58 protein-coding genes (2 of these 58 only partly in view) are annotated in these 55853 nt (G+C 68.1%); 25 read left to right on the forward strand and 33 right to left on the reverse strand.

The window, feature by feature from the left end:
• The 5 genes from E0H45_RS17750 to E0H45_RS17770 all read right to left on the reverse strand — a co-directional run.
• Positions 1–722, reverse strand: partial view of an MFS transporter gene (locus tag E0H45_RS17750; RefSeq protein ID WP_131338608.1) — the 5' portion only. Its footprint begins 859 nt before the window's first position; 722 of the gene's 1581 nt are visible here — the first part of the coding sequence; the start codon lies at positions 720–722; its stop codon lies off the left edge, out of view.
• Positions 723–731: 9 nt separating this feature from the next.
• Positions 732–1061, reverse strand: a complete 330-nt coding sequence (locus E0H45_RS17755) for an SHOCT domain-containing protein (RefSeq protein WP_131338610.1) — start codon at positions 1059–1061, stop codon at positions 732–734.
• Between the two features lies 1 nt (position 1062).
• Positions 1063–1518 carry a DUF6325 family protein gene (locus tag E0H45_RS17760; protein ID WP_131338611.1) on the reverse strand — a complete coding sequence of 152 codons (456 nt, stop codon included), beginning with the start codon at positions 1516–1518 and terminating at the stop codon, positions 1063–1065.
• A 100-nt stretch (positions 1519–1618) separates the two neighbouring features.
• Entirely contained in the window at positions 1619–1861 is a 243-nt protein-coding gene (locus E0H45_RS17765) for a hypothetical protein (RefSeq protein ID WP_131338613.1), read from the reverse strand.
• Entirely contained in the window at positions 1848–2114 is a 267-nt protein-coding gene (locus E0H45_RS17770) for a hypothetical protein (RefSeq protein WP_131338615.1), read from the reverse strand. The genes E0H45_RS17765 and E0H45_RS17770 overlap by 14 nt, the downstream gene beginning before the upstream one ends.
• 406 nt (positions 2115–2520) lie before the next feature.
• Here E0H45_RS17770 and E0H45_RS17775 point away from each other — a divergent pair, with 406 nt between their 5' ends.
• A complete protein-coding gene (locus E0H45_RS17775) occupies positions 2521–4968 on the forward strand; it encodes a helix-turn-helix transcriptional regulator (protein ID WP_131338617.1) in 2448 nt (815 codons plus the stop codon).
• On the opposite strand, the gene E0H45_RS17780 is transcribed toward E0H45_RS17775, so the two are convergent.
• The 9 genes from E0H45_RS17780 to E0H45_RS17820 form a co-directional block, all read right to left on the reverse strand.
• Entirely contained in the window at positions 4965–5465 is a 501-nt protein-coding gene (locus E0H45_RS17780; RefSeq protein WP_202872374.1) for a DUF7144 family membrane protein, read from the reverse strand. The genes E0H45_RS17775 and E0H45_RS17780 overlap by 4 nt on opposite strands.
• 2 nt (positions 5466–5467) lie before the next feature.
• The gene (locus E0H45_RS17785; protein WP_202872375.1) at positions 5468–5944 is read right to left on the reverse strand and encodes an RDD family protein; all 477 of its coding nucleotides are present in this window, start codon (positions 5942–5944) and stop codon (positions 5468–5470) included.
• Positions 5945–5958: 14 nt separating this feature from the next.
• Complete coding sequence (locus E0H45_RS17790; protein ID WP_131338621.1) at positions 5959–6525, reverse strand: hypothetical protein; 567 nt, start codon at positions 6523–6525, stop codon at positions 5959–5961.
• A 24-nt stretch (positions 6526–6549) separates the two neighbouring features.
• A complete protein-coding gene (locus E0H45_RS17795) occupies positions 6550–7407 on the reverse strand; it encodes a YhjD/YihY/BrkB family envelope integrity protein (protein WP_131338623.1) in 858 nt (285 codons plus the stop codon).
• Positions 7408–7424: 17 nt separating this feature from the next.
• Complete coding sequence (locus E0H45_RS17800) at positions 7425–8513, reverse strand: hypothetical protein (RefSeq protein WP_131338625.1); 1089 nt, start codon at positions 8511–8513, stop codon at positions 7425–7427.
• Position 8514: 1 nt separating this feature from the next.
• Positions 8515–10110 carry a phospholipase D family protein gene (locus E0H45_RS17805; RefSeq protein ID WP_131338627.1) on the reverse strand — a complete coding sequence of 532 codons (1596 nt, stop codon included), beginning with the start codon at positions 10108–10110 and terminating at the stop codon, positions 8515–8517.
• A gap of 43 nt (positions 10111–10153) precedes the next feature.
• Entirely contained in the window at positions 10154–12181 is a 2028-nt protein-coding gene (locus E0H45_RS17810; protein ID WP_131338629.1) for an alkaline phosphatase family protein, read from the reverse strand.
• Between the two features lie 12 nt (positions 12182–12193).
• Positions 12194–12604, reverse strand: a complete 411-nt coding sequence (locus tag E0H45_RS17815) for a DUF7144 family membrane protein (RefSeq protein ID WP_202872376.1) — start codon at positions 12602–12604, stop codon at positions 12194–12196.
• Between the two features lie 99 nt (positions 12605–12703).
• Entirely contained in the window at positions 12704–13222 is a 519-nt protein-coding gene (locus E0H45_RS17820; RefSeq protein ID WP_131338631.1) for a hypothetical protein, read from the reverse strand.
• 157 nt (positions 13223–13379) lie between these two features.
• On the opposite strand from E0H45_RS17820, the gene E0H45_RS17825 reads away from it, so the two are divergent.
• Positions 13380–14570: an AI-2E family transporter gene (locus E0H45_RS17825; protein WP_131338633.1), complete on the forward strand. Its 1191-nt coding sequence runs from the start codon at positions 13380–13382 to the stop codon at positions 14568–14570.
• 10 nt (positions 14571–14580) lie between these two features.
• Complete coding sequence (locus E0H45_RS17830) at positions 14581–15198, forward strand: hypothetical protein (RefSeq protein WP_131338635.1); 618 nt, start codon at positions 14581–14583, stop codon at positions 15196–15198.
• A 15-nt stretch (positions 15199–15213) separates the two neighbouring features.
• Here E0H45_RS17830 and E0H45_RS17835 read toward each other — a convergent pair whose 3' ends face one another.
• Entirely contained in the window at positions 15214–15627 is a 414-nt protein-coding gene (locus E0H45_RS17835) for a DUF7144 family membrane protein (protein WP_202872377.1), read from the reverse strand.
• Between the two features lie 135 nt (positions 15628–15762).
• On the opposite strand from E0H45_RS17835, the gene E0H45_RS17840 reads away from it, so the two are divergent.
• Complete coding sequence (locus E0H45_RS17840) at positions 15763–17445, forward strand: SulP family inorganic anion transporter (protein WP_131338637.1); 1683 nt, start codon at positions 15763–15765, stop codon at positions 17443–17445.
• Here E0H45_RS17840 and E0H45_RS17845 read toward each other — a convergent pair.
• The 4 genes from E0H45_RS17845 to E0H45_RS17860 are packed head-to-tail and all read right to left on the reverse strand — an operon-like array spanning position 17439 to position 20011.
• Positions 17439–17918, reverse strand: coding sequence for a DUF6069 family protein (locus E0H45_RS17845; RefSeq protein ID WP_131338639.1), 480 nt, complete (start codon positions 17916–17918; stop codon positions 17439–17441). The genes E0H45_RS17840 and E0H45_RS17845 overlap by 7 nt on opposite strands.
• Positions 17915–18481 carry a phosphatase PAP2 family protein gene (locus E0H45_RS17850; RefSeq protein ID WP_131338641.1) on the reverse strand — a complete coding sequence of 189 codons (567 nt, stop codon included), beginning with the start codon at positions 18479–18481 and terminating at the stop codon, positions 17915–17917. The genes E0H45_RS17845 and E0H45_RS17850 overlap by 4 nt, the downstream gene beginning before the upstream one ends.
• Before the next feature lie 13 nt (positions 18482–18494).
• Complete coding sequence (locus E0H45_RS17855; protein WP_131338643.1) at positions 18495–18713, reverse strand: amphi-Trp domain-containing protein; 219 nt, start codon at positions 18711–18713, stop codon at positions 18495–18497.
• Positions 18713–20011 (reverse strand): diacylglycerol/lipid kinase family protein, encoded by a 1299-nt coding sequence (locus tag E0H45_RS17860; protein WP_131338645.1) that lies wholly within the window; start codon positions 20009–20011, stop codon positions 18713–18715. Before E0H45_RS17860 ends, E0H45_RS17855 begins: the two co-directional genes overlap by 1 nt.
• A 222-nt stretch (positions 20012–20233) precedes the next feature.
• Here E0H45_RS17860 and E0H45_RS17865 point away from each other — a divergent pair, with 222 nt between their 5' ends.
• Positions 20234–21541, forward strand: coding sequence for a cation:proton antiporter (locus tag E0H45_RS17865; RefSeq protein WP_165546497.1), 1308 nt, complete (start codon positions 20234–20236; stop codon positions 21539–21541).
• Positions 21542–21547: 6 nt separating this feature from the next.
• On the opposite strand, the gene E0H45_RS17870 is transcribed toward E0H45_RS17865, so the two are convergent.
• Positions 21548–22027: a DUF7144 family membrane protein gene (locus E0H45_RS17870; protein ID WP_131338649.1), complete on the reverse strand. Its 480-nt coding sequence runs from the start codon at positions 22025–22027 to the stop codon at positions 21548–21550.
• Between the two features lie 225 nt (positions 22028–22252).
• Between E0H45_RS17870 and E0H45_RS42480 the strand changes: the two genes are divergently transcribed.
• From E0H45_RS42480 to E0H45_RS17885, 4 genes are all read left to right on the forward strand, one after another.
• Positions 22253–23557 (forward strand): hypothetical protein, encoded by a 1305-nt coding sequence (locus tag E0H45_RS42480; RefSeq protein WP_165546498.1) that lies wholly within the window; start codon positions 22253–22255, stop codon positions 23555–23557.
• 32 nt (positions 23558–23589) lie between these two features.
• Entirely contained in the window at positions 23590–24408 is an 819-nt protein-coding gene (locus E0H45_RS42485; RefSeq protein ID WP_165546499.1) for a bestrophin-like domain, read from the forward strand.
• Entirely contained in the window at positions 24383–25042 is a 660-nt protein-coding gene (locus E0H45_RS17880) for a hypothetical protein (protein ID WP_131338653.1), read from the forward strand. The genes E0H45_RS42485 and E0H45_RS17880 overlap by 26 nt, the downstream gene beginning before the upstream one ends.
• Before the next feature lie 118 nt (positions 25043–25160).
• Positions 25161–25622, forward strand: coding sequence for a DUF6325 family protein (locus E0H45_RS17885; RefSeq protein WP_131338655.1), 462 nt, complete (start codon positions 25161–25163; stop codon positions 25620–25622).
• A gap of 198 nt (positions 25623–25820) precedes the next feature.
• Here the strand turns inward: E0H45_RS17885 and E0H45_RS17890 are convergent, their stop codons facing one another.
• A complete protein-coding gene (locus E0H45_RS17890) occupies positions 25821–26537 on the reverse strand; it encodes a hypothetical protein (RefSeq protein ID WP_131338657.1) in 717 nt (238 codons plus the stop codon).
• Positions 26538–26754: 217 nt separating this feature from the next.
• Between E0H45_RS17890 and E0H45_RS17895 the strand changes: the two genes are divergently transcribed.
• The 5 genes from E0H45_RS17895 to E0H45_RS17915 all read left to right on the forward strand — a co-directional run bounded on the left by E0H45_RS17895 (position 26755) and on the right by E0H45_RS17915 (position 33778).
• Positions 26755–27099, forward strand: coding sequence for a carboxymuconolactone decarboxylase (locus tag E0H45_RS17895; RefSeq protein WP_131338663.1), 345 nt, complete (start codon positions 26755–26757; stop codon positions 27097–27099).
• Between the two features lie 145 nt (positions 27100–27244).
• On the forward strand, positions 27245–28738 hold the full coding sequence (locus E0H45_RS17900) for a DUF2252 domain-containing protein (RefSeq protein WP_131338664.1): 1494 nt from the start codon (positions 27245–27247) through the stop codon (positions 28736–28738).
• Between the two features lie 10 nt (positions 28739–28748).
• Positions 28749–30461 carry a SulP family inorganic anion transporter gene (locus tag E0H45_RS17905; RefSeq protein WP_131338666.1) on the forward strand — a complete coding sequence of 571 codons (1713 nt, stop codon included), beginning with the start codon at positions 28749–28751 and terminating at the stop codon, positions 30459–30461.
• A gap of 30 nt (positions 30462–30491) precedes the next feature.
• Complete coding sequence (locus E0H45_RS17910; protein WP_131338668.1) at positions 30492–32846, forward strand: arylsulfatase; 2355 nt, start codon at positions 30492–30494, stop codon at positions 32844–32846.
• Positions 32847–32848: 2 nt separating this feature from the next.
• A complete protein-coding gene (locus tag E0H45_RS17915; RefSeq protein ID WP_131338670.1) occupies positions 32849–33778 on the forward strand; it encodes an HAD family hydrolase in 930 nt (309 codons plus the stop codon).
• 14 nt (positions 33779–33792) lie between these two features.
• Here the strand turns inward: E0H45_RS17915 and E0H45_RS17920 are convergent, their stop codons facing one another.
• The 4 genes from E0H45_RS17920 to E0H45_RS17935 all read right to left on the reverse strand — a co-directional run bounded on the left by E0H45_RS17920 (position 33793) and on the right by E0H45_RS17935 (position 37342).
• Complete coding sequence (locus tag E0H45_RS17920) at positions 33793–34464, reverse strand: GAP family protein (RefSeq protein WP_131338672.1); 672 nt, start codon at positions 34462–34464, stop codon at positions 33793–33795.
• Positions 34465–34471: 7 nt separating this feature from the next.
• Positions 34472–36310, reverse strand: coding sequence for a glycoside hydrolase family 15 protein (locus E0H45_RS17925; RefSeq protein WP_131338674.1), 1839 nt, complete (start codon positions 36308–36310; stop codon positions 34472–34474).
• A 21-nt stretch (positions 36311–36331) separates the two neighbouring features.
• Positions 36332–36613 carry a hypothetical protein gene (locus E0H45_RS17930; RefSeq protein WP_131338676.1) on the reverse strand — a complete coding sequence of 94 codons (282 nt, stop codon included), beginning with the start codon at positions 36611–36613 and terminating at the stop codon, positions 36332–36334.
• A gap of 228 nt (positions 36614–36841) precedes the next feature.
• Complete coding sequence (locus tag E0H45_RS17935) at positions 36842–37342, reverse strand: DUF1269 domain-containing protein (RefSeq protein WP_165546500.1); 501 nt, start codon at positions 37340–37342, stop codon at positions 36842–36844.
• Positions 37343–37548: 206 nt separating this feature from the next.
• Here E0H45_RS17935 and E0H45_RS17940 point away from each other — a divergent pair, with 206 nt between their 5' ends.
• Positions 37549–37848 carry a hypothetical protein gene (locus E0H45_RS17940; protein ID WP_131338680.1) on the forward strand — a complete coding sequence of 100 codons (300 nt, stop codon included), beginning with the start codon at positions 37549–37551 and terminating at the stop codon, positions 37846–37848.
• 69 nt (positions 37849–37917) lie between these two features.
• On the opposite strand, the gene E0H45_RS17945 is transcribed toward E0H45_RS17940, so the two are convergent.
• Complete coding sequence (locus tag E0H45_RS17945; protein WP_238155071.1) at positions 37918–38634, reverse strand: MBL fold metallo-hydrolase; 717 nt, start codon at positions 38632–38634, stop codon at positions 37918–37920.
• 145 nt (positions 38635–38779) lie between these two features.
• Here E0H45_RS17945 and E0H45_RS42490 point away from each other — a divergent pair, with 145 nt between their 5' ends.
• The gene (locus E0H45_RS42490; RefSeq protein WP_165546501.1) at positions 38780–38938 is read left to right on the forward strand and encodes a hypothetical protein; all 159 of its coding nucleotides are present in this window, start codon (positions 38780–38782) and stop codon (positions 38936–38938) included.
• Between the two features lie 33 nt (positions 38939–38971).
• Here E0H45_RS42490 and E0H45_RS17950 read toward each other — a convergent pair whose 3' ends face one another.
• Positions 38972–40348: an MGH1-like glycoside hydrolase domain-containing protein gene (locus E0H45_RS17950; RefSeq protein WP_131338682.1), complete on the reverse strand. Its 1377-nt coding sequence runs from the start codon at positions 40346–40348 to the stop codon at positions 38972–38974.
• 109 nt (positions 40349–40457) lie between these two features.
• On the opposite strand from E0H45_RS17950, the gene E0H45_RS17955 reads away from it, so the two are divergent.
• From E0H45_RS17955 to E0H45_RS17965, 3 genes are read left to right on the forward strand one after another with little or no spacing between them, the layout of a single operon-like run.
• Positions 40458–41159: an ABC transporter ATP-binding protein gene (locus E0H45_RS17955; RefSeq protein ID WP_131338684.1), complete on the forward strand. Its 702-nt coding sequence runs from the start codon at positions 40458–40460 to the stop codon at positions 41157–41159.
• Entirely contained in the window at positions 41156–41887 is a 732-nt protein-coding gene (locus E0H45_RS17960) for an ABC transporter permease (RefSeq protein WP_131338686.1), read from the forward strand. The genes E0H45_RS17955 and E0H45_RS17960 overlap by 4 nt, the downstream gene beginning before the upstream one ends.
• Positions 41884–42462 carry a hypothetical protein gene (locus tag E0H45_RS17965; protein ID WP_131338688.1) on the forward strand — a complete coding sequence of 193 codons (579 nt, stop codon included), beginning with the start codon at positions 41884–41886 and terminating at the stop codon, positions 42460–42462. Before E0H45_RS17960 ends, E0H45_RS17965 begins: the two co-directional genes overlap by 4 nt.
• A 34-nt stretch (positions 42463–42496) precedes the next feature.
• On the opposite strand, the gene E0H45_RS17970 is transcribed toward E0H45_RS17965, so the two are convergent.
• The gene (locus E0H45_RS17970; RefSeq protein ID WP_238155072.1) at positions 42497–43495 is read right to left on the reverse strand and encodes an NAD(P)-dependent alcohol dehydrogenase; all 999 of its coding nucleotides are present in this window, start codon (positions 43493–43495) and stop codon (positions 42497–42499) included.
• Between the two features lie 291 nt (positions 43496–43786).
• Between E0H45_RS17970 and E0H45_RS17975 the strand changes: the two genes are divergently transcribed.
• Positions 43787–44476: a TetR/AcrR family transcriptional regulator C-terminal domain-containing protein gene (locus E0H45_RS17975; RefSeq protein ID WP_131338690.1), complete on the forward strand. Its 690-nt coding sequence runs from the start codon at positions 43787–43789 to the stop codon at positions 44474–44476.
• A 9-nt stretch (positions 44477–44485) separates the two neighbouring features.
• Here E0H45_RS17975 and E0H45_RS17980 read toward each other — a convergent pair whose 3' ends face one another.
• Complete coding sequence (locus E0H45_RS17980) at positions 44486–47182, reverse strand: bifunctional acetate--CoA ligase family protein/GNAT family N-acetyltransferase (protein WP_131338691.1); 2697 nt, start codon at positions 47180–47182, stop codon at positions 44486–44488.
• Between the two features lie 183 nt (positions 47183–47365).
• On the opposite strand from E0H45_RS17980, the gene E0H45_RS17985 reads away from it, so the two are divergent.
• Both E0H45_RS17985 and E0H45_RS17990 read left to right on the forward strand, forming a co-directional pair.
• Positions 47366–49744 carry a phosphoketolase family protein gene (locus E0H45_RS17985; protein ID WP_131338693.1) on the forward strand — a complete coding sequence of 793 codons (2379 nt, stop codon included), beginning with the start codon at positions 47366–47368 and terminating at the stop codon, positions 49742–49744.
• Positions 49741–50544: a universal stress protein gene (locus E0H45_RS17990; protein WP_131338695.1), complete on the forward strand. Its 804-nt coding sequence runs from the start codon at positions 49741–49743 to the stop codon at positions 50542–50544. The genes E0H45_RS17985 and E0H45_RS17990 overlap by 4 nt, the downstream gene beginning before the upstream one ends.
• Here E0H45_RS17990 and E0H45_RS17995 read toward each other — a convergent pair.
• A complete protein-coding gene (locus E0H45_RS17995; RefSeq protein WP_131338697.1) occupies positions 50541–51191 on the reverse strand; it encodes a response regulator in 651 nt (216 codons plus the stop codon). The two genes, E0H45_RS17990 and E0H45_RS17995, sit on opposite strands and share 4 nt — an antisense overlap.
• Before the next feature lie 249 nt (positions 51192–51440).
• On the opposite strand from E0H45_RS17995, the gene E0H45_RS18000 reads away from it, so the two are divergent.
• Positions 51441–52079, forward strand: coding sequence for a helix-turn-helix domain-containing protein (locus E0H45_RS18000; RefSeq protein WP_131338698.1), 639 nt, complete (start codon positions 51441–51443; stop codon positions 52077–52079).
• Between the two features lie 82 nt (positions 52080–52161).
• Here E0H45_RS18000 and E0H45_RS18005 read toward each other — a convergent pair whose 3' ends face one another.
• Positions 52162–52404, reverse strand: a complete 243-nt coding sequence (locus E0H45_RS18005; protein ID WP_131338700.1) for an SHOCT domain-containing protein — start codon at positions 52402–52404, stop codon at positions 52162–52164.
• 13 nt (positions 52405–52417) lie between these two features.
• Positions 52418–52966, reverse strand: coding sequence for a flavodoxin family protein (locus E0H45_RS18010; protein ID WP_202872379.1), 549 nt, complete (start codon positions 52964–52966; stop codon positions 52418–52420).
• Positions 52967–53222: 256 nt separating this feature from the next.
• Here E0H45_RS18010 and E0H45_RS18015 point away from each other — a divergent pair, with 256 nt between their 5' ends.
• Together E0H45_RS18015 and E0H45_RS18020 are read left to right on the forward strand one after the other, a co-directional pair.
• Positions 53223–54191 (forward strand): Acg family FMN-binding oxidoreductase, encoded by a 969-nt coding sequence (locus E0H45_RS18015; protein ID WP_131338702.1) that lies wholly within the window; start codon positions 53223–53225, stop codon positions 54189–54191.
• 20 nt (positions 54192–54211) lie between these two features.
• Positions 54212–55087: a universal stress protein gene (locus E0H45_RS18020; protein ID WP_131338704.1), complete on the forward strand. Its 876-nt coding sequence runs from the start codon at positions 54212–54214 to the stop codon at positions 55085–55087.
• Between the two features lie 57 nt (positions 55088–55144).
• Here E0H45_RS18020 and E0H45_RS18025 read toward each other — a convergent pair whose 3' ends face one another.
• A protein-coding gene (locus E0H45_RS18025) for a zinc-dependent alcohol dehydrogenase family protein (protein ID WP_131338706.1) crosses the window boundary here: on the reverse strand, positions 55145–55853 show its 3' portion. Its footprint extends 341 nt past the window's final position; 709 of the gene's 1050 nt are visible here — the last part of the coding sequence; its start codon lies beyond the right edge, outside the window; its stop codon occupies positions 55145–55147.

The raw sequence follows: 55853 nt of genomic DNA on the forward strand, positions 1-55853 counted from the left end.
ATGAGGCCGATGGCCACGATCAGGCCGACGTACTCGCCGCCTTCCTGCCAGACCAGGATGCCCGACACGATACCGCCCATGCCCAGTACCGACAGGACGGCGCCGCCCACATCCACGCGCCGGGATCCCGTGTACGGCACGTCGTGGACCATGCCTTGACCTGCGACCACGACCGCGATCACCGCGACCTCGAGCAGGAACCCGACCCGCCAGGACAGGTACGTGGTGATAAAGCCTCCGAGCAGCGGCCCGACCGCGGCAGCCATCGCAGCAGCCGCCCCGACCATGGCGTACGCCTTCGTCTGCTCCACACCTTCGAAGTTGCCGTGGATCAGCGACTGCATCGCCGGCAGCAGGAGCGATGCCCCGATGCCACCCACCAACGCCCAGAAGACGATGATCGCGGTCAGGCTCTGCGCCAGTGCCATCGCGGTCGCTCCGACCGCGTAGCCGAGCAGCCCCAGCAGGTACGCGCGTTTGCGCCCGATGAGGTCGCCGACCTTGCTTCCGATCAGGATGAACGCCGCGGACACCAGCGCCTCGAGCGCGATCGCGGACTGCACGCCGCTCACCGTCGTGTCGAGATCACGGACCACCGAGGAGATCGAGACGTTCATCAGCGAGGTGTCCACGACGAGCACGAACATCGCCATCGCCAGCAGCAGGGCAAGCCGCGGGTTGGCCTTCGTACCAGCAGGAACCCCGCCCGTGTCCTCGGTCATGGCGGCCCCTCAGCCTGCGAGGATCTTGGCTTTCTGTGCCTGGAACTCGGCGTCGGTGAGAACCCCCGACTGCTTCAGTTCGCCCAGGCTCTTGAGCTGCTCCAAGCGGTCGGAGGTGGCCGATGCCGGCGGCGCAGCCTGCGGAGTAGCCGGCGGCGCAGCCTGCGGCGTATCCTGCGGCGCGGTTTGCTCCGCGTAGGCCTGGTCGCGTTTGGCTGCTGTCTCAGCGTCGCGCTGGGCGAACTTGGCGTCCTGCCGCCGCTGTATCCGGCCGTGGACAGCGGACGCGGTGCCCGCGACGGCGGCGGTTCTTGCTAGTCCTCGCAACAGTCCCGGCATCTCAGGCTCCTTGTGTCGTCGCTTCCAGGGAATCCAGGGCGTCGAGCACTTCCATCACGTCCTGGGCCGGGATCCGCCCGCCGGCGATCATCGTGCCGCCGGACTCGAGAGCCGCGGCAACGAAAGGAATCGCCCAGGTGTTCTCGTAGACGATCAGCGCCGCCAGCGTCCCTGGCTGCATCGCGCCGGCCACCTCGAGCAGGTCGTCCTCGGCCAGGATCCCGGAGCGGGCGCCGTCCAGGTCCCTGAAGCCGCCGGCCTGATCTGACGCTTCGGCGAGGTCCACCGAGTACACGGAGCCGTCGGCATCCTTGCCGACGACCATGACGTCGTACACGTGGACGATGCCGCGCTCCACGAGAGTGACGAGTTCCTCGGCCGCTCGACCGGTCAGCCGGTTGCCGGTGAACTCAATGAGTACGTAGTCGATGGGCCCATGAACGTCTGCCTCTGGCATGACTCTCCACCCCTCAGCCAAGGTCTTGCCGACCGTGCGTCCTGTTCGTCGCCACACTGCCGCGGGCCGCCGGCGGCGTCATCACCCGCTCGGGATGAGCTCAGGCCGGCCCGCTCGCGGAGACCAGGCCGGCTGCCGGTGTGACCTGCCGGATACTCAGGATCATCAGACCCCCGGCCTGGAGCCTCGCGACCAGACCGGCGATTCCCTGGTCGTCGCGGACCCGCACCCGAAAGACTCCGGACATCTGGTGACAAGCCGGCGAGTCCGCGCAGAAGGCCAGAACGGCCGGCATCAGCTCCCCCTGGACGACAACCTGGTACGACGGCTCACGCTGTTCCATCGTGTCCCCCGTCCGGATCGATCTCGACCCACTCCGCGGATGCCGAGCCGGGGTCGAGGATCCGGCGAACCTCGACGACCTCGATGCCCAGGGCCCGCAGTCTTGCCAGCAGACCGTAGAGTGCCGACTGGTCCGGGATGCTGTAGACGACGGTGTTCACCTGGTCGACCGCCAGCGTGACCGCGCCCATGTCCCGGAGATCTTGTTCGGGTACGGCGCCCGCCACACGGATCTCGTACGTCGCGTCGACCATCGAACCCACTCCGTTCCCGACCGTGTGCGTTCGACGCTCGCAAAGGTCGGGAGCCGCGGCGTCATCCCTGCGGGGTGAACTCCCGGGCCGGTCCGCAAACCGAAATCACAACGTCTCGAATTGTTCGGCAACCGGACGGAAAACGCTGGTTTTACAGACATTTTCGTGATGTCTTCGAAGAGTGCGACTCGCCGCGTCCGGCCCCTGCGTTGAGTGATGCCGCACATCGCTAGGAGGGGACATGCCGGGCGATCAGAACACAAGGGTGGGCGACGGGCGCAGTACTTCACCGGATGCGCCGTTCGAAGGTCGGGGGACCTCAGCGGCCAGGACTTCGACGGTCCCATCCGGGACGGTACCGCGGCCGCGGCTTGTCGATCGCTTGAACCTAGGGGTTCAGCGACCGTTGACGCTGATCAGTGCGCCCGCCGGTTTCGGAAAGACGCTACTGGTGGACTCGTGGGCGGAGCTCTACGCAGGGCCGGCCGTGGTCACGCGGGCCGTCTTGGAGGTCGGCGGCGAACAGCCCGCGGCCATGGTGGAGGCGCTGCGCGACAACCTGCGCGGCGACGATCGCGACGTGCTGATCCTCGTGGTGGACTGCGGCGACCTCACGATCACACCGGAGTTGGGGCGGAGCCTCGATCGCCTCATCCGCGGCAACGCGGGACGCGTCCGGGCGGTCCTGGTGACGCGGTCCGACCCGTCGCTGCCCCTGCACCTCTACCGGTTGGCGGGCACCGTTGCCGAGATCCGGGCGGCTGACCTGGCCTTCACGACGGACGAGACAGCGGAGCTGATGCGCCGGCACAAGGTCGAACTGACCGACTCGGAGGTCGCCGAACTACTGGCCCGGACCGACGGCTGGCCCGCCGGCCTGATGTTCGCGGCCATGAACCTCGCCGGGAAGGCCGACGCGGCCCAGGGCATCCGCGAGTTCCGCGGCGACGCCGGGAACATCTCGGCGTACCTGATGACGGAGGTTCTCGACGCGCAGCCCCGGGAGTTGCGTGAGTTCCTGCTCCGGACCTGCATCGTCGACGAGGTCAGGCCGGCGCTGGCCGCGGCTTTGACCGGGCGCGCCTGTGATCTTCGGTCACTGCAGTTCATCTCCCACGGCAACTCGTTCATCCGGCCTGTTCCGGGGACCGCGGACTGCTACACCTACCAGCCTCTGTTCCGCGAGTTTCTTCGCGCTTACCTGCGGTTCGAGATGCCGGATGCAGCTCGTGCCCTGCACGTCGCCGCCGCTACCTGGTTTGCCGAGAACGGTCGGCCGCTCACAGCGATCCGCCACGCCGTCGCGGCCGGTGACTGGCAGCACGCAGCCCGGTACCTGGTGGAGGATCTTGACGTTGCCGGTCTCCTCGTCGGGCGCCGGCGCCGCCGGCTGACACCGCTGTTCGCCGGCTTCCCCGATGAGCTGGACGGTTCCGAGGCCGGGGTCGTCCGGGCCGCCCGAGCGCTGGCCGCGTTCGACGTCGATCGCTGTACGGCGGAACTCGGCAAGGCCAGGGCGTGCCTCGACCAGCAGGCATCCGGCCGAAGCCAGGTGGTCGAGCCGGCCATCAGCGTGCTGCAAGGGGCCTGCGCGAGCCTCGGGAGGGATTCGGGGATCGCACTGGGCGTCGTCCTGAACGCGGAGGCCAGGCTGCGAGCGACATCGCCGGAATCAGCTGTCGCGCGGCCGGAATCGAGGCTGCTGGTCGCCGCCTGCAAGGGTCGGGTACTGCTCGAGCGCGGAGACTTCCCAGCAGCCCAGGCGGCCTTGAGCGAAGCTATCGCGATCGCGGAGGACGCCGGAGCCCAGGAGGCTCTGGGCCACCTCTTCGGCATGGCCGCGCTGGTGGAGGCGGTCTGGGGACATCTGCGACGAGCCGGGGAGCTCGTCGCGTACGCGACCGAGCTGGTCGAGTCCGGTTCACAACCGGCCATGCCTCAGTCAGTGATCGTGGCCGAGGCCTGGCTACGTACCGAACAGGGCGATCTGCCCGCTGCCGAAGCCATGGTGCAGCGCGCCGCAGAGGCCGCACCGACCCACAACACGCGAGTGCTCGCTGCCGCACTCGCTCTGGTTCGCGCCCGGCTGCTGCGGGCCGGTGGTGACCTCGATCTGGCCGCCGCGGAACTGCGGGCCGCGAGCTACAGCTACGGCGCACAGGGCTGGCTCGGCCAGGCCCTGATCGTCGACGAGGCGAAGCTGCTCGTCGCACAGCACCAGCCGCAGGAGGCCATCTCGGTGATCAAGCACTCCCAGGGGCGTGACCAAGTCGGATCGCTCCTGGTTCTGCAGCGAGCAGCTGCCGAGGCCGGCGAGCGGCAGCCCGCTCAATCACCGCGCATCACAGATCGCGCCGCCGCACTCGAAACTCAGGTGGACAGCTGGCTGATCCAAGCCGACGTGTCGATCAGAACCGGGGACACCGGACGCAGCGGGCTCTGCCTGGAACGCGCCCTCAGGCTGGCCGCCCCCGAGCATCTCCGCCGTCCGTTCGCCGAGGCGCCACCGTCGCTGGGAAGGCTGCTCGAGTCGACCGGTGACCTGGTCAGACGGCATCCGTGGCTCCGCGCGGAGAGTGTTCTTCGACGCGACCGCACCGCGGCCGGTCGCAGGCCGGCGCCGCGGCCCGAGGTGATCGTCACCATGTCGTTGACCAGCAAAGAGCATGAGGTGCTCGAATACCTCGCGGAGCTGCTGACCACCGAAGAGATCGCCGCCACCATGTACGTCTCCGTCAACACGGTCCGGAGCCACGTCCGAAGCATCCTCCGCAAGCTGAGCGCATCCCGCCGGAACGAGGCCGTCCGGCGAGCATGGGAGTTGGGTCTGCTGCCCGCGCGTCCGGAGGCCTAGTCTCCCCGGTACGGACTCCCTCCGGTGCCCGGTGGCCGCACCTCGCGACCGTGGAACGTCAACGCCCAGATCACCAGGACGTCCACGGCGACCATGATCGTGGTCCACCCCGGATACGCGGCGAGGAACGCGATGTTCACCAGGATGCTCACGACGGCAAGGATCACGCCGACGATCCGGGCCCACACCTGACCGAGGAGGACACAGAATCCGGCCACGAAGACGACGGTGCCGACCAACAGGTGCCCCCACCCCCAGGCGGTGTAGTCGAGGTGAATCGCGAGACGGTCGTTCTGGACGTAGAAGTCGTCGTTGACCAGGGCGACGAATCCCTGGAAGACGTGAAAGGCTCCGAGAACGATCATCATCACGCCCGCGAAGATGATCGGGCCGACCCAGCCCCGTCGCTCCAGCCCAGGCAGTCGTACGCCGCTCTCCTCCGGTGGCTGCGGTGCCTGATGCCTCGGCGTCTGGGCGCCCTGCTCGGTGTCGGCCATGGTCAACTCCTCATCGTGGTTGCCCGGGGTCGCCAGTCGTAGATGACCGACGTACGCAGGACGAGGTCCTGCACGGAGTTGTGCTGCCGGCCACCGGCACACAACAGCAGCCCGAGCGGGAACAAGGCACAGAAGACGGCACGCAGCAGTGCGACGTGCGGCCGCAGCAATCCCCCACGACCGCTGACCACCCGCAGGCCCATGACGTGACAGCCGTAGGTCCGTCCGGTGGCCGACCACGCGACCGCGAGGTAGACGACGAGAATCAGCAGCCCGGTCGTCACGCCCGGCACCGGCGATGCCTCACTGAACTGGAAACCCCGTGGATTGATCAAGAACCTCAGCCCGTTCACGGACAGGTAGCCGCCCAGCAGCACTGCTACCACCACGACCCCGTCGATGACACCGGCGATCGACCGGCTGACGAGACCCGCGCGTCGTCCCTGGTACGGCTGGGCTTCCCGCGGGACGATCGACACGGGTGCATCCGTTCTCATGGTTGCGCGGGTGCCGTCTCGGGTTCTGTCCGGCCACGTCGCAGCCGCAGGCGGGCCACCACCCGGCCGACGGCTTCATCGCCGGAGATGCCCTGCATGCGTACGCCGCGGACGGTGTCGGAGGCAACGGATCCGGTGGACTGCCGGATCATCTCGGCGAGATCGACCTCGGCGATGACCCCTTCGGCCATCTCGGCCATGTCGATCCGCTTCAGCACCTCTGCTGCCACCGCTGGAACCAGCCGGTCGAGCACGACCGACAGTTGACGCTCCAGCTCCTGGCGGCCTTGGCCACCGCGCCGGCCGACAGCCTCCAGCCAGGTGGCTGCCTGGTACCGCTCCGCCAGCACCGGAGGCCGCAAGATCACGACGGCGACGGGGCTGAGGACTCCCCCGACCCGGCGCCGGACCGGGGTGAGGGCTCCCCCTACCCGGCGTCCGACCGTCTGCGCGGCGGCCGCCGCCAGCATGGAAGCCCCGACTGCCGCGTCGAGCACGAGGATCGCGTCCCGGCTCGGCGACGGCACGTCAGGCGGGTTTTCGGACTGCTCTGAAGTACCCACGCAACCATGCTCCGTCCGGCTGCCCTAGGCCGCCTCATCCTTGGTGGGGGAAACCGTCCGACCCGGGTCTGGTTCAGTTCCGAGCCAGGACCGCACGCGACGGGCCAGCCACCCCTGACTGCGGTCGAACTCCGCGCCGATCACGGTCGCGATGACGACGATCAGCGCAACGGCCAGCAGCCAGCCGACCAGGGCCAGCGTGACACCGAACAGGCCGTACCGCTCGCTGTTCGTCTCCATCATCCGGGGCATGTAGACGGTGGATGCGACGCTGTAGGCAGCGCCGCACACGCTCGCCAGTACTCCAGAGGGCACCAGCCGTCGCCAGTGGACCCGGCCGTCGAGCAGCAGCCAAGGAACGCAGATCCACAGCAACACGCCGGTCAGGATCGAGACCGTGACGCTGAGCAGCCAGTCCATCGGCAGCGCGCGCAGCGCCGAGCGGGCCAGATACAGCAAGGCGATCTGCAACAGCAGCGCAGCCAGCCCGACGAACGTCATCAGCGAGCCACGCACGCCCGCGGCAGGCGGGAGCCGCCAGGCGTCCTGGTACAGCCGCTGCAGCCGGCGGGCGAGCGACACTGCGGAGAAGACCAGGATCACGACGCTCAGGACGCCGATACTCGATCCACCCGCGGGCCGCGCGAACACCTCCGTGACGGCCTCGGCCGCGTTGCCGGTCAGCTCGAACCTCTGGACGAGTCCCTTCGCGACGAGGTCACGGCGGTCCGCCGGAGCGAGCGTGGAGACCAGGAGCAGGAGGGGAATGAGCGCCGTCAGCGCCTGCGAGGCGATGACCATCGCCCGGTCGACGCCGCGCAGGGCCACGAAGGAACCAGCACACCGGCCCGGGAACGTCTGCTCCAGCCGTCGGGTGATCACCTTGAGCTCCTGGACAGTCAGCGTCCCGCTCCTGCCCGGTCGGCGCCGGCGGCGCGGTAGTCGGCGATCGGGCGGTATCGGTCATAGAGCGTCGCCAGAATGCTGAACAGGAAGATGAAGAAGAGCGCGTCCACCAGGTGGAGCTGACCCGGTCCCCGCGACAGCAGCACGTCGGCCAGGATCACGAGTACGACGTTCGTCGCGAAGACGACCCCGAACGACACTGCGGCGGAGTTCCACGAATAGCCGCGCTTCGACGCCCACAGGCCGATCGCGGCGTTGATCACCACGAAGACCGCGATCGCGAGGAACACCTGCAGGCTGCTCGCCTCGACCCCGGGCAGCACCTCCCCGAAGATGATGCTGATCAAGCCGATCAGGAAGGCCTTCTCCAGCGTCGTCGCGTCGAGGACCTTCCGGTGCGCGGCCTGGTACGCCGCACGCTCGGAGGCCTCGTCGATACCCTCCGGCAGCGGATCGGCGCGGAACCTCCAGGACCAGTCGGCGGGACTCAGTCGTGGACGGACGAAGAAGTACAGGACCGCGAGCAGCGCGAGCACCGCGACGACGAGCGTCGGGAGGAACCACGGGACGTCCCGGATCGTGTCGGTCAGGTCCAGCTGGGCGATGTGGATCCAGTACTCCTGCGGCAGCTTGACGAAGATCCAGATCGCAGCGGCGACGATCACCCAGAACTTGAAGGTGTACCGCAGTGGGTTCCGCCGGGTGCGAACCCCCTCGTAGGCGATGAAGAAGTACTCGAAGGTGTTCGGGAACAACAACAGCAGCAGCCGTACGCCGCTCAGCTCGAACGCGACCACACCGATCTGCCGGAAGAAGAACAGGAAGCGGCTGACCTTCACCGCGGCAGGATTGGTCCAGTTCCGCAGGCTCGCCAGGTAGGCGATGGACAGGTAGAAGACATCCATCGCCTTGTCGTAGCTCTGGTAGAACGGCGGGTCGTACCCGAACGTCTGGAAGATCGTTTGGTCGACCCCGTCGAGCAGGAGGCACGCGATGATCGCCGGCAACGGGAACAGCGGGATCAGCAGCGGCAGCGCGAACCGCGCGAGGACCACGCTCCAGAACACGACCTCGACACTCATGTCAGAACTCCCCGTTCCGGCGCATCCGGCGGGGTCGGCCGTCGGGGTCGTAAACCATCCGATACAGCGGTTCCGCCCAGAGGGCCTGGAAACGGCTGACCGGTTCCGTGTGGTGCGGGCGGATCTGCCCAGGTGGCCGCTCGCCTTTCCGGCCGTCGGCGTACCAGGCATCCAGATCCGCCGCAGTCTGTCGCCACAGCTCGAAGCCCGCCTGCGGGTCGAGCTTGGTCAGGCTTTGGGCGGGCATACCGAGATGCTCGGACCACACCTCCAGCCGGAGGTCGCGGGCCAGCCGGCGGGTGCCCTCGGCAACGAGCTCCCGGTCGTCGACGGTCGTGTCCAGGACGGCGCAGGTGAGCTCGCTGTCACAGGTCCAGGAACGCCGGTTGAAGTTGTCCGAGCCGCAGGTGAACCACACGTCGTCGACGATGCAGATCTTCGCGTGCACGTAGATCGGCGCCCCCGCGACGTTCTCGAGGTCGTAGATCCCGACGCGGTCCGGCGCGGTCCGCCGCAGCATCCGGACGGCGCGCAACTGCCCGAAGCGTGCCGGCGGCCCACTCACCGCACCATCGGCATCCGGGTACCGCGGTACGACGATGATCACGCGGAGCTCGGGCCATCGCTCGAGCGCATCGTGGATTCCCTGGGCGATCAGCTCGGACCACAGGTACTGGTCCTCCAGATAGATCAGCTTCCGCGCGTTACCGAACGCCTTCGTGTAGGCACGGGCGATGCTCCGCTCCCCCAGCGGCGCGAACGGATAGCCAGGATGTTTGTGGGCGTACGTCCGCAGCACCTGGACGGCATGCGGCCCGGCCGGCGGCGGATCGGGGAACGTCTCCGGCAGGGACTTCGGATGGCGCGGCATCCGGGCGAGCCGTTGCACGATCATCCGGTACGGCGTACGCCGGTCGAGCGGGTGTCCGTCGTCCCAGCGCTCGACGAAGGTACGGAGCAGATCGCCGACGACCGGCCCGCGGATCTCGAGCGCCGCATCGTGCCAGGGTGTTTGGTCGCCGTACCTGCGATCCATCGGCGCCTGCTGAGGATCACCGAGGTGCTCGGCGTCGTCGCGGCGCTGGTGGGACAGGTCGATACCGCCGACGAACGCGACATCCACCTCCGGCCGGCCCTTGTGGCGGACGACGAACAGCTTCTGGTGATGCGAGGCCAGCCGCCGTACCCGTTGGTCGAGCAACACCTCGGCGCCGGCTTCGTTGAGCTTCGTCCCGAGCCGCCGGTTCTCCCGCGCGTTGAACTGCAGGTGGTCCGAATGCGACCGCCACAGCAGTCCTCTCACCTCGATTCCCGATCGGGCGAGATCAGCGAGTACGGCACCGATCGTCGGGCCGTCGGGCAGTAGTTTCTCGTCCGCGTCGCCACGCCAGTCAGTGAAGTAGACCCGGTCGCCGGCGCGCAGCGCGCACAGCTCCTCGTACAGCCGGCGGAAGTACGTTGAGCCGTGGATCAGCGGCCGGACCAGGTTGCCGTCGACCCAGGATCCGTCCACGTCCCCCACCCGGTCGATGTCCGTGCCGGGATTGCCGCGCTCGTCCGGGCGGAGGAACCACTTCCCGGCAGTGTGGTCGATCATCGTGACCCCCTCGGTCGAGTGTTGCCGCCCACCGCTAGCAACTTCACACGTCCGCGGTGTCGCGGGAGATCCCGCTGCGCTGTCCGAGCTGTTCGAGATAGCCGACGAGCACGCGGTGAAGCTCGTCCGCGCCACGGATCTGCTGGTCCGGGATCACCAGATCGGGTGGGGCGAGCAGCAACGCCCGGTCCTGCCAGCCGCCGAGTCCACCGTGGCTACCGACCAGGCCCTCGAACGCGGAGACCTCGCCGGTGTCGTGGTCGACCGAGCTGTTGACGTACAGGTCAGGTGCCTCGGGCATCGAGACCGCTCTCAGCAGGTCTGCCGGGATCAACGGCCCGAACGGCGCCAGCGGGTCATCGCCGGTCACCTTCGAGTCGGACAGCCGGTGGACCCCCGACGGCCCGACCACCAGCGGCCCGTGCTCGGTACTCATCACCGCGATGAAGCCGACCCCGCCGTGGTTCGCCAGCCCGGGAATCAGGGCCGGCCAGCGATCGGTGATCTCCTCCATCGTCAGTCGGCGTTCCTCAGCGGCGTACACCAGACCGAGGTTGCCCGAGCCGAGGACGACCAGGTCCGAACCGGTGGTGACCGTCGGCGGCGCGGAGCGGCGCTGCGCTCGGACGGCCGCGCCGTGGGCAGCCCGTCCGGTGCTGGTGTCACCGCCCGACAGGTCGGCCAGGAGGCCGTTCACGCGGCCCCAGCCCTCGACCGGCTGCTCGACGGCTTCGACCTTTGCCGCGGTCAGCTGCGAGCAGACGGCCGCGAGATCGACGCCGTACCGATCGGCGAAGATCGCACCCTGGGACTGCCCGTGGTCGGAAAGGATGACCAGCCGGTACGGCCGCGGCGCTGCCTTGGCGACCGCCTCCAGGCACGCCAGCACGTGATCGAGCCGATCGAGCGCGGCCAGCGATTCCGGCCGCAAAGCACCGGCGTGATGGGCCACCTCGTCGTAGTCGACATAGTCGACGTAGACGACCCGGGTGCCACGGATCATCTCCTCGGCTACCAGGGCGGTGTTGAGATCTCGCAGTACGACGTTCGTCACCGCCCGCATGCCGGCGAAGAGCCAGCCACGGTGTCCCCGTGGGCGTACGTCGCGACGTCGTTGCCGCCGGGCCTCGAACCGCTCCCGGCCGATCTCCGCGATCGCCCCGAACAGGCTGCCCGCGAACCCGTCCGGCCTGGCGAGATACCAGGCAACCCGGCGACGCGTGTCGGCCGGACCACGGCGGAGCTCGACCTTGCTCATCGTCAGCACCGATCGCTCGGCGTCACCGCTGAAGAGGTTCGAGATACTCACCCCGCCGTCGGCCAGCAGACCGCGACCGTTGGTAGCGCGGCGCTCGATCTCGGCGGCGTCGGCGGCCCGGTTGGCCACCAGCACCCGTCCCAGGGCCCGGTCGTACCAACGGAAGGCGGGTACGCCGTCGATGCGGCCGTGCAGGATGCCCAACTGGCTGGCAGGTGTGGTGGGCGGTAGCACCGGAGTCCACTCCACCAGGCGATAGCCGCCATCGCGGATCCAACGCCCGACGGTGGGCAGCGTGGCGGCCAGGAGTTGCCAGCGCAGGACTGGGAACGGCACCCCGTCCAGCTGGACGAAGATGACGCCGGGAGCCTCGGGATCCTCGACCGAAATGCGCCGCCGCCTGGTCCGCCGTACGAGGGCCGCGGTGAAGGCTTCCGGCGTACCGGAGGTGCAGAGCCAGGCCACGATCGTCGTCGCAGCCGCAGCGATCCAGGCCGCGGCAAGCACGACCCAGAAGGAATCCGCCTCGACTCCCGGGATCAGCGAGAGCGCCACCGCAAGGATCACGGCCTGTCCGAGCACCGCCAGGAGCAGGACCGCGAGCCAACCGATCGCCGCACTCGCGGCGACCAGCAACGGACGGACCAGCGCACCGACCAGCAACGCCGCCGCGGCCGATGCGAGCAACTGCGAGAACGACGAGAACCGGAGGCCGGGCAGCACGGCCGCCGCGAGCGCCAGCGCCAGGACCGAGGTGACATAGGTGGCCGCGATCCGGCCGAGATCACCGGTACGGACCAGCGGCGTGGACACGGCTACCGGCCGTCAGTGACGCACCGCACGCGGACGTGTCAGCGCCCAGATGACCCACACGTCGAGAGCGATCAGCAGCAGCGACCAGAACGGCGCGTAGGGAATGAAGAAGAAGTTGTCGATCGCGCTCAGCACCACCAGGAACAGCGCGACCACTCCCGCCCAGGTCTGCCGGGCGAACAGACCGATACCGGTCGCGACGACGGCCAGACCCAGGATCAGGTGGATCCACCCCCAGGCGGTGATGTCCAGGTCGAAGGCGTAGCCCCGGACGAGCACGAAGTAGTCGTCGTTCAGGATCGCGGCGAACCCGGCGATCACATGGAACGCACCGATCATCAGCATCATCGTGGCGGCAAAGGCGACTCCGCTCATCGCCCAGCCCGAGTCAGCCTGCGACTCGAACGTGCGGTTGTCGGTCATCTGTGTGCACCCCTCCTGCTCGGTCCTCGACGGACGTCGAGTTGCACGTCGACAGTAGGACCGCATGGACCGGCTGCGCGTCACCCTTGGCGGACGACGTCAATGCGTCAACGCGGCCTTCAGCGCCACGATCACGAGGCCCAGGACAAGGTTGATGACGCCCGCGGCGACCATACGGCTGCTGGTGGCGCCCGCCTTGGCGGCGACGTACAGCGCCCAGCCCAACTGAGATCCGACCGCGACCCCGAGCGCCAGCCAGGCGGCGCCGGCGTCCGACAGCCCGAGAAACACACCGATGCCGACTGCCGCCGCGGGAGGTACGGCGGCCTGCACGATCGGCCAGTCCCGCCGCGCAGCGGTCCGGAACTCTCGCAGCGACAGAAGTGCTCCGGTTGATCGCTCTCCGACCAGGTGGGCGTACACATGCGACAGCCAGAACACCACACCGGTCGCGAGCAGGAGTGCGATCAACTGGCCAGGCTGCGGAGGTTCCTGCCCCGGGCCGGTTCCCGCAACGACCGACGCCGCCAGCAGAGACCCGTAGATCGCCCCGGCGTAGTCGGACGGCCCTCGCTCCGGGACCGTTCTGGCTGCGTCCACCGTCGGCCCGTCACTCATCCGGTCTCCTTCGCAGGGCCGCTCCAACACGGGGCAGCCTCTCGCATGGATCTGCCTGCCGCCTCACCCTGACCGGATGACCCAGGGCGCCGGCGGCGCGGATCATCCTGGGCGGGTGATGCTCCCCCGTGCGATCTGAGCGACCTTCGAAGCCACGATGGGTCTGGAGAGGGAGGGCGCGACGATGTCCGCAGGCTCCACGGAGTCCCCCGACGGCCTGTTGCCGCCGGCCGGCCCGACGCCTGCACCCTCCACGCTGCCGCGTGGGGTTGTCGTCCTCCTCGGGACCGGGGCCGCCGTGCTGACGGCCGCCGGCGTGCGCAGCTTCTCGGACATCGTCGGACCCGTCTTCCTCGCGCTCACGCTGACGATCGCGGTGAGTCCGCTGCGCCGGCTACTGGTCAGGAAGGGAGTCAGGGGCTGGGTTGCGTCGCTGATCGCACTCGTGGTCGTGAACGCCTTCCTGCTGGGAGTGGCAGCCGCGTTGGCCTTCTCGGTCGCCAGGCTGGGGACGCTCCTACCGACGTACCAGGACAAGTTCACCGACCTGGTCGACGATGTCCGTGGCTGGCTCGCAGGCCGCGGCGTGGGCGCCGACGAGCTCCAGGCCGCCCTGCAGAAGCTCGACCTCGGGAAGTTCCTCGATGTCCTGCAGGGCTGGCTGTCCGGACTCCTCGGGGTCGTCTCGAACCTGGGCTTCGTCATCGTCCTGCTGTTCTTCATGGGCCTCGACGCGAGCGCCTTCTCGGACCGGCTGCGGGAGGCGGCGCGCATCAGGCCGGACATCAGCTTCGCCCTGACCGACTTCGCCCGCGGTACGACGCGCTACCTGGTTGTCTCCACCGTCTTCGGACTGGTCGTCGCGATCTTCGACGTCGGCGTCCTCTATCTGCTGGACATCCCGCTGCCCTGGCTGTGGGGCCTGCTCGCGTTCATCACCAACTACATCCCGAACGTCGGCTTCTTCATCGGGGTCCTCCCGCCCGCGCTGCTCGGACTGCTCGACCAGGGCTGGGCGACCCTGCTGTGGGTGATCATCGCCTACAGCGTCATCAACTTCATCATCCAGTCGATCATCCAGCCGAAAGTCGTCGGCGAGGCGGTCGGGCTGACGACGACCCTCACGTTCCTGTCCCTGGTCTTCTGGGCCTGGATCCTCGGCCCGCTGGGCGCCGTACTGGCCATCCCGCTCTCGCTCCTGGTCAAGGCCCTGCTCCTGGACGCCGACCCCTCCACCCGCTGGCTCAACGGCCTCGTCTCCGGCGATCAACTCCCGGAAGACGCTCCGGCCGTGGAACCGGCAGAAGTCCCTGCTGCCGACGCGGTCGCAGCCGAGCAAGTCAGATAGGGGGATCGCCATGTGGCGCTCAGTGTTGCTGCACGAGTTCCCGGACCACGACGTCCGGTCCCTGCAGGGCCTACCCGGCACCTGGTCGTCGGAATCGCTCGCACTGGGTTCGTCCGGGGACACCATGCTGATCGCACCGGGCCGCAGTCTCCGCTACGTCCTCGACACACCGCTCGTCGATGTCATCGGGGTCAGCTGCCAGTTGCGGTTCAAGCACCCTGGTCGAGCCGTCACTTCGTCTGTGCGGATCCTTCGCCTCGGAGACGAGTTCGACCTGAGTCTCGAGCCGTTGACCACCTTCCAGGCCCTGGTCCGGATCCGGCTGCACGGCGCCTGGCACGACATCGGCCAGCTACCGAGTCCCAGTACGCGCTTCGCGGAACTGAGATTCGACTGGCACACCAGTGGCAAGACCTACCTGCGGGTGGACGGGCGACTCGTCGGCTACCACGATGCGCTGAGTCGAGGCGCCCGGCTCACCATCTCCGACATCGCCTTCGGCTCTCCGGAGTCCCTCCCCACCTCGCCCGACCCGCTCTACCAGCTGGGCGACTTCTTCGTCCGCACCCTCAGCCGCCGAACGCGCTGGCCGCGGCGGCACCCGGCAGCCGTGCGCCGACGTCCGTAGACGGCCGTCCCGGAGTCAGGTACGGCGTTCTGCTCGGGCCTGCGTGACAGCCCAGATGACCCACACGCTGAGCGCGATCACCACGAGCGACCACGCCGGCTGGTAAGGAATGAAGAAGAAGTAGTCGAGCGCGATCAGTCCGGCGAGGACGATCGCGACCACTCCGGCCCAGGCCTTGTTCATGAACAGGCCGATCCCGACGGCCACGACCGCGAAACCCAGCACCAGATGGATCCATCCCCACGCGACGGTGTCCAGATCGAACGCGTAACGCCGGGAAACGACCAGGTAGTCGTCATCGAGGATCGCGGCCAGCCCGGCGACCATCGAGAAGGCACCGATCATGACCAACATGCTCGCGGCGAAGGCGATCCCGCCCACCGCCCCACTCGACACATCCTGCCGTTCGTCCATATCGCCGTACGTCATCGCGCACCGCCTCCCTCATCGTCCCCCACACGATGCCCGGGGATCCCTGCCACCACATCGTCCGGCCGGGGTGAGATACCGGCGCCGGTTCGCACCTAGGCTCCCAACCACTACCGGGTGAGGAGACGCTCGATCATGGGAATCCTGCGGTCGGTTCGGCCGGAGAGGCGGAGTCTGCGGGCCGACGTGGTCGCGGGGCTGCCGGGGGCGATCAGCAGCGTTCCCAACGGGATGGCGTCCGCGGCTCTCATCGGGGTGAACCCGATCCACGGGCTGTACGCGAGCTTCGCCGGTCCGGTCGCCGGCGGGCTGGCGACGAGCAGCCAGCTGATGGTGGTCACGACGACCACGGCCGGGGCTCTCGCCGCCGGATCGGCCCTGGAGGGTGTCGACGCAGCAGACCGGCCGCAAGCCCTTCTGCTGTTGACGATCATCGCCGGCGTGGTGATGATCCTGGCGGGCGTCGCACGGCTGGGACGCTACACCCGTTTCGTCTCGCACTCGGTCATGACCGGCTTCCTCACCGGGATCTCGGTCAACATCGTCCTCAGCCAGCTACCTGGATTGACCGGTGCCGACGCGACCGGGGAACTCGCCCTCACCAAGGCGGTGGACGTTGTCTTCCATCCCACGCGGATCGACGTCGCCTCACTGCTCGCGGGGGTCGGCGCGCTCGGTATCCTCATCGGCCTGTCCCGGACCCGGCTGGCGGCGGTGAGTGCCTTGATTGCGTTGGTCGTGCCAACGGTTGGCCTGGCCGTCGCCGGCGCCGGCACCGTGACCCGCGTCAAGGACACCGGGGAGATTCCTCGCGGCGTTCCGACGCCGCAACTGCCGGACCTCAGCCAACTGTCGTTCCCGTTGGTCACCGGGGCACTGGCAGTCGCCGCGATCGTCCTGGTCCAGGGCAGCGGCGTCGCCGAAGCCGCACCGAACCGCGACGGGACCGCTTCGAACGCGAACCGGGACTTCGTTGCCCAGGGCATCGGAAACCTCGCGGCCGGCTTCTTCCGCGGTCAACCGGTGGGCGGCTCGGTCGGCCAGACCGCCCTGAACCAGACGGTCGGCGGCCGCACGCGGTGGGCAGCGATCCTGTCGGGTCTGTGGATGATCGCGATCCTGGTGGCCTGCGCCGGCGTGATCGGGCTCGTCGCCCTGCCGACGCTGGCCGCCATCCTCGTGTACGCGGCCGTCAAGTCGCTGAAGCCGGGTGAGCTGGCAACGATCCTGCGCACCGGCCCGACTTCTCAGATCGCGGTCGTCACGACCTTCTGCGCGACCTTGTTCCTGCCGGTCTCGGCCGCGGTCGGCATCGGGGTGTCGCTCTCCTTGCTACTGCAGCTCAACCAGGAGGCCATGGACCTCAAAATCGTCCAGTTGACGCCGATCAACGGCGGCCGGTGGACCGAACAACCGGCCCCGGCGAGTCTGCCCAGTCACCAGGCGACCGTCCTCGATGTCTACGGGAGCTTGCTGTACGCCGGCTCGCGCACACTGCGGGTCAAGCTGCCCGACCCGGCCGGCACCGAGGCGCCAACCGTCGTACTGCGGCTGCGCGGCCGAACCGCCGTGGGTGCGACGTTCGTCAAGATCGTGGACGACTACGCCGCCGCCCTGGAGACCGTCGGCGGACGGTTGTACCTCAGCGGAGTCGACCCCACACTCGCCGAGCTGCTGCGTCGTACCGACCGGCCGGACGGGTCCGATCCGATCGGTGTCTACGAGGCCACCGAGCTGGTCGGGGAATCGACCGAGCAGGCGCTCCGGGAGGCCGAGGCCTGGGCAGTCCGGCACCGACCGGAGAGCCCCGGTCAATAGCGGGTCTGCGGGTCACCCGGACTGGTACGGCGATTCCGCATCGCCGACCGCGCTGCTCCGCTCACCAACGTGCCGATGGCGATCCCGACAAGGAGGTTGATCAACGCGGTTGCAACCTTCGATGACGTCGAGCCGTTGGCGACGAACGGGGCGAGTGCCGCCGCGAGCGTGGCCAGCGCCATGATCCAGCCGAAGAACTGCAAGGGCCGTGGCGTGGAGATCACCAACAGGTGCATGAGACCAGTGGCCACCAGCGCGGCGAGAGCACACCACAGCGCGTACTTCGGGGTGTCCGCGTCCCCCCAGGTGCCCTCGCCCTTGGGTGCGAGAACGGGTACGTCGAAGACACCGCGGGCGAGCAGGATGCCGACCAGCGCGATCAAGGCGGCAACGACGGCCGTGGCCGCGCCTCCGGCCCACAACCGACCGCCGTCCACCGCGTGCGCGCCACCTTGCGTGGGTTGAGCTGTCATGACGTCTGCTCCTTGTCATCCAACTGAAGGGCCAGCCGGCCGGCCAATCGCCCGAACAGCGCTCCGACCGTCGCGCCGACCAGGACGTCGCTCGGGTAGTGCACGCCCGTATAGACCCGGGAGAAGGCAATGACCGACGCTGCGACCCGCAGCGTCGGGCGGAGCACGGGCAGGACGTCTCCGACGGCAATCGCGAAGGCCGCCGCGGACGCTGAGTGCCCGGACGGAAACGACCCCGAGGAGGGCATCCGTACCCACCGCTGCACGGGTACACCGAGGCCGTAGCGGTCGGGTCGACGGCGTACCCCTGACGCCTTCTTCATCGGCTGGTTCACCACCAGGGACGCGGCCCCGATCGCCGCGAGCCCCGCGAACGCAGCCCGCCGGCCCCGTGGTCCGCCGACCAGCGTCAGCGCACCGGCCACCAGGAACCACGGCTTGGAGAAGTCGGCGAAGTCGGACACCTGCCGCAGCGGCTCGTCGAGAACCGGCGTGGACAGACGCGCCACCGACCGGTAGAGCGCACGGTCGTAACGAGCGAGACGATGCGGCGAGGTGGTCACGCGCGGGGTTCCGTCACCACGTGAGCTCGATCTCGAGCTCGCTCCCGTCGTCTCCGAGCTCGAACTCGAGCTTGAGATGCACCTCGTCAGGCACGTGCACCTTGACCCGCAGACCGCCGCGGTCGAACTCGACGTCGTTCTCCTTGGCGAGCATGTCCGCGAGACTGTGCAAGCGGGACGCAGCGGCCTCTCGGCTCATTGACTCTTTCTCTTTGATCTCGATCAAATCCATTACGGCCTCCCAGCGGTTGAACCTGCTGATTCCCGGTCCCGGCCGAGGACGATGCGCACCAGCTCGGCCAGTCCGTCACGGATGCCCTCGGGAACGGTCGCTGACGGCGACGAGCCCGGGTGCTGGTGCGCGATCCGCACCCGGAGAACTCCGGGCCGGATCTCGAACCGCAGCGGCGCGTCGAGGACGAGCGCCTCCCCGTCGACGCCGGCCGGCAGCGGCCGATCGGCCTCGACCTCGAAGGTCGGAGCGGTCCACTCGCGCCACGGACGCTGAAGGCGGTGTTGATCGGCGTCCGCGGGTGCGCCCAGGACGGTGATACCGAGCAGGCCGTCGTCGATGCGCGGACGGGTGCCGGACCCGACCGCACGACCGAGCCGGTAGCGGTTGTTGGAGACGAGTACGGCGGCGCCCCCGCGATGATCGTGCCCCTCCGGGCCTGTCCAGCGCATGTCGAGATCGCTGCCGGTCTCGCCCAGCGCGTCGGGCACGGTGTCGAGGATGGTCCTGATCTTGGCAGCGCGATAACCGGTGCGCTGGACGGCTTCGGCGTACAGGCCGAGCGACACGTTGTTGACGAACACGCGGCCGTTGACCTCGGCCAGGTCCACCAATCGCTCGCCGCCGTCGACGAAGGCGTCCAGAGCACCGACCACGTCGTCACGGTCGACCCCGAGATCGAGCGCGAAGTGGTTGCGTGTGCCGGCCGGAATACAGGCATACGGCAGCGAGAGCTCAGCGGCGATCGCGGCTACGATCGCCTGCGAGCCGTCCCCGCCTGCCATCGCGAGCCCGTCGGCGCCGCGCGCGACCGCTCCGCGAACGAGGGTTTCGAGATCGTCACCAAGCTTCAGCTCGACCGGCTCGATCCCGCGATCGCGTGCCTCCTTGGCGACGGCGAAACGTTCTGCCTTTCCGCCGCCGGACTTCGGGTTGTAGAACAGCACCGGATGCTGCGGTGCCGTCGCACGCGGCAGATCCACATGGGCGGTAAAGCTGGCGCGTGTCGCGGCCAGAGTGACCAGAAGCCCCACCAGGACCAGAAGATCCACGCCGAACTTCCCACCCACGACGATGAAGATCACCGCACCGAGAAGCGCCAGACCGGCCACGTACAGCCCGGCCAGACGCGCGAACCCTCGTCGCAACACGCCGTACCAGGCCGCGCAGGCAGCGATCACCACACAGGTCAACACACCGAGCCCACGCGGAAACTGGCTCACAGAGACCACCACGCCGAGCACGAGCGTCGCCGTCCCCACCAGCAGCGCCACAACTGCCGCAACCCGCCGCCTCATGGAACCCGCCCCACCTGCTGCATGGCCCACCCTCAGACTGTCCGCTTCGGCGTCGTGACCCGACGCCAACGCCATCCTGTCCGTCCTCCCCCGTCACCACATCCCACAGCCGGGATGATCTGCTCCTCCCGCACCAGGTGGAAACCCTCTCGGGTGGATGAGGCGCTCACCCGCGCGGACTGTCACGGTGCAGGCAGCCGGATTCACGACGGAGGCGGGCCAGTGACAGAGGCTACGTTCGCAGTGCTCGCGCTGCTGGTCCTGGCATGGGCGGTGACCTCGGACCTCCTGGCCCGGGCGAACATCACCGGTCCACTGGTCTTCACCATCGCCGGCTTCGTGCTGGGCAACCCGGACTGGGGACCGCTCCAGGTGCACGTCGAAGCCCCATCGGTCCATGTTCTCGCCGAGCTGACCCTCGCGATGCTGTTGTTCTCGGACGCCTCCAGAGTCAACCTCTCCACGCTGAGACGGGACATCAACCTGCCCGTGCGGCTGCTGGGCATCGGACTTCCGCTCTCGGTGATCGTCGGCTCACTCCTGGCGGCCTGGCTCTTCGACGACTTCACCTGGGCGCTCGCGGGCTTCGTCGGCGCCACGCTGGCTCCTACCGACGCCGCTCTCAGCGCACAGGTCGTCAATGACGAACGGATACCCATGCGGTTGCGTCGCGCACTGAACGTGGAGAGTGGACTCAACGACGGCATCGTCACACCGATCGTCACCTTCACGCTCGCCGTTGCCGCGGGACAACTCGGGGTGGCGCACGAGGGCGACACCTCCACCAAGGGCGGCGGCGCGTTGCTCGAGCTCGCGGTCGGCCTCGGCGTCGGCCTGCTGATCGGGCTCGGAAGCGGCAAGCTCCTGACCTATGGTTCCCGCCACGACTGGATCAGCACGGGCGCGGGACGGCTCGGCACGTTCGCCGCCGCGCTCAGCAGCTTCGCCCTGGCGGTCGCCTTCAGCGGCAACGGCTTCATCGCGGCGTTCGTGGCCGGCATCGCCTTCCGGGCGGGACTCGACGAGGACGTCGTCGACGCGGACACCGTCATCGAGCTGCCGGAACTCGTCGGCGAGATCCTGGCGTTCGCGGTCTGGTTCCTGTTCGGCGCCGCGCTGGTGCCGTTCTTCGTGCACAACTTCGACCTGCCGCTCCTCGCGTACGCCGTACTGAGCCTGACTGTGGTCCGCATCGTTCCGGTCGCCCTGGCCCTGCTCGGGAAGGGATTGGACAGCCGCACCGTCATCTTCGTGGGATGGTTCGGCCCCCGCGGTCTCGCATCGGTGGTGTTCGCGTTGCTGGCGATCGAAGAGCTCGGCGAGAGCGCGTTGGTCGAACGCGCCGTCGCCGCCGTGGCTCTCACCGTGCTGCTGAGCGTCGTGCTGCACGGGATCTCGGCCGGCCCGCTCGGACGTCGTTACGTCAGACTCGAGCAAGCAGAGGACGGTCCGGGTCCCGGCCCTCGCGCACGACGCTCCCCGCATCAGCACCTCGGTGCCACAGTGCCCCGCCGAAGCGACCAGCCCTGATCTCCCTCAGAGGGGAGGTCTACGCTGCTCGGCGGCCGAGAGTTCGGCTTCCTCGTCTTTGCTCCATGGCGTTTGGTCCGCCCCTCCGAGCTTGTCGCGTACGTCGTGCCACCGGGCGGTCAGCGCGAACAGCACAATGGTGTCCAGCGCGATCATCAGCAACGACCAGACAGGGTAGGCGCCGAGCCAGAGGACCTGCACCACAGCGTGCAGGCAGACGAGCAGGATCGCCGTGATCCTGGCCCACGTCTGCGCCACCAACAGGCCGCCACCGACAGCCATCAGCAACAACCCGAAGATCAGCAGGAACCATCCCCAGCCGGTCACGTCCACGAGGACGAGCTTGGTCGGCGTCATCACCAGACGCTCGTCGGAGAACAGCGCGACGAATCCCTCGAAGACGTTCACCAGCCCGATCACCATGAGCAGCGCGCCGGCGAACACGACGAAGCCGGTCATGACCACCGCGCCCTTTTTCGCAGCCATCTCTGTATCTCCTCTCGATGCGTCGGCCGACCGCCGAAATCGGCGGCGGATCGCATCTGGATGCTGACTCCCGCCGCGGCCGTGCACCTCACCCCACGCGGATGAGTCCCGACTACTCGCTGTCGCCGCAGGTCCCGACCGATCGGTTCATCCGTGTGGGGTGAGGTTCCGTTTGCCCGCGACAGAGACGATCGAGCCCTTGGCCGACAGGCGAGGAGGCACGGCATGTCTGACCCAGACCCCACGCTGTCCGGTGGTCCGGAACGCAGCGAGCCCGTCCAAGCGCCCGCGGTGACGCAGCGATCCAGGGGGCGTTCGGTCGCGGTGGTCATCTGCTTGGTGCTGGCAGCGTTGCTGACGACGCCCGCGGCAATCGCTTACTGGGGACAACGCACGCTGAACGACACCACGCGCTACGTGAACACCGTCGGCCCGCTGGTGAACTCGCCAGAGGTACAGGACGCCATCGCGACGACAGTCACCGGCGCCATCGAGGAACAGGTCGACATCGAGGCACTCCTCAACGACGTGTTCTCCGGTGTCGTCACCGACCGGCCCCGGCTGCAGCGACTGGTCGGGCCGCTGGCTGCCGCGATCAACAGTCTGATCGACCGCCAGGTCCGGGAGTTCATCGCCTCGGACGAGTTCGCCGACCTCTGGACCGCCGTCAACACCAGGGCTCAGCAGTCACTCCAGCGCGTCCTGAAGGGTGATCAGTCCGGCGCCGTGTCGCTGCAGGGTGATCAGGTCGTCCTCGATGTCTCCGAAGTCATCGACCGGGTCAAGCAACGCCTGGTCGACCGGGGACTCACGATCGTGCAGAACGTGCCGGTCCCCGATATCGACAAGCAGATCGTGTTGATGGAAGCACCAAAAGTGAAGCAACTCCGGACGATCTACGCGTTCGCGAACCCGCTCGCTCAATGGCTGATCGTCCTGGTGGCGGGTCTGTACCTGGCAGCGCTGGTGCTCGCGCGCCGGCGTCCACGCACGACGGTGATCATCGGGGCAGTGCTCGCGGCGAACGCGGTGCTGGTGGGGCTGGCGCTGAGCGTCGGACGGCAGTTGTTCATCGACGCCTTGGCGGGTACGACGTTCGGTCCGGCGAGCTCGGTCTTCTACGACAGGCTGCTTTCCTACCTCGACCGCGGCCGGCAAGTGTTCCTGTGGCTTGGTCTGATCCTCGTGGTCATCGGCTGGTTCGCGGGGCCCAACAGGTACGGCACGGCCGTCCGCACTGCAGTCGCGGGCGGTTTGGAAGGCATCGGCGGAGCCCTGGCCAGCAGCCCGGTCGGCGCCGCTGGTCGATGGGTCGCGCCCAACGCCCGGTGGTTGCGCGTTGCCGTTGGTCTGCTGGGCGTCGTCGTCCTGCTCTGGGGCAACGACGTCTCGTTGTCGCGCCTCTTCTGGTCACTCGCACTCGTGGTCGGGTTGCTGGCTGTCGTGCAGGTCCTGGTCGGAGCAGGCAGGGCGACACCCACCTCCCGTCCCGTCGCGCCGGCCGGAGTCGTACCCGGAACCGCGAAGTAGGCGGCTGTGACAGCCGCGGCAGTCAGGCGCGCATGAACATCGTCTGGGCCGCTCTGGTCATGATCCTCGCCACCGCGATCACCGTCACGGCGATGCTCCTCGTGCGCAGGCGGGCGCCGGAAGGCGGCTACTTCAGCGACGGTGACCGCGCCGCAGGCGTCTTCGGTGTGCTCGCGACCGGATTCTCCGTGCTGCTCGGTTTCATCATCTTCCTGTCGTTCACGTCGTACGACCAGTCGCGGGCAGGTGCCGAGTCCGAGGCGACGATCGTCGCGCAACAGGTTCAAACGGCCCAGTACCTGCCCGGCAAGACCGCGCTCACCGGCGAGTTGATCTGCTACGCGCGGTCCGTGGCCGGGGTCGAGTGGGATGCCTTGAACACAGGCACGCTCGGCAACTCCTTCAATCCGTGGGGTGCGGAGATGTTCCGGACGATCTCCGCCGTCGATCCGAAGACGACCGTCGAGCAGTCGGCGTACGACCGATGGATGGCCCAGACCGCCGAACGGGAACAGGCCCGCGTCGACAGGGTGCACGGCGCGGAGGGGATCATCCCGACGCCCGTGTGGCTGGTCCTGGCGGCCGTCTCCGTGGTGATCTTCGTGTACCTGCTGTTCTTCGCAGATCCGACCGAGGGCGCGCTGACGCAGAGCCTCCTGATGGGCAGTGTGACGGTGGTCATCACGCTCCTGCTGTTTCTGCTGGTGTTCTTCGACCATCCGCATGGCGATGGGGTGGGCAGGCTGCAGCCGACCGCGATGGTGCGAACCATCGGTCTGATCGATACCCAACTCCAGGTGATCGGGCTCGACGTGACACCCCCGTGTGACGATCGTGGCAACCGGCGCTGACGAGCGGCCCGAGCGCGGCCGCAACTGGCAGGAGGTGCTCGTTACCGTCCTGCTGGTGGTCGCTGCCCTCGGGACCTCGTGGAGCAGCTACCAGGCCACCCGGTGGAACGGCGAGCAGGCCAAGGCGGCCGGCCGTGCGAACGCGATCAGGATCGATGCTGCCCGGGCGCAAGGTCTGTCCCAGGCCCAGAGCCAGGTGGACGTCGCCACGTTCATCGCCTGGACGGACGCGGATCGTCGCGGTGACGCCGGCCTCGCCGACTTCTACGCCGACCGCTTCCGCGCGGAGTTCCGGCCCGCGTTCACCGCCTGGCTGGCGACCCGCCCGCTGACGAATCCGGATGCACCGCCGACACCCTTCGCCATGCCTCAATACCAGCTCGCGTCGCGGCAGGAGGCCGAACGGCTCGACGCGGCCGCCGCGGCCTCCACAGCCAAGGTGCTGCGAGACCTCCAGGTGTCCAGCAACTACGTGCTCACCGTCGTTCTCTATGCCGTCGTCTTGTTCTTCGCCGGTATGAGCACCAAGATCACCAACCGCCGCCTGCGCTGGATCCTGGCTGGGATCGGCTGCCTCGTTCTCGTCACCGCCCTCGCCTGGATCGCCACCTTCCCGGTGAGCGTCGACATCTGACGACCCCAATCCTCCGGCAAGGGTGATGTGCGGACCCTGGGCTCTGCTGAATCGTCGGCCGAGTACCGGGATTGCAGGCTGAGGACTTCGCAACAACTTTTACCGCTGGAGGTAGAGCATGACTGTCAACATCGATGAGCTGGGCCCGGTCGACTGGATCGTCGTCGAGTTCCCGGAGACGAAGCTGACCGGACAGATCGCACCGATCCTGACCGACTACGTCGACCGGGGCCTGATCCGGATCCTCGACCTGCTGTTCCTGATCAAGGACGTGGACGGCAGCGTCGAGGCGTTCGAGGCGGCTGATCTGGACGAGAGCGCGATCGGGCAGCTGCGGACATTCGAGACCGAGATCGCGATGCTGCTCAGTGAGCAGGATGTCGAGGACCTCGCCGTGACCATCGAGCCCGGCAGCTCGGCCGCGGTACTCGTCTGGGAGAACCTGTGGGCCGCGCCGTTCGGTACGGCAGTGCGGCACGCCGGCGGTCAGCTGGTCGCCAGCGGACGCATCCCGATCCAGGCTGTGATCGCCGCCATCGAGGCCGACGCCGCAGAGACCGAAGAGATCAAGAAGGCCTAGGAAGGAGTTCATCATGCCACTTGGAGCCCGACGCAGGCGCAGGACCGTTGCAGCCGTGGGAGGTGCCGTGGTCGTCGCACATGGCATGCATCGTCGCCACGACCGCCGCGACGACCGCCGCGACGACGGTGAGGACCGCCGCGAGGACCGCCGCGACCGCCGCGAGGATCGCCGCGACTGACGGCTGAGTCGCTGCACTCAGCTGGCTCGGCGCCGGGCATCATCGACGTACGGAAGCGGGTTGCCGGATGCTCGTGCGCCGGAGGCGAGCCAGGCGGCGAATCCCTGCGGCGAGCGCCGATGGAGCTCGTCGAGATACTGCTGCCGCTGTTCGACGACGGACAGGCGTTCGACCGCCGTCGGGGCAGTCTCCAGCCGGCGGAAGCTTCGGCGCCAGGCCAGGCACAATGCCTCGTCGTCGAGGGAACTGAGCTCTCGCGGCGGGCCGGCCGCAGAACCGTCGGCGAGCGACGCCGCGGGTTCGCGTGGTGTCCCCGCCTGCGGCAGTGCCACTGGTGGATCCCCCTTGGCCTGCCGTCGCGTCTGGACGAGCGCGGTGAGAGCCGGCGTGGTCGCGGCCAGGATCAGCACGATCAAGACGCCGGCGAACTTGAGGACCGCGATCAGACCCACGGCGGCCGGTGTGATCAGCCCGGCGGCGAACGAGACCCGAACGACCCTGCGCATCGCGCCCCACCCGTCCCCTCCCCACACCGATGAGGCGACGACGGCTGCCGCTGTCGCGACAACGATCACGCTGATGACGACCCCGCCCAGACCCCAACTGGCGATCGCGCAGAGGAGCCCGGCTGTCGTGGTCAGGTAGACACACCACGACCGGACGCCTCGGCCCGTGCCGTGGGACCGGGCGGGATCAGGCCCACCTGCGCCGGATGACCGCGTCCTCTCGCTCACGTTCTCAGTCCTTTGTCCCGGTTCCCGAACTCGTGCTCCGCCACCGAGTTCAGCCAGAACGTCAGCATGCACCGGGCCGGCAGCCTCCCGCCTCCTCCGTCCGGGGTGAAACCGACTGCTGGGTTCATTCAATCTGGATGATGCCTCGAACCGGCTGCCGATGCAGGGTGGGCTTGTGTCGGAATCGCCGTCGCAGCAGACCTTCTGAGGAGAAGCCATGTCGGACCTCGCCACATCAGAAACCCCCGTTCTCGACCTCCTGGAGCGCATGACCGTCGATTCCGTGGCCACGTCGACCCTCGACGCGCAATCCATCGCGCTCGTGCGACTGGCCGCCCTGGTGGCCAGCGACGCGCCCGCCGCGTCCTACGCGCTGAACCTGGCCGTCGATGCCGAGATCGGCCTCGACGCCGACGACGTTCGCGGCGTCCTCGCGGCGATCGCACCCATTGCCGGAACCTCGCGGGTCGCCGCTGCGACCGGCCGCATCGCGCTGGCACTCGAAGTCGCCATCGAGGTGGCTTCAGTGGATCTGGGTGACGAACCGCCGGCGATGAACTAACGCATCGCGGGACCCTCATCGTCCTACAGGGATGATGCGGCGAGCCGGGTCCTGCTGAATCGTCGGCGGAGGACGCGGATTGCAGGGTGGGGACACCGGCTCGTCCGACGAGCCTGGCCTGCGACGGAGAGAAGGGCGGCCGATCATGGCGACGAAAGTTGAGCATCTGACTTTGGACGAGCGCAACGCACGCGGCGTGGAGGCTCGCACCCGGGCGATGCCGGACAGTCACGCCGGCTGGAAGCCCGCCGCGGACCGGCCGGACCCGGTAGCACTCATCGAGGAACAGAACCTCCGGCGGGACGCGGACCTGATTCCGGTCCGGCACGGCCGGATGGTGGCCTCGCCGTTCACCTTCTACCGCGGCGCCGCCAAGATCATGGCGGCCGACCTCGCCGGGACACCCACGTCCGGTCTCCAGGTCCAGCTGTGTGGTGACGCCCACCTGTCGAACTTCGGGGTCTTCGCTTCACCGGAGCGAAACCTGGTCTTCGACATCAACGACTTCGACGAGACCCTTCCAGGCCCGTTCGAGTACGACGTCAAGCGGCTGGCCGCGAGCATCATGGTCGCGGCACAGAACAACGGCTGTTCGGACTCCGACGCCCGTGCGATCACGAGGGCCTGTGTCACGTCGTACCGGGAGTCGATGGCCGAGTTCGCCGCCAGCAAGACTCTCGACGTGTGGTACGCCCACCTCGCCGAGGACCAGATCAGGCAGTCGGTGACCGCCTTCCTGTCCGAAGCCAACGGCAAGCACAAAGGCAAGGGATCGAAGAAGGGCAAGAAAAAGGACCCCGGCGACGGTATGAGCGGGATGACGGGGAAGCAGGTGAAGGAGGCTCAGAAGCGCTTTGCGAAGAACGCACAGAAGTCGCACTCCCGCACCAGCGATCAGGCCCTGTCCAAGCTCGGCGAACAGGTCGACGGCCGCTACCGCATCGCCAGTGTCCCGCCGGTGATCGTCCCCGCGCGCGACCTTCACACGGCGTACGGCGTCGCGCCCGGAGAGCTCGAGAAGGTCGTCCTCGACCTGTTCCGGGACTACCGGTCCACCCTTCGGCTCGACCTTCGACAATTGCTGGAGCGCTACGAGATCGTCGACTGGGCGCGGAAGGTCGTCGGTGTCGGCAGCGTCGGAACTCGGGCGTTCATCGTCCTCCTGCAGGGTCGTGACCAGGACGACCCGCTGTTCCTCCAGGTCAAGGAAGCCACCCGGTCGGTGCTCGAAGGAACCTTGCGCAAGAGCGCGTTCAGGCAACCGGGCGAGCGGGTGGTCCAGGGCCAGCGCTTGATGCAGGCCAGCAGCGACATCTTCCTGGGCTGGTCCAAAGGTGTTCAGGCCGACCGCTACTACTACTGGCGTCAACTGCGCGACATGAAGGGCTCCGCACTCGTGGAGCTGATGGCACCCGCGGAACTGGCCTTCTACGCCCGCACCTGCGGGTGGACCCTGGCCAGGGCACATGCACGATCCGGCGACCCGGTGACCATCGCGGCGTACCTCGGCGACGACGATGCCTTCGACAAGTCGATCACCGACTTCTCCGAACGCTACGCGGCCCAGAACGACCAGGACTTCGCCGACTTCTCCAAAGCCATCGCATCGAACCGGATCGAAGCCATCCAGGACGTCTGACCACCAAGGCATGAACCTCGTCCCGGAGTCCCTGCGTGGCTACCGCCGGGCCTGGCTGGCGCGCGACATCACCGCCGGACTGACGCTGTCGGCTGTCGCGATTCCCGAGGTGATGGGCTACACCTCCATCGCCGGTACGCCGATCGTGACCGGGCTCTACACCATCATCTTCCCCACTCTGGTCTTCGCCCTGCTCGGCTCCTCGCGGCTGCTCGTCGTGGGCGCGGACTCCGCCACTGCCGCCGTACTCGCCGCTGGTCTGACCGGTCTCGGCATCGCCGGAGTCACGCCCGGATCGCCGGACTGGCTTGCCTTCGCCGGCCTCACGGCTTTGGTCTGCGGCGGTCTGCTGATCGTGGCGCGGCTGCTGCGGCTCGGCTTCATCGGAGACTTCCTGAGCGCGTCTGTGCTGATCGGGTTCCTCACCGGCGTCGGCATCCAGGTGCTGTCAGGGCAGATTCCGGACCTGCTCGGCATCCCGAAGGGCAAAGGCGGCTGGTTCGAACAGCAGTGGCACTGGATCACCTCGCTGTCCTCGATCAGTCTCGGCACGTTCGCCTTCGGACTGGCCACGATCGTGATCATCGAGATCTTCAAGCGTTTCATCCCGGTTGTTCCCGGTGCCATCGTCGCCGTCGTACTGCTGACCACGATCTCCGCCCTGGCCGACGCCGGCGCACACGGCGTCGCCGTAGTTGGTGCTGTGGAGGGCGGATTCCCGCCGATCGGCCTGCCGTCGGGCCTCTCCTGGTCGGACGTGCCCAAGGTGCTGCCGACCGCCCTGTCCTGCTTCGTGCTCATCATCGCCCAGAGCGCCGCCACGTCCCGCAGCTTCGCGTTCAAACACGGAGACGCCGTCGACATCAACCGCGACCTCGTGGGGCTCAGCGGCGCCAACCTGGCCGCCGGCCTCAGCGGCACCTTCGTGGTCAACGGCAGCCCGACCAAGACGCAGATCCTCGACGAGCAGAAGGGGCGCACCCAGCTCGCCAACCTGACGATGGCGGCCGTCGTGCTGCTGTTCACGCTGTTCTTCACCGGGCTGCTTGCGGACATGCCCACGGCGGTGCTCGCCGGGATCGTCCTACTCATCGGTGTCAGCCTGATCGACCTGCCCGGCATGCAGCGGTTGTGGAGGCGACGCAAGAACGAGTTCGTGGTGGCTCTGATCACGGCGGTCACCGTCTTCGCCGTCGGCGTCGAGCAGGGAATCATCCTCGCCGTCGCGCTCTCGCTGCTCGACCTCGTCCGGCGGCAGTACAAACCCGGCGACTACGTCATCGGTCAGAACCCGGCCGGCGAACCGACCTATCTGCCGGCCGTGCCCGGTACGCAGAGCCTGCCCGGGCTCGTGGTCTTCCGCTACGACGCGGAACTCTTCTACGCCAACGCCAACCGTTTCGCCGACCAACTCGAGTCGATCATCTCCGCCGCTCCGGACCCCGTTCGCTGGGTAGCGCTGGACTGCGGCGCGATCGATGACATCGACTACTCGGCCGGGGTGACTCTGGCCAACCTCGTCAACTACAGCCAGGCGCACAACGCCCGCTTCGTGCTCGTCCGGCCGGATACCCAACTGCTCGCGACACTCCGCGCGTACGGGACCGTGGACGCGATCGGCGAGGACAACATCTTCCCGACCCTTGCGGACGCCTTCCACGCCTACCAGGCCGGTTCATCCCGTGCGGGTGACGACCCGGCGTCAAGCCCCGATTCAAGCTGAGTTCACATCAACCTGCGAGGAGGGAACGTCATGCCTGCGCCGTTCCGGGGAACGATCAATGTCGATATCCGCGACTCCGTGCCGGATTGGACGCCGTTCGAGCCGCCGAAGGCACCGGAGGGCGCGCCGAATGTCGTCTACATCGTGCTCGACGATGTCGGGTTCTCGGCGATGAGCTGCTACGGCGGCCCGATCGAGACCCCCAACATCGACGCGATCGCCGCGCGCGGGGTGCGCTTCACCCAGTGGCACACAACCGCGCTGTGCTCGCCGACCCGGTCGGCGCTGCTCACCGGTCGCAACCACACCCGCAACAGCATGGCGTGCATCACCGAGGCGGCGATCGGATTCCCGAACGCGAGCGGCACGATCCCACCAGAGAACGGGATGCTGTCGGAGATCCTCGGAGAGCGCGGCTGGAACACCTACATGGTGGGCAAGTGGCACCTGTGCCCCACCGACGAGATGAACCTCGCGTCGACTCGTCGCAACTGGCCGAGCGGCCGGGGCTTCCAACGGTGGTACGGGTTCCTCGGGGCCGAGACGAACCAGTGGTACCCCGACCTCGTCTACGACAACCACCCGGTCGATCAGCCGCGCTCGCCCGCGGAGGGCTACCACCTGACCGACGACATCACCGACAAGGCGATCGAGTTCATCAAGGACGCCAAGGCGATCGCTCCGGACAAGCCGTTCCTCCTGTACTACGCACCTGGCGCCTGCCACGCACCGCACCACGCGCCGAAGGAGTGGATCGAGAAGTTCGCCGGCCGCTTCGATCAGGGCTACGAGGCGCTGCGGGAGGAGACCCTGGCGCGGCAGAAGAAACTCGGTCTGGTGCCGGAAGACACCGAACTGCCTCCGCTGAACCCGATCGGCACACCCCAGACGCGCAGCGGCCCGGACCACCAGCCGTTCCCGGAGCTCGACTACACCCGGCCATGGGACACGCTGAACGCCGACGAGCAGCGCCTCTTCGCCCGGATGGCAGAGGTGTACGCCGGATTCCTCGGGCACGCCGACCACCACATCGGCCGGCTGCTCGGCTACCTGGAGCAGACCGAGCAGTTGGACAACACCCTGGTCGTCGTCGTGTCCGACAACGGTGCGAGCGGCGAAGGCGGCCCGAACGGCTCGGTCAACGAGATGAAGTTCGCCAACGGGATCGCCGACGATCTGGCCGAGAACCTCGCCAAGCTCGACGAGCTGGGTGGTACGAAGACCTACAACCACTACCCGAACGGCTGGGCGATGGCGTTCAACACCCCGTTCAAGATGTGGAAGCGCTACGAGTTCAACGGCGGTACGGCGGACCCCTGCATCATCTCATGGCCGAAGGGCGCGCGGGCACGCGGCGAGCTCCGCCACCAGTACCACCACGCGATCGACGTCGTCCCGACGATCCTCGACGTACTCGGCGTCGAAGCCCCCGAGGCGATCAAGGGCCACGCTCAGAGCGCCTTCGACGGCATCAGCATGCGCGGCAGCCTCGACGACGCGTCCGCCGACTCCGGGCGAAAGACACAGTTCTACTCGATGCTGGGATCTCGCTCGATCTACCACGAGGGCTGGAAGGCGGTCACCACCCACCCGACCGTGTCCGGCTGGGCCAACTTCAACGCCGACGAATGGGAGCTGTACCACGTCGACGTCGACCGGTCCGAGATCACGAATCTCGCGGCAGAGCAGCCGGACAGGCTGCGCGAGCTGGTGAACATCTGGTTCGCCGAGGCCGGCGCGAACAACGCCTTCCCGCTCGACGATCGCTCCGCGCTGGAGATCCTCAGCACTCCCCGGCCCCAGCTGAGCGCTGCGAAGGACCGGTACGTGTACTACCCGGACACCGCCCCGGTCTCGGAGTGGCAGGCGGTCAACACCCGTAACCGCTCCTTCTCGATCGGCGCGCTCGTCGACATCCCGGCACCGGGAGCCGAAGGTGTGCTGTTCGCGATGGGTGCCAGATTCGGTGGCCATGCTCTGTACGTGAAGGGCAACCGGCTGCACTACGTGAACAGCTTCGTCGGCGCGATCGAGCAGCAGGTCGTCGGGACGAAGGACATCCCGACGGGTGAGAACCTGCTCCTGTCGGCTTCCTTCGAGAAGCAAGGGATGGACCCCGACGCCGCGACCGGAACACTCTCGCTGTACCACGGGGACGAGAAGGTCGGTGAGGGACGCATCAAGACCCAGCTCGGGGCCTTCGCCATCGCAGGTTCAGGCCTGTACATCGGCAGGCACAACGGCGAGCCGATCACTGACGACTACCCGGGTGAGCCCCCGCATGCCTTCACCGGCGGCACGATCAACCGGGTGGCGATCGATGTCAGCGGCGAGCCGTACCTGGACCTCGAACGCGAGGCCGCCCTGATGCTGATGCGCGAGTAGACATGCTGACGTCCTGGCAGGACACGCCGGCTCGACAGGCGATCGTGGACTACGTCGAGCGGGCAGTGCAGGAGGGCGGGGCGCAGTACGTTCCGCCCTCCGAGCGGATCGCCGTGTTCGACAACGACGGCACGCTCTGGTGCGAGAAGCCGATGCCGCTCGAACTCGGATTCATCCTGCAACGTCTCGCGGAGATGGCCGAACGAGACCCGAGCCTCCGAGCGCGGCAGCCGTGGCAGGCCGCCCGGGACAAGGACTACGCCTGGCTCGGTGGCGTGATTACCAGGCACTACCACGGCGACGACAGCGACGTGAAGGTGCTCATGGGCGGCATCCTTCAGGCGTTCGCAGCGATGAGTGTCGACACCTACGCGGAGCTGGCCGAGCGCTTCCTGCTGACTACCCGCCACCCGACGCTCGGCCGGCGGTTCCGGGACTGCACCTACCTCCCGATGGTCGAACTGTTGAGCTACCTCGAGGCCTACGGGTTCACGACGTACATCGCGTCCGGAGGCGACCGCGACTTCATGCGACCGGTCACCTCCGACATCTACGGTATTCCCGCCGAGCGCGTCATCGGCAGCTCGGCCGGGCTGCGGTACCAGGATGACGACACCGGAGGATCGCTCGTGTACCAGGCCGAGATGGACGTCTTCGACGACGGCCCGATGAAACCTGTCCGCATCTGGAGCCGGACCGGCCGGCGGCCTGTCGTTGCCGCCGGCAACTCCAACGGCGACATCCCGATGCTCCGGTACGCCGGACGTCCCCAGCGTCCCGGACTACGGCTGCTGATCCTGCACGACGACGAGGAACGCGAGTTCAGCTACACCTCAGGCGCCGAGACGTCACTCGAGCAGGCCCGCGCCGAGGACTGGACGGTCGTCAGCATCAAGAACGACTGGGCAACAGTCTTCGCCGACGAAGCCTGAGGCACAGTCGGCGGCTAGAAGCTCCCCAGTCCCTTGCCGATCATGACCACGCCGATGACGAGGAGAAGAACTGCCATGACGACCGTGTTCTCCCGGACCAGCCATCCGCGCAGAGCCTCGAGCGGTTCGGCCATTCGCTCGGCGGCCGCAAGGTAGGCAATGACCGGCACCGCGACGGTGGACGCGGCGATCGCCGTGAAGACGACGATGACGACGACGGTCTGACCGGTGCCGAGGTCACCACCGCCGATCGCGATGCCCGCCCCGGCGGCCATGATGAGGTTCTTGGGGTTCAGCGCTGACAGGAGAACGCCGAGGCCGAGGCCCTTGACCGGGGTCAGGGTGTCGATCGCCGACATCCATTTCGGCAGCTCGGGCGCCACCTCGTCGCGTGGACGGGCCCGCCATTGTTTGGCGGCCAAGAGGATCAGAAGCACGCCGAGGATGAGTTTGATCGTGCCCTGGATCGGCTTCGAGGCGTCGGAATCGTCCTCGGGCAGGAGTGCCGAGAGGAGAGTGAAGGCGACGACCGCGATGACGACCCCGGCGATCCAGCCGACGAGGAACCCGACGCTGGTCGTCTTCGCGTTCGGCGACAACAGCATGAGAATCGCCGCGATGATGGGGATCGGGCTGATCGCGACCCCCAGCGCGAGGGGAAGGATCTCGCCGATAACGCCGCCCATCGGGCTATCAATGCTGTTTTCGGTCGAGTTGGGCGTCCAGGGTCATGGCTGCGTCGATCAGGGCGAGGTGGGTGAACGCCTGCGGGAAGTTGCCGATCTGCTCGCCGGTCAGGGCGATCTCCTCGGAGTACAGGCCGAGGTGGTTGGAGTAGGTGAGCATCTTCTCGAAGGTGAGCCGTGCCTCCTCGACCCGGCCGGCCTTGCCGAGCGCGTCGACGTACATGAAGGTGCACAGCGAGAACGTGCCTTCCGAGCCGCGGAGGCCGTCCGGTGACGCCTCCGGGTTGTAGCGATAGACGAGGCTGTCGGTGACCAGCTCGGAGTCCATCGCCCGCAACGTCGACAGCCACAACGGATCCTGCGGTGCGATGAACTCCACCGTCGGCATGCGCAGCAATGACGAGTCGAGCACCTTGCCGCCGTACTGCTGCACGAACGCACCGCGTTCCGAGTCGAACCCGCGAGCCATGACCTGGTCGTAGATCGCGTCCCGGGCACGGATCCACTGGTCCACCGGCCCTGGCCGGGACCGGGTGGTGGCGAGCCGGATCGCCCGATCGAACGCGGTCCAGCACATCACCCGGCCATAGGTGAAGTCCTTGCGACCGCCCCGGGTCTCCCAGATGCCCTCCTCGGGCTGATCCCAGTTGTCGGTCAGCCAGTCGAGCAGGTCCCGGACCTCGAGCCAGCCCTGGTGGCCCATGGTCAGGCCGCGCTGGTCGGCGAAGTAGAGGCTGTCCAGTGCTTCGCCGTAGATGTCCAGCTGCAGTTGGCCGGAGGCACCGTTGCCGATGTGCACCGGGCGGGAGCCGCGGTACCCCTCCCAGTGCCCCAGGGTCTCCTCGGCGAGGTCGGAGGACCCGTCGACCCGGTACATGATGTTGAGCGGTCCACTGGCTCCGCCGGCCTTCTCCTGCACGCGGTCCCGCAGCCAGCCGGCGAAGGCGCCGGCCTCCTCGGTGAACCCCATCCGGAGCAGTGCGTAGACGGAGAAGGACGCGTCCCGGATCCAGGTGTAGCGGTAGTCCCAGTTCCGCTCACCGCCGATCTGCTCCGGCAGCGCGGCCGTCGGCGCAGCCACCAGTCCACCCGTCGGCGCGTAGGTCATCAGCTTCAGCGTGATCGCCGAGCGCTGGAGCATCTCACGCCAGCGACCCGTGTAGGTGGACTGCGCCAACCAGGTCCGCCAGAAGCCGGCTGTGTCGTCGAGCAACTGCTGCGCCTCGGCGACCCGGATCTCCCGTGGCGGCCCGTCGGCCGCGGTCTCGAGCATCACCCCGCGCTGTTGCCCGGCCTCAAGGGTGAACGAGACCTGTACGTCGCCGCCGTCGTCCACCCGCGGCTGAATCAGACGCGCGTCCTCGGGCTCACGCACGATGTGGACGGTCAGCGTCGAGCCGTCGCTCGTGCAGACACCGCCGTGTTCGGTCGCGTGCCACTGATGAGCCTCGCGCCCGTAGTCGAACCGTGGCGCGATCTCCATGTCGAACGTCATCCGGCCGCGGACGCAGCGCAGCAGCCGCACGATCCGGTGGTTCTGGGTCGCGTGCGTGCTGCTCGTCGCCGGCATGAAGTCGATCACCTCACCGACGCCGGCCTCAGTGAGGAAACGCGTGATGAGGATGGCCGTGTCCGGGAAGTACAGCTGTTTGGTCTCGAAGGTGCCGTGGGCCGGGCGGATCCGGAAGTGGCCGCCCTTCTCGTGGTCCAGCAGCGCCCCGAACACACTCGGCGAGTCGAAGCGGGGCGCACAGAACCAGTCGATCGAGCCGTCGGTGCTGACGAGGGCGGCCGTCTGCAGGTCCCCGATCAGGCCGTGATCCGCGATCAGCGGGTAGTCCTTCATGTCGGCTCTCCTCGTGATGGGTCAGCTTCCTGGACAGCTCTGTGTCAACGTGGTGGCGAACGACGACGCCGCCGTACCGACGTGCTGGAGCGCTGTATTGATCGCTGGCGCCTTCTGCCTCAGGGTGTCCGCGCTCAACCCGGTCGCCGCGGTTTCCAACTCTGAGAATGCCGTCTTCACACTCGCGACGGCCGGCTGCAGGGCAGCGGATGCCGACGCTGCCGCAGCGCCCAGACTGCTCTTGACGTTGGCCATGGCGGTCTTCAACGCGGTGAGACCGTCCTGCAAGGGCTCCACGCTCATGAGCGCTTGAAGCGAGGACTCCAAGCCAGAGGAGGCAGCGCAGTCGGCCGCGGGCTCACCTGGTGCCTGCGTACCTGTTGCTGCCGGCGCTGCAGTCGGTGACGGGTTGGTCGAACCCTCTGTCGAGCTGTCACTGCAAGCCGTCGGCCCAACGAGCAGGGCAACGGTCACCAGTGCGGCGAGGACCGATCGGCGTACGCCGATTCGCGGCATGGCTTCTCCTCGGGACTACTTGGCCGCGTTCTTGACCTCCGTCGCACTGTCCGCGTCGACCTCGTGCTTGGTCACCTTCTGCGCATGCGACAGCGCCTTGTCGACGTCCGTGACCCAGGTTTCCTCGAACAGCGCCACGATCCCCGAACTGTTCGCCGGCAGGGTGTCTTCGACGTCGGCCTTGATCGCCTTCTTCTCCCGGTGGGACTTGAGGCCACCGATACCAAGTCCCGCGCCCGCACCGACCGCCGCACCGGCCAGCAGGCTCGGTGGGAAGATGAGGCCGATGACCGCGCCACCGACCGCGCCCCAGACAGCGCCCTTCCGGGCCGTGTGGAAGTCGTCGTCGACGGCGATCTTGCCGTCGGGACCGCGGCTGACGAGGACCAGCCCGTCGACCTTGATCAGATCGTCCGACGCAGCCTGCTTGATCGCGTCCCAATCACCTCGCGCCGCCTCCGCGTCCGGGTACGCGGCGATGTACAGGTCGACTGGAGCCTTGATGTCAGATCCCACGGGTCTCTCCTCTTGATCAGGCGGCCGCGGCCGCACGAGTCCGAGGTTCCTCACGATGCCTCCGGCTCCGGCGTGCTGCCTCACCCCGGGCGGACTAGGTGCTCCGATCGGCGCCGTCAATTCACCCCGCACGGATGATGCTCACCGTCCGTCCGCACGCGACGATCCATGTCAACCGTCGACCATGACTGCGCGAGAGGAACGACATGGGCTGCTTGTTCGCATTGATGGCCGGTGTCTTCCCGCGCTTCGCGCTGCTGATCCTGTGGATCGCGCGCCCCAAATTCGTGGACGAGGCCTTCGACGGCTGGTTCTGGCCGCTGCTCGGCATCATCTTCCTGCCGTTCGCGACGCTCATGTACGTCGTCCTGCACACCGGCGGCGGCCTGCACGGATTCGACTGGGGCTGGATCATCTTCGCCGGCATCCTCGACATCGTCCACTGGGGCGCCGGCTGGACCCAACGCCGCCAGGCCCCCGGCTACCCAGGCACCGTCCAGATATGACCTAGGCGCACGACGGTTGCTGAGAGCCTGTCGCGCGACACCTCCGCCCGAGTCGGGGCGGAGCAAGGTCTACAGGGCGACCCGGAGGCCGGGATGGGCAAGGATCACAGGGCATCCTGCTAGCTGAGCTGCCTCGTCGAGAAGGCGCAGGTGGTCCTGCCAAGCGCGCAGGTGGGTGAGGACCAGCAGCTTCGCTCCAGCCTTCGCGGCCAGCCGGGCCGCGTCTCCGGCGGTGAGATGCCCACGCATCGGACTGTCGGCGTCGAAACCCGACGCCTCGGCGAGCAGTACTCCGCAGCCGTCGGCCAACGCCTCGATCGCCGCGCACGGTTCGGTGTCCGCCGTGTAGCACAGGGCGTCGTCAACCCTGGTCGCCCAACACTCGAGATCACCGTGCTGGACCTGGGCGAGGCGGACCCGCATCGGACCGAGTTCGAGGTCTCCCGCTCGCATCACCGTCGTGGCGAAGTCGTCCGGGTTGGTCGTCAGGACCGAGTTCATGTTCGAAGGGCCGAACACTCGCAGCGGTCCACAGTCGCTTCCGTCGCGGATCGCCTTGGCCCGGTAGTAGCTGAGCTGCGTCACGTCCGACCAGTGATCGGAGTGCGCGTGCGACAAGATCACGGCATCGATCTCGTCCGCGGAAGAGTACCGCTGGAGAGGCCCGGCGGCCCCCGCCCCCAGATCAAGCAGCAACCGATACCCGTCCTTCTCGACCAGATAACTCGACGCGGCAGAATCCGGCCCCGGCGCCGAACCAGAACAACCAACAACTGTCATCCTCATCGCCCAAATCTATCTTCGAGCGGGGCCCTAGCCGGCCAGGGTTCCGAAGGCGATCAGGCCGAGCGCGCACCAGGCGGGCGCGGGGCTCAGTGGACAGCGTGCAGTCGACGGTGGATTCTGGCCATGTACCGAACGGAGGTGGGTCATGCTCGTACTCCTGATCGTTCTCCTCGTCCTTTGGCTCGTCCTGGCGATCGTCGGGTTCGCCATCAAAGGTCTGCTGTGGCTGGCGTTCATCGCGATCGTGCTGTTCCTGGGCACCAGCGCCATCGGATTCGTCCGCCGCAAGGCAGCCAACCGCTGACCGGCATCCTTCCTGCCTGATCGGTCGTCGCGATCAGCCGACCACGACCTCGACGTCGTGGTGGCCGACGAGGGTGGCCGGGACGAACGGCGCTGCCGTCGCTTGACCGTCGAGGTGGACAGACCGGACGCGGGTGCCTTCGCCTCGTAGCGTCACGTCGAGCGTCGCTGCTCGGTACCGAAGCGATCGCAGCGACCATTCACCGGCGTACGGCGTCGGCACGGTCGGCCGGATCGTGATGCCGTCGGCACCGAAGCTGAGCCCGAAGAGGCCTTCGTGGACGAGTCGGAGCAGCGCCGTGGCAGACCAGGTCTGGTGCGGGAGCGACTCCCACTGACGGCCCACCTGCCAGCCACCGTCCACCTCACCCGTGGTCGCGTTGTAGACCTCGAACAGCTCGTCGCCGCTCGAGCGGAAGAGCTGGACGAGGTCGTCGAGCGTGCGGCCGAACTCTGCCGCGTGCTGAGCTGCTGCTGCCGAGTACCCCCACAGCCCCATGACCATCGGCCAGCAGATGGCATTGTGGCGGCCGGGGCGCTCTGACCCGAAACGCGCGAAGTGCGGCCACACGTTCACGACGCCGTAGGGCTCGCGATGGATGCCCTCGACGATCCCGGCGACTCGCTCCGCTCCGGCGATGCCGAACTCGATCACCAGCGCGAGCCCGGCGGTCTCCTGATGGAGATCGAGCCCGTCGGGTCCGAGGAAGTAGCCGTAGCTGCCGACCCCGTCCGACCAGAGATGCTCGTTGATGGCGGCAACGAGTTCGGCCCGTTGATCGGCGTACGGCTCCGGCTCCGCGCCGGCCTCGGCTGCGAGTTGTTCCAGACAGTCAAGAGCTCCGACGTACACGGCATTCGTCGACAGGCAGCGGATGTCCCGGCTGTCCGGATGGTCCAGCACGAAGGACGACGGATTGTCCGGCTGGTACGGCGGTTCCGGGTAGCCGGCGATGCCGTCCTGCATCAGGGCTGGGCCGCGGTAGAGGCCGGTCCTGGTGTCGAAGCGATCACGCCTGAGGATGTCCAGGGAGGCCGCGCCGACCCGGAAAGCCTCGGCCGCGAAGCCCGCATCGCCGGTCACCAGGTGATGGTGCCTGGCACCGATGATCCAGATGATCTGGTCCCACCATTGGTTGTCCTGAGAGATCAGGCCGTCGGTGCAGACCTTCTGCAACGTGTGCTTGGCGACTTCGGGCGACAGCAGACTCGCCGCATGCCACGAGTTGATGGCGGCGTCCCGCGTCCACGGATCGGAGTACCCTCCCCCGGCCCGCAGGTACGCCGTACCGGCGGCCGCGCCGGCGATCGTGTTGATGTCGAGGAGATTGTGCAGGGCTGCGGAGTAGCACACTCGAAGGTTCTCACCGCGCGAACCGGCGGCCGACTCGAGCACAGGGCGATCGCTCATGCCCCCACCCTTTCAGAACCCGCCCACCGGGCGCGGGCAGGGCGTAGTACTCAGGTCCGACGGACCTGGGTCCGATGTGCCGGCCGGCTGGATCGCGTTGGCTGGGGGCATGCTTTCGATTCATGAGGTCACCAAGCGGCGCGGGTCGCGGGAGATATTGTCCGGGTTGAGCTTCGAGGCGCGACCGGGCCGGGTGACGGCGTTCCTCGGGCCGAACGGGGCCGGGAAGACGTCGACGCTGCGGATCCTGCTCGGGCTGGATACGGCGACTTCGGGTACGGCGTTGATCGACGGTGTGCCGTTCGCACGGCTGGCGGATCCCGTTCGGAAGGTCGGCGCGGTGCTCGAAGGGTCCGGCGCGCATCGATCCCGGACCGGTCGCGCGCATCTCCGGTGGGTCGCCGCGGCCGGCGGTGTCCCGCGGGCCCGGGTCGACGAGGTGCTCGAACTCGTCGGGCTGGCCGACGATTCCCGCCGCCGGGTCCGCAGCTACTCGCTCGGGATGGGCCGGCGGCTCGGACTCGCCGCGGCCCTGCTCGGCGATCCCGACGTACTCGTGCTGGACGAGCCGGTGAACGGCCTGGATCCCGAGGGGATCCGCTGGATCAGGACGTTCCTGCGCGACCGGGCCGCGTCCGGACGGACCGTGCTGCTGTCCAGCCACTTCCTCGGCGAGGTCGCCGCGACGGTCGACGACGTGGTGGTCATCGACCGCGGCCGGATCGTTGCTCAAGGCTCCTTGTCCGAGGTGGTCGGTGATCACGGCTCGATCGAGAACGCGTACTTCGCGCTGACCGGAGGCGCCCGATGAAAGCTCTCCGCGCGGAGCTGACCAAGCTCACCTCGCTCCCCGGCGTCTGGATCGCGGTCGCGATCGGCCTGGTGCTGCCCGCCGGGGTCACCGTGCTCAATGCGTCGAACAGCCGTTCCGTACCGAGTGCGGACACCGGGTTCCGGGAGCTCGCGATCGGGGTCGTCGCCGCGATCGTGATCGGAGTGGTGGCGATCAGCAGCGAATACCTCGCGGAAGGCGAGGAGTCCGGCGGCAGCCGGCAGATCACCACGAGCCTGACCGCCGTCCCGTCCCGGTCGAGGTTCCTGCTCGCGAAGACGGCCGCGGTCGCCGGGACGGTCGGCCTCCTCGCGCTGATCAGCTCGGCGATCACCTTGACCGCCACGGACCTGACGTCGGCCGACGTGTCGATCGGTACGTCGGACCTGCCCCGAGTGCTCGGGATCGCGGCGTACTGGATCTTCAGCGCCCTGCTCGCCGCCGGCATCACCCTGGTCACTCGCAGCGGGATCATCCCGCTGTCCGTCCTGATCGTGAACATCTCCGTCGTCTCCGTGAGCTTCCTGCTGACCAAGGTGACGCGCCTTGCGTACTACTTCCCGGACCTGGCAGGAACGCATCTGTTCCTGCGCGACTCCGACGGTCCCGTCGACCTCACCCCGGTCGCCGGCGGTTTGGTGATGGGGCTGTGGGTCGCGGTGATTGCCGGAATCGGCGCGGCCGCGTTCGTCAGGCGCGACGCATGAACCTGCTCCGCGCCGAGCTGCTGAAACTCGCTACGCTGCCCGCGATCCGGTTCACCGTCATCGGGACGTGGGCGGTCACGGTTCTCCTGTCGGCTGCGGCACCTGACGTCAGTACGGCGTTGTACGGCCCGCTGCTGGCCGGCTTCCTGATCCTCGGTCTGATCGCGGCGACTTCGGAGTACCAGGGTGGTCAGATCCGGACCACTCTCGTCGCGGCGCCCCGGCGGGTCACGACGTACGTCGCCAAGGTCGGGGCGCTCGTCGTCATCACCCTCCCGGCCGCCGCGGTGACCGTTGCCCTCGGCACCATCGTGTCCGGGGAGTCGGAGGCGAAGGCGGCTGGCTACTTCGCCTTCACAACGGTGATCGCGCACGCAGTCGGGAGCTTGACCCGGCGGACGCTGCCGGCGCTGGTCGGACTACTCGCCTACTACTTCATCGTCGGTCCGCTGCTCCAACCCCGAGTCCCCTTCGCGAAGTACCTGCTGGACAGTCCCGACTGGTTCGTCGCCCTCCCCTGGACGGCGGTAGCCACGAGCCTCGGCCTACTCGCGTTCCGCAGTCGAGACGCCTGAGCGGCGGTTGTACCCCGACGGCGCCTGGTAGTGCTCAGATGGTGATGACGGCCTTGCCCCGGACGTGCCCGGACGCGAGGTGGCGGATGGCGTCAGCGGCCTGGTCCAGCGGGTACGTCCGGTCGATGCTCGGCGTCACGTCGCCGGCCTCGATGAGCGCGGTCAACCGCTCGAGGTCGCCGGCCCGCACCTTGGCGACGAACCAGGCCAGCCGCTGGCTCACGACCATCGACAGCATCAGCGCCCGCACCGACCGGTTCATCCCACCGGTGAGGTCGCCGCCGTCCTCGCCGCCGACGAGCACGACCGTCCCCTTGGGGGTCAGCGCTCGGCGCAGCCGCGACAGTCCGGCATTCCCGGCGATGTCGAGGACCAGGTCGTAGTGGTGCGTGCCGTCGGCGTAGTCGTCGCGGGTGTAGTCAAGGACCCGGTCGGCGCCGAGAGAGCGCAGCAGATCCAGCTTCGCCGTACCGGCCACGCCGGTCACTTCCGCTCCGAAAGCCTTGGCCAGCTGTACGGCGTAGCTGCCGACTCCCCCGGACGCGCCGATCACCAGCACCTGCTGCCCCGCCTCGATCCGGCCCTGGTCGGTCAAGGCCTGCAGTGCGGTCGCAGCCGAGACCGGGACCGCGGCGGCCTGCTCGAACGAGAGGTTCACCGGCTTGCGCGCCAGTTGGTCCTCGACGGCGACGGCGTACTCCGCGAAGGAGCCGCGGCCGGCGCCGTACACCTCGTCCCCGACGGCGAACCTCGTCACTGCGGACCCGACGGCCTCGACCGTTCCAGCGAGGTCACGCCCCAGTACCCGGACCTTCGGACCACGGAAGCCGAGACCCGCGATCCGCATCAGATAGGGCTTGCCGGTCATCAGGTGCCAGGTGCCGCGGTCCAGACCCGCTGCCTGCACACGGACCAGAACCTCGTTGCCGGTGACCTCCGGACGGCCGATGCGCTCATGGCGCAGTACGCCGGCATCGCCGTACGTGTCCTGAACCACCGCCCACATCTGGGTGGTCACCTTCTCAGTGACCATGACGAGCGGCTTCCAGTGAGACCCTGCGACTGCGGACAACAAGCCAGAGCGCCAGGAGGAACTCGCCGAGGAAGGTGACCGTGGCGACACTGCCCGGCGACGAGACCGGCGCGCTGGATCGACGAGGCCTCGCCTGGTGGGTAGCCGGTGACAGGGAGGCCGGATGGCCTTCGGTGGTGAGGTGATTCATTGGATCCCCCCGGATCAATCGGGTTTCGTACTTAGTACGGGACGGTACAGTACAAAGTACGAAAGCACTATGGCCGGTGAGCAGCGACGAAGAGGAGCGAGATGTCCGAACGCTCGGCAGGCAGCCGCTCGGAACGTCCCCGACTCAGCCGGGAACGCGTCCTGTGGGGCGCCGTCGCGGTGGCCGACGGGGGCGGTATCGACGCCCTGACGATCCGCTCGCTGTCCAACAGCCTGGGCGTGAAGCCGATGTCGGTCTACTACTACGTCGCCAACAAGGACGAGATCCTCGACGGCATCGTCGACCTCGTGTTCAGCGAGATCGAGCTGCCCACGCCCGGAGGGGACTGGCGTGCGGAGATCCGCCGGCGAGCCGACTCGGCCCGTCGCGTGTTGCGGGCCCATCCGTGGGCGATCGGGCTGATGGAGTCACGCACCAGTCCGGGCCCGGCGACACTGCGCCACCACGACGCCGTCATCGCCACCCTGCGTGCCGCCGGCTTCTCTCCCCCGCTGACCGCCCACGCCTACGCCCTGCTCGACAGCTACACGTACGGGTTCGCGCTCCAGGAGGTCGGTCTGCCCTTCGAGGGCTCGGACACCGTCGGCGACATCGCCGAGCCGATCATGGACAGATTCTCCACCGGCGAGTACCCGCACCTCGTGGAGATGGCGACCGGCTACTACCTCCAGCCCGGATACAACTTCGGCGACGAATTCGAGTGGGGCCTCAACCTGATCCTCGACGCCCTCGCCGGCGCAATCCGCCAGGAGCGCCGCAACGCGGTGTAGCCGTGCTGATCAGGAATCGTCGCCCCGCAGGTGTCGGCCGTACCAGTCGGGCTCGGGGGGCGTCGGGGTCAGGCGTATCCGCACGTCGACCGCGAATGCGCCGGACGGGGCGGCCATCAACGGGTTGATGTCCAGTTCGGCGAGCTCGGGCACCACGTTCGCCAGCCACGCGATCCGGTGGATGACACTCAAGACTGCGTCTTGGTCAGCGGCTTGCGCACCGCGGTATCCCGCAAGCACCGGGGCGCAACGCAGCGAGTGCAGCATGTCGAGCGCATCCAGATCGGTGAGCGGCAACCCGCGCCACTGACGATCAGCCAGTACGTCGGTCAGCACGCCACCGCTGCCGGCCATCACCAACGGCCCGAACAGCCGATCCCGCACCACACCGATCGCCAACTCGGTCCCCTTCGGCGCCATCGCCTGAACCAGCACTCGTGGATCCCCAGCAGCCGATGTGATCTCCTCGTACGCCTTGCCGAGCTGAACCGCATTCGCCAACCCAACCCGTACACCGCCGATATCGGTCTTGTGCAGTACGCCGGGCGCCGCCGTCTTCACCGCGACCGGATACCCAGCCGCCGCGATCGCCTCGGCCTGAGATGCCGCGGTCACGACCGGAATCACAGACACACCCGCACACCGCAGCAGTTGACTCGCTTGCCGCGGATCCAGCCATCGACCCTCGGGCGACTCCCGAAAGAACCGTTGGACCACCCCACGAGCGCCTGCCGCGTCCACCTGAGCCAGCACCGGTACGACGCCCTGCGGCCGCGCGCGCCATTCGGCGTACCGAACCGCCTGGGCCAGCGCACGGACCGCACTCTCCGGGAACGGGAACACCGGCAGCCGCCGCCCGTCCGGCAACGCGATCTCCGGAGCAGCGTGCCTCGACCCGACGCAGTTCACGACGATCGGAAGCCCTGCAGCGTCACCGGCGGCGGCGATCGCGTCGTAGATCTCGTCGACGTTGCCGGCGCGCGTCACGGCGTAGTTCACCACCATGCTGTCGACCTCACTGCTCGCCAGCAGCACCCGCAGGGCTTCCTGCAAGCTGGAGGGCGATGCTGCCGCACCGAGGTCGACGGGGTTCGCCGTACCCACCGCCCCGACCGCAGCGAGCTGCTCCTGGACGTCCGCGCTCAGCTCCGGCAGTTCCAGACCGAGACGCGCAGCGGCATCGGCCGCGAGGATGCCCGCGCCACCTGCGTTGCCCACGACCGCGACCCGACGACCACGCGGCAACGGCGGCACCGCGAGTACCCGGGCCGTTTCCACCAGTTCCTCCACGGTGTCCATCCGCAGTACGCCGGACTGCGCGAGCAGCGCGTCGACGGCAGTCTCCGGAGTCGCGGCGGCCGCGGTGTGCGACGCACCGGCCCGGCGACCACCGATCGAGCGCCCGCCCTTGACGACCAGGATCGGCTTCGTCCGGCCGATCATCCGGGCCAGACCGCCGAACTTCCGCGGGTTCCCGAACGACTCCAGGTACAGCCCGATCACTGCGGTCCGCGGATCGCCCCACCAGTGCAGCAGTACGTCGTTGCCGCTGACATCGACCTTGTTGCCGAGGGAGACGAACTCCGAGATCCCCAGACCGGTCCGGCCGGCATGCTCCAGCACCGCGATACCGACCGCACCGGACTGCGCCGCGATGGCAAGCGCACCAGGCATCGGCGAGACCTCCGCGAAAGTCGCGTTCAGGCGCACCTCCGGTGCCGTGTTCACCAGGCCGAGACAGTTCGGCCCGATCAGCCGGATGCTGTGCCGACGGGCGATCTCCAGAAGCTCTCGCTGCAGTTCGCGGCCGCTCGTCCCGAGCTCGGAGAACCCTGACGTCAGCACGACCGCGCCGCCGACCCCGCACTTGCCGCACTCCGCGAGCACGTCCAGCACCTGCTCGGCCGGAACGGCGATGACCGCGAGATCGACCGTGGACGGCACCGCCGAGATCGACGGGTACGCCGGCACCTCCGCGACCTCGCCGACGTGCGGATTCACGGCGTACACCGAGCCGGTGAAGCGACCCCTGACGATGTTGTGCAACAGCTCATGGCCGATGCCGCCGGGCCGGCGGCCGGCGCCGATCACCGCGACCGTCCGGGGCGAGAACAGTCGTCGCAACGAGCGGTTCTCGGCCGCTCGCTCCCGATCAGCCATCTTCTCGAGTGTCAGTGGGTGGTACGCGGTGTCGAGCACCAGCTCGACAACCCCGCTGTCGAGCTTGCGGACCTGCTCGAAGCCCGAGTCGGCCAGCACCCGCAGCATCTTGCCGTTCTCGCCCAGCGTGTCGGCCCGCAGTCGCTCGATGCCGTTCTCGCGGGCGGTGGCGGCCAGCTGCTCGAGCAGCAACGTCCCGATCCCCCGGCCGTGGACCGAGTCCTGGAGCAGGAAGGCCATCTCGGCCTCACCCGCCCGGAGCGTCTCGTAGCTCGCGATCCCGACCACGTCGTCGCCGTACTCCGCGACCAGCGCCACGTGATCGCCGTGGTCAGCGGCCAGGTGGTGCGTGTACTCGTCGGCCATGTGCCGGCTGATGCCGAAGAAGCGGAGGTAGATCGACTCGTCGGACACTCGCTGGTTCATGGCCTCCAGAGCCGGCTCGTCGTCCTCACGCACCGGCCGGATCCGTACCACGGACCCGTCTGCCGCCAGCACGTCCCAGCCTGCTCGAGGCCGGGCGTCCGGCTGCTCGATCGCCGTCATGACAGCTCCCCTTCCGACACCCCACCAGCTCACCGCAGCGCAGGTCCGCGGAGCCAGTGCCGTTGGGTCCCGGGCCGTCGGGACCTTTGCCCCTAGGACGTGACCGGCGGCAACCGCGAGGCTGAGGACCATGGATCGACCTGACGCGGTCGCAGCCGTACTCGACCTCTCGGAGGACAACTCGTGCACGAACTCACCGGAAAGCCCCTGTCCGACGAGGAAGTCGCAGATCTCGACGCGTATTGGCGTGCGGCGAACTACCTGTCCGTCGGCCAGATCTACCTACTCGGGAACCCGCTCCTGACCGATCCGCTGCAGGCCGAGCACATCAAGCCGCGGCTCCTCGGTCACTGGGGTACGACGCCTGGTCTGAACATGCTCTACGCCCACCTCAACCGGGTGATCCGTCGCCGCGACCTGTCCATGATGTACGTCATCGGCCCCGGTCACGGCGGACCTGCGATTGCCGCGAACACCTGGCTCGAGGGCAGCTACAGCGACACCTACCCGGATGTCTCGCGCGACGCGGCCGGCATGGCCCGGCTGTTCCGTCAGTTCTCCTTCCCGGGCGGCATCCCGAGCCACGTGGCGCCCGAGCTGCCGGGTTCGATCCACGAGGGCGGCGAGCTGGGCTATTCGCTCAGCCATGCGTACGGCGCCGTACTGGACAACCCCGACCTGGTCGTCGCCTGCGTGATCGGCGACGGCGAGGCCGAGACCGGTCCACTGGCCGCCTCGTGGCACTCGAACAAGTTCCTCGACCCGAGGACGGACGGCGCGGTGCTGCCGATCCTGCATCTCAACGGGTACAAGATCGCCAACCCGGCGGTCCTCGCGCGGATCGGTGACGACGAGCTGACCCGCCTGCTCGAGGGGTACGGGTACCGGCCGTATCTGGTCGACGGCGAGGAGCCCGAGCACGTCCACCAGGCGCTCGCGCTCACCCTCGACCAGGCGCTCGACGACATCATGGCGATCCAGACCGAGGCACGTTCGCAGCAGGACGTGCCGCGCAGGCCATGGCCGGTGATCGTGCTGCGCACTCCCAAGGGCTGGACGGGTCCGCGCGAGGTCGACGGCCTACCGGTGGAAGGAACGTGGCGGTCGCACCAGGTACCGCTAGCCGGCGTCCGCACGTCCCCGGAGCATCTGCGGATGCTCGAGGACTGGCTACGCAGCTATCGGCCGGAGGAGCTGTTCGACGCCGAGGGTCGGCCGGTGGAGCGCCTGCTGCGGCAGGTGCCCACGTCCGAGCAGCGAATGGGTTCGAGTCCGCACAGCAACGGCGGGCTGCTCCGGCGTGACCTCGATCTCCCCACGGTTGCGGAGTACGCCGTACCCGTCGAAAGTCCTGGCGCGTCCGAACACGAGCCGACCCGCGTCCTCGGCTACTACCTGCGCGACGTCATGCGCGCCAGCCTGCCGTACCGCAACTTCCGGGTCTTCGGGCCGGACGAGACCGCTTCCAACCGGCTGGGCGCACTGTACGACGTGACCGGCAAGGCCTGGAACGCCGAGGTTCTCCCGACCGACGAGCATCTGGCGGTTGACGGGCGGGTGATGGAGATCCTCAGCGAGCACACCTGTCAGGGCTGGTTGGAGGGCTACCTGCTGACCGGGCGGCATGGGTGGTTCTCCTGCTACGAGGCGTTCGTACACATCGTCGACTCGATGGTCAACCAGCACGCGAAGTGGCTGAAGGTCACCCGCGCACTCCCCTGGCGCCGGCCGATCTCGTCCCTGAACTACCTGCTCACCTCGCACGTCTGGCAGCAGGACCACAACGGGTTCTCGCACCAGGATCCCGGGTTCATCGATCACGTGGTGAACAAGAAGGCCGAAGTCATCCGCGTCTACCTTCCGCCGGACACGAACACCCTGTTGGCAACCGCCGACCACTGTCTGCGCAGCAAGCACTACATCAACGTCATCGTCGCGGGGAAGCAACTGCAGGCCGACTGGCTCGATCCCGAGGCCGCCCAGCTGCATTGCGCGCGAGGAGCCGGCGTGTGGGAGTTCGCGAGCAACGACGAGGGTGAACCGGATGTGGTGATGGCGTGCGCGGGCGACGTACCGACGCTGGAGACTCTCGCGGCGGCCAGCCTGCTGCGAGAGCACCTGCCCTCGTTGAAGATCCGGGTCGTCAACGTGGTCGACCTGATGCGTCTGCAGCCGGCCGGCGAGCATCCCCACGGCATGCCCGACGCCGACTTCGACGCACTGTTCACGACGGACAAGCCGATCATCTTCGCGTACCACGGCTACCCCTGGCTGATCCACCGGCTGACCTATCGGCGGACGAACCACGACAACCTGCACGTCCGCGGATACAAGGAGGAAGGCACCACCACGACGCCGTTCGACATGGTGGTGCGCAACGACCTCGACCGGTTCCACCTCGCGCTCGACGTGATCGACCGCGTGCCAGGACTCGGCCAGCGTGCCGCCGACGTACGTCAGTGGCTGGTCGACCAGCGGGCGCGCCACCACGAGTACATCCTCGAGCACGGCGAAGACCTGCCCGAGATCCGGAACTGGCACTGGCAGAGCGGGCCGGCATGACTGGAAGAGTTGTCGTAGGCATCGATGGTCGACCCGATTGCGAGAACGCGATCCGCTGGGGCGCGGCCGAGGCCGCAGCGCGCGGAGTCGGGCTCGATCTGGTGCACGCGTTCGTGTGGGCCGAGTTCCGGGTTCCGCTCGGGCCGAGCGACCTGGCGCCGGGGCTTCGCGCCCAGGCCGACCAGATCGTGGCGGAGGCCGTCGCGTTGGCGCGCAAGTTCGAGCCCGGCGTGCCGGTGACAGGCAGCCAGGTGGACGGCTTCCCGTCCGCCGTACTCCACGCGGAGTCGCGGACCGCCGACCTGATCGTGCTCGGCAGTCGCGTGACAGGACGCCTGCTCGGGTTGGTGGTCAGCTCGGCCAGCATCGAGCTCTCCGCCCACGCGCACTGCCCAGTGGTCGTCGTACGGCCCGGTGACGACGCACTCGTCGGGAGCAGGGTTGTGATCGGGTACGACGGCTCGTCGCCCGCCGACGCCGCAGTCGAGTTCGGGCTGGCCTACGCCCGCCGTCACGAGCTCTCGGCCCGGATCGTCGCGGTCCTGGACGACGCCGATGACGACGACCAGGATCTGCTCGCGGCGATCCGTCCACACGCTCATGAGGCCGAGATCGTCGAAGTGACCGGGCATCCGTCGGAGCTGCTGCTCGAATGGTCCGCCGACGCACAACTGCTCGTCGTAGGTTCGCGAGGCCGCGGCGGCTTCGCCGGCCTGCTACTCGGTTCCGTCAGCCAAACCATGCTCCACCAGGCACCCTGCCCGGTCGCGGTCATCCCGCATGTAGCCGTCGAGAGCTAGCCGCGCTGGTTCCGCTCGTGCTCGACAGCGAACACGGCGGCCTCGGTACGGCGCTCCAAGTTCAGCTTGCGCAGCAGCGAGGACACGTAGTTCTTGACCGTCTTCTCGGCCAGGAACAACGACTGCGCGATCTGACGGTTCGTCTTGCCCTCGGCGATCTCGGCGAGGATCCGGCGCTCCTGCTCCGTCAACGACGCGTACCTAGGGTCCTCGGCGGCGACCGGATGGCGCAGACGCTCCAGCACCTTCGCGGTCATGCTCGGATCCAGCAACGATTCCCCGGCCGCGAGGCGACGTACGGCATCGATCAACGCCTGACCGTGAATCTGCTTCAGCAGGTACCCGGCGGCGCCTGCCATGATCGCGGTGAACAACGCCTCGTCGTCGGAGAACGACGTCAGCATCAGGCAGGCCGGCGGATCGTCCATCTGCGACCGGACCTCCCGGCACACGCTGATCCCGTCGCCGTCGGGCAGCCGTACGTCGAGAACCGCGACATCCGGCCGTACGGCGGGAATCCGGGCAATCGCCTCCGCTGCAGTCGCGGCGTCACCGACTACCTCGATGTCCGGCTCCGCGTCGAGCAGCTGGTGCAGGCCCAGCCGCACCACCTCGTGGTCGTCGAGCAGAAACACCTTGATCGCCATCGTGAAACTCCTTAGCCAGTTCTCGCCCCGGCCCGCCGGTACGGGGCCGCACCAGCATCCCGCGCTCTCCACGCTACTCGCCAGGGACCACGGTCCCGCCTTGCACGGGACCTTCGGCGGCCTCCGGCAACCACATTCCGTCCGCACGACCTGCCGTACGGCCCGATCGCCGGTGACTTCGGGCCCTGCCCGCGCCCGCCGTACGGCTGATTGTCTGGAACGGACAGCCCGACAGGAAGGCAGACTCCGATGGACGCAGAGACGCGCGACCGCCGTAACGACCTCGGCACGCGGATCCGGCACCGCCGGCAGGCCCTCGGTCTGACGATCGCCGAAGTCTCCGATCGCACCGGGCTGGAGTCGGGCCGCCTCGACCACATCGAGACGCGCCCGTTCGCACTCACCGGGGCCGAGCTCGTCCGGCTGGCGCACGCCCTGGACCTGACCGTCACCGATCTCACCGCCGACCGGCCCAAAGCAGCCCGGCGAGCACCCGCGGCCCCCGTACTCGACCCGATGCGCAAGGAAGAGTGCCGGCGGCTGATCGAGGCCGGCAGCGTCGGACGGATCGCGTACGACGGTGTCGACGGTCTGGTCGTGATCCCGGTGAACTACTGCACGCTCGGCGAGCTGATCGTGTTCCGGACCGCCGCCGACAGCGCGGTCGCGCAGTACGACCTGGCACCGATCGTGTTCGAGCTGGACGTCGTGGACGAGGGCATGCACAACGGCTGGAGCGTCATGGTCAACGGCACGGTCCGCCCGGCCCTCGACACGGAGATCGAATCGGTCCACGACCGCGTAGAGCCCTGGGCCGGCGGCACCCGCGACACCTACATGACCATCGACCCCCACCGCACCACCGGCCGCCGCATCCGCTCCTGGTAGCCGACGGGTCTGAGCACTTTGAGAACCCACCAACCATTTTCGCGGCGGCGAGATGGTTGGTGGGTTCTCAAAGTGCGGCTTGTCAGACGTCGAGATGGTGTTCGCGTAGGCGGGCTCGGGCTTCGTCGAACTCCTCGTGGGTGATGTCGCCGGCGGCGAAGCGACGCTCGAGGATGTCGAGCGGGGACGGGAGGCTGGGTGGAGGTTGCCGCCGCGGCTGCCGGATCATCCGCACCGCAGCCCAACCCGCACCGCCAACTGCAAGAACCCACAGCACAAGCACGGTCACGGACCAGAACACCGCTCCCGCCATCGAATGCATCATGACGCCACTCCCCTCACGCGACCTTCACGGACCCGGTCAGCAGACGGCCGAGCTCCGCGCCCCAACGCTCAGCGCGCTCGATCTCGACGTCCCGGATCGGACCGGTCGTGTCGTTCACGAAGAAGCTCTCGGATGTGGTGAGCATCCGATACCCCATCCGGCGCAGCAGTTTCGCCGCCGACCGCGCCGCCGATCCCGGCAACCGCCGTACCTTGGCGATCCGGGTGTCGAAGGTTGCCACTCGCAACGTCTTCACCCGATCTGCAGCAGGTGGTTTCAGCGCGGCCATCCACTCGCGGATGCCGACCTCGACCGGCGTCACCAGACCGCCTTGTTTCCAGGCCTCCTGACGGGTCGACAGCCGGCTCATCGAGAACGCGTGAGTCGGTCCTCCGACAACCAGCAGCCGTACGTCGGCCGGCACCACATCAGGCGCCTGGTTCACCGGCACCGTTTCGGCCGGAACGTACGGGCGCAATCCGTCCCGGACCGCCCGCGCAATCCGCTCGGTGTTACCGAACATCGACTCGTACACAATCAGCGCACGCACACTCTCGGACATGACCTCACCTCTGCATCAACGACTCGGTTCACCGCAGCCACGGGTACTTGCGAACGAAGTCCAGGCTGCTCCACCACCTTGAACGTCTGACACTTCGATCGTCTGATGTCGCCGCGATGTCCGGCAGAGCCGTTGTCACCTCTGATTCAGGAGTCGAACGGCCCGTCTGACCCGGGACGTCTGCCGCTGTCCGTCGCTCGGCAACACGGAGACGCTGGAATCGGGCGGAACGTCCGCCGCCAGAGAGGGCTGCATCATGAACGCCGTACTGACCGACGACGAGGTAGACGTCCTGCTCACGGCCGCGGCTCACGCGCCGTCGATGTACAACACGCAGCCCTGGCGGTTCGAGGTGCACGGACCGGTCATCGACATACTGGCCGACGAAGAGCGTCTTCTCCCCATCGCCGACCCGGCCGGGCGCGGCGCCTGCATCGCGATCGGCGCAGCGGCCTTCAACCTCCGCGTGGCCGCCGCCGTCCTCGGCCACAAGTCGCGCCTCGTGGTGAACCCGGATCCCGCCCTTCCCGAGGTCGTGGCCAGGCTGTTCCTCGACGACCGCAACACGCCCGTCCCGGAGCTCGGGAAGCTGTACGCCGAAGTGTCCGAGCGGCACACCTACCGTGGACCATTGCTCGACGTCCCGATCCCGCGACCGGTGCAACGCCACCTCGACGACGCCGCGCGCCGCGAGGGCGCCAAGTTGCACTGGCTCGGCTCGACGGCGATGTCGCAGCTCGCCGAACTACAACGCCAGACCGATGCCGCCGATCTCGTCGACGAAGACCGTCTGCACGAACGGCTGCGCTGGATCGGCGGAGACCCGTCGGGCGACGGAATCCCAGCAGACACTCTCGGTCCGCTCCCGGCGCGCCCAGCCTTCGTGCGCGACCTGTCGCTCGGCTTGGACACCAGCCACCGCGACCGGGTCGAGTACGAGACCCATCCGGCGATCGCCGTACTCAGCACCGAGGACGAGGACAGCGCGGGCTGGATCGGGGCAGGTGTCGCGCTCCAGCGAGTGCTCCTCGTGGCCACGTCGTACGACTTGACGGCCTCGTTCCTCAATCAAGTCCTCGAACGCCCGGCAGATCGCGCTCGCGTGCGGGAGCTGATTGGCGGCCGGTCCTGGCCGCAGATGGTTCTCCGGGTCGGTTATCCGGCCCAGCCGGCCAGCCACACATCCCGGCTGGACTGGCGCAGTTCCTTCGACCAGTGGTTCTGAAACACACAGGAGGTCACATCATGTCGACACAGCTCGCCCCGATCGTGATCGGGTACGACGGCTCGCGAGGTAGCCGGTCCGCGTTGCAATGGGCCGCCGTCACGGCGTACCGCGCGATGGCCCCGCTCCGGATCGTCGAGGCCTTCGAGATCGTCATCCTCACCCGTCCGTCGCCCGGCCACATCGTTCCGCTGGACGCGGTCCGAACGGCACGCCAGAAGGGCCTCGACCAGGTGGCCGACGACATCCGCACGCAGTACCCCGACCTGCGGGTCGAAACCAGCCTCGTCGGCGGCTCCGCTTCGAAGACCTTGGTCGAGGCGGCGCAGGATGCCCGGCTCGTGGTCATCGGATCCCGCGGACTCGGCGGCTGGAGCGGGCTGATGGTCGGCTCGGTCGCCGTGCAGGTGACCACGCATGCGAATTGCCCGGTCGTCGTCGTACCGCACGACCTGCGGGCACGTGCGCACGAAGGGCCGACCGTGGTGGTCGGTGTCGACGGTTCCAAGGTCTCGGCGAAGGCCATCGACTTCGCCTTCGACCAGGCCGAGTCGCTGCACGCCAAGGTGGTCGCCGTGCACGCGTGGACCAGTCCGTTCCTCACGTACGCCGACGGCGCGTCGATGCTGCAGTTCGACGAGGAGAAGGTCCGCGAGGAGGCCCGCCTGCTGGTCGCCGAGTCCGTGGCCGGCGCGGCGGCCGAGCACCCGGACGTCGAGTGGTCGACCGAGCTGGCCATGGGCTCCGCGGCACAGGCGTTGGTACAGCGCTCCGAGTCCGCCGACCTGCTCGTCGTGGGTTCCCGCGGCCGAGGTGGGTTCACCGGACTGCTCATTGGATCCGTCGGCCAGAGCGCTCTGCACCACACGCACTGCCCGATCGCCATCGTCCACTGAGCACGAAAGAGAGCCGCGGTCCACGACGTCGCGTCGTGGACCGCGGCTCTCTCGTGCTCAGAACCCTTGCTCGCCGAACAGTGCGACCTTCAGCGCTCCCGTGGTGGCCGGCGACGAGAACACGTCGTACGCGTCCTGCATCTCGTCGAGGCCGAAGCGGTGGGTGATCAGACCGGGCAGCTGCAACCGACCGGCCGCCAGCATCGACAGCAGGCGCGGCGTGGAGTACGTGTCGACCAGACCCGTGGTGATCGTGACGTTCTTGATCCACAGGTCCTCCAGGTGCAGCGTCGCCGGTGCGCCGTGCACACCGACGTTCGCGACCGTGCCGCCCGGACGTACGACGCGCGTGCACAGCTCGAACGTCTCCGGTAGGCCGACCGCCTCGATCGCCACGTCGGCGCCCAGACCACCGGTCAGCTCGCGGACCTGCGCCTCGACGTCCTCGTCCGGCCCCATCGCCAGATCCGCACCACGCTCGAGCGCCGCCTTACGCCGTGAGTCCGCGGCGTCGACGACGACGACCCGCGACGGCGTGAACAGCTTGCTCGTCGCCAGCGCTGCCAGCCCGATCGGCCCCGCGCCGACGATCACCACGGTGTCGCCGGGGGAGACCTTGCCGTTGAGTACGCCGACCTCGTACGACGTCGGCAGGATGTCAGCGAGCAACACCGCCTCCTCGTTGCTGACGTTGTCCGGCAGCTTGTACACCGACCGGTCGGCGAACGGCACACGTACCTGCTCAGCCTGGGTGCCGTCGATCAAG

Origin of the sequence: Kribbella soli (assembly GCF_004331345.1) — a bacterium.
Lineage (GTDB): Bacteria > Actinomycetota > Actinomycetes > Propionibacteriales > Kribbellaceae > Kribbella > Kribbella soli.

Bases quoted from the DNA above. Each gene is read 5' to 3' on its own strand.
- E0H45_RS17755 (WP_131338610.1), bottom strand. From the start codon at position 1,061: ATGCCGGGACTGTTGCGAGGACTAGCAAGAACCGCCGCCGTCGCGGGC.
- E0H45_RS17760 (WP_131338611.1), bottom strand. From the start codon at position 1,518: ATGCCAGAGGCAGACGTTCATGGGCCCATCGACTACGTACTCATTGAG.
- E0H45_RS17765 (WP_131338613.1), bottom strand. From the start codon at position 1,861: ATGGAACAGCGTGAGCCGTCGTACCAGGTTGTCGTCCAGGGGGAGCTG.
- E0H45_RS17770 (WP_131338615.1), bottom strand. From the start codon at position 2,114: ATGGTCGACGCGACGTACGAGATCCGTGTGGCGGGCGCCGTACCCGAA.
- E0H45_RS17780 (WP_202872374.1), bottom strand. From the start codon at position 5,465: ATGGCCGACACCGAGCAGGGCGCCCAGACGCCGAGGCATCAGGCACCG.
- E0H45_RS17800 (WP_131338625.1), bottom strand. From the start codon at position 8,513: ATGAGTGTCGAGGTCGTGTTCTGGAGCGTGGTCCTCGCGCGGTTCGCG.
- E0H45_RS17805 (WP_131338627.1), bottom strand. From the start codon at position 10,110: ATGATCGACCACACTGCCGGGAAGTGGTTCCTCCGCCCGGACGAGCGC.
- E0H45_RS17815 (WP_202872376.1), bottom strand. From the start codon at position 12,604: ATGACCGACAACCGCACGTTCGAGTCGCAGGCTGACTCGGGCTGGGCG.
- E0H45_RS17820 (WP_131338631.1), bottom strand. From the start codon at position 13,222: ATGAGTGACGGGCCGACGGTGGACGCAGCCAGAACGGTCCCGGAGCGA.
- E0H45_RS17825 (WP_131338633.1), top strand. From the start codon at position 13,380: ATGGGTCTGGAGAGGGAGGGCGCGACGATGTCCGCAGGCTCCACGGAG.
- E0H45_RS17830 (WP_131338635.1), top strand. From the start codon at position 14,581: ATGTGGCGCTCAGTGTTGCTGCACGAGTTCCCGGACCACGACGTCCGG.
- E0H45_RS17835 (WP_202872377.1), bottom strand. From the start codon at position 15,627: ATGACGTACGGCGATATGGACGAACGGCAGGATGTGTCGAGTGGGGCG.
- E0H45_RS17840 (WP_131338637.1), top strand. From the start codon at position 15,763: ATGGGAATCCTGCGGTCGGTTCGGCCGGAGAGGCGGAGTCTGCGGGCC.
- E0H45_RS17845 (WP_131338639.1), bottom strand. From the start codon at position 17,918: ATGACAGCTCAACCCACGCAAGGTGGCGCGCACGCGGTGGACGGCGGT.
- E0H45_RS17855 (WP_131338643.1), bottom strand. From the start codon at position 18,713: ATGGATTTGATCGAGATCAAAGAGAAAGAGTCAATGAGCCGAGAGGCC.
- E0H45_RS17860 (WP_131338645.1), bottom strand. From the start codon at position 20,011: ATGAGGCGGCGGGTTGCGGCAGTTGTGGCGCTGCTGGTGGGGACGGCG.
- E0H45_RS17870 (WP_131338649.1), bottom strand. From the start codon at position 22,027: ATGGCTGCGAAAAAGGGCGCGGTGGTCATGACCGGCTTCGTCGTGTTC.
- E0H45_RS42480 (WP_165546498.1), top strand. From the start codon at position 22,253: ATGTCTGACCCAGACCCCACGCTGTCCGGTGGTCCGGAACGCAGCGAG.
- E0H45_RS42485 (WP_165546499.1), top strand. From the start codon at position 23,590: ATGAACATCGTCTGGGCCGCTCTGGTCATGATCCTCGCCACCGCGATC.
- E0H45_RS17885 (WP_131338655.1), top strand. From the start codon at position 25,161: ATGACTGTCAACATCGATGAGCTGGGCCCGGTCGACTGGATCGTCGTC.
- E0H45_RS17895 (WP_131338663.1), top strand. From the start codon at position 26,755: ATGTCGGACCTCGCCACATCAGAAACCCCCGTTCTCGACCTCCTGGAG.
- E0H45_RS17900 (WP_131338664.1), top strand. From the start codon at position 27,245: ATGGCGACGAAAGTTGAGCATCTGACTTTGGACGAGCGCAACGCACGC.
- E0H45_RS17905 (WP_131338666.1), top strand. From the start codon at position 28,749: ATGAACCTCGTCCCGGAGTCCCTGCGTGGCTACCGCCGGGCCTGGCTG.
- E0H45_RS17910 (WP_131338668.1), top strand. From the start codon at position 30,492: ATGCCTGCGCCGTTCCGGGGAACGATCAATGTCGATATCCGCGACTCC.
- E0H45_RS17915 (WP_131338670.1), top strand. From the start codon at position 32,849: ATGCTGACGTCCTGGCAGGACACGCCGGCTCGACAGGCGATCGTGGAC.
- E0H45_RS17920 (WP_131338672.1), bottom strand. From the start codon at position 34,464: ATGGGCGGCGTTATCGGCGAGATCCTTCCCCTCGCGCTGGGGGTCGCG.
- E0H45_RS17925 (WP_131338674.1), bottom strand. From the start codon at position 36,310: ATGAAGGACTACCCGCTGATCGCGGATCACGGCCTGATCGGGGACCTG.
- E0H45_RS17930 (WP_131338676.1), bottom strand. From the start codon at position 36,613: ATGAGCGTGGAGCCCTTGCAGGACGGTCTCACCGCGTTGAAGACCGCC.
- E0H45_RS17940 (WP_131338680.1), top strand. From the start codon at position 37,549: ATGGGCTGCTTGTTCGCATTGATGGCCGGTGTCTTCCCGCGCTTCGCG.
- E0H45_RS17945 (WP_238155071.1), bottom strand. From the start codon at position 38,634: ATGAGGATGACAGTTGTTGGTTGTTCTGGTTCGGCGCCGGGGCCGGAT.
- E0H45_RS42490 (WP_165546501.1), top strand. From the start codon at position 38,780: ATGCTCGTACTCCTGATCGTTCTCCTCGTCCTTTGGCTCGTCCTGGCG.
- E0H45_RS17950 (WP_131338682.1), bottom strand. From the start codon at position 40,348: ATGAGCGATCGCCCTGTGCTCGAGTCGGCCGCCGGTTCGCGCGGTGAG.
- E0H45_RS17955 (WP_131338684.1), top strand. From the start codon at position 40,458: ATGCTTTCGATTCATGAGGTCACCAAGCGGCGCGGGTCGCGGGAGATA.
- E0H45_RS17960 (WP_131338686.1), top strand. From the start codon at position 41,156: ATGAAAGCTCTCCGCGCGGAGCTGACCAAGCTCACCTCGCTCCCCGGC.
- E0H45_RS17965 (WP_131338688.1), top strand. From the start codon at position 41,884: ATGAACCTGCTCCGCGCCGAGCTGCTGAAACTCGCTACGCTGCCCGCG.
- E0H45_RS17970 (WP_238155072.1), bottom strand. From the start codon at position 43,495: ATGGTCACTGAGAAGGTGACCACCCAGATGTGGGCGGTGGTTCAGGAC.
- E0H45_RS17975 (WP_131338690.1), top strand. From the start codon at position 43,787: ATGTCCGAACGCTCGGCAGGCAGCCGCTCGGAACGTCCCCGACTCAGC.
- E0H45_RS17980 (WP_131338691.1), bottom strand. From the start codon at position 47,182: ATGACGGCGATCGAGCAGCCGGACGCCCGGCCTCGAGCAGGCTGGGAC.
- E0H45_RS17990 (WP_131338695.1), top strand. From the start codon at position 49,741: ATGACTGGAAGAGTTGTCGTAGGCATCGATGGTCGACCCGATTGCGAG.
- E0H45_RS17995 (WP_131338697.1), bottom strand. From the start codon at position 51,191: ATGGCGATCAAGGTGTTTCTGCTCGACGACCACGAGGTGGTGCGGCTG.
- E0H45_RS18000 (WP_131338698.1), top strand. From the start codon at position 51,441: ATGGACGCAGAGACGCGCGACCGCCGTAACGACCTCGGCACGCGGATC.
- E0H45_RS18005 (WP_131338700.1), bottom strand. From the start codon at position 52,404: ATGATGCATTCGATGGCGGGAGCGGTGTTCTGGTCCGTGACCGTGCTT.
- E0H45_RS18010 (WP_202872379.1), bottom strand. From the start codon at position 52,966: ATGTCCGAGAGTGTGCGTGCGCTGATTGTGTACGAGTCGATGTTCGGT.
- E0H45_RS18015 (WP_131338702.1), top strand. From the start codon at position 53,223: ATGAACGCCGTACTGACCGACGACGAGGTAGACGTCCTGCTCACGGCC.
- E0H45_RS18020 (WP_131338704.1), top strand. From the start codon at position 54,212: ATGTCGACACAGCTCGCCCCGATCGTGATCGGGTACGACGGCTCGCGA.